This is a genomic window from Sphingomonas sp. Y38-1Y (genome assembly GCF_032391395.1).
GTDB lineage: Bacteria > Pseudomonadota > Alphaproteobacteria > Sphingomonadales > Sphingomonadaceae > Sphingomonas.
Genome location: NZ_CP135916.1, coordinates 571,586 through 629,256 on the forward strand (window position 1 = coordinate 571,586; position 57,671 = coordinate 629,256).

Genomic DNA, 57,671 nt, shown 5'->3' on the forward strand with positions numbered 1-57,671 from the left:
GCGTCGGCGCGGCGTCGGTGCGGGCGAAGGCGATGACGAGCGTCGTCGCGATGAGCAGGCCCATGACGATCATCGCGCCCAGCGTGCCGAGCGGTACGACCATGCCGATCGCCAGGGCGACCGCGATGATGAGCCCGTCGGCCAGCGCGATCGCGCCGACGCGGCGGACGATCGATCCCTCGCGGCGCCGGACGGCGCGGCGCGACAGGCTCGACCGGCGCTCGCGCGCGCGTTCGAGCGCCTCGTTCGCGCGCGCGATCTGGGCGTCGACCTCGCTCACAGCGCCTCCAGCTTGAACGGCTGGCCGCCGCTGCCGCCGGCATTCTGCGCCGCGCCCTCGGCCCGGGCGATATAGCCCTTCGACTTCTCGACCTCGTTGCCGAGCGTCGTCACAGTCGTCTTCATGCTGTCGAGCGCCTTCAACTTGAAGCTGTCGATCGCGTCCATCGTGTCATAGATGTTCTGGAACGCGCGCTGCAGCGTCTCCAGCGGGATCGTCGACGACGCCGATTGCTCGTGGATGCGCGCGGTCTGCGACTTGAGGAGGTTGCCGGTCGAGTCGATCAGGCCCGCCGTCGTGGTGTTGAGCGCGGTGATCTGTTCGAGCACCAGCTTCTGGTTGGTCAGCGCTTGGGCGACCGTCACCGCGGTGCGCAGTGCCGAGACGGTGGTGGTCGACGCGCGGTCGACGCCCTTCACCAGCTCGACATTGTTCTTCTTGACCAGGTCGAGCGCCAGATAGCCCTGCACCGTCACCGCCATCTGCGTCAGCAGGTCCTGCGTGCGCTGACGGGTGTAGAAGAGCGCGGTCTCGCGGATCGCCTTGGCCTTGGCGGGGTCGGTGTGGTCGAGCTCGTTGGCCTTGTCCTCCAGCCGCGCGTCCATCGCCTTGGACAGGTGGATCATCTGCTCCAGCCGGCCCATCGCGGCCCACAGGTTCGCGCGCTCGGTATCGATCGCGGCATTGTCCATCAAGAGCTCGTCCTTGCCCGAGGCAAGGCGCTTGAGGATCGCGGCGATGTGGCTCTGCGCCGACTGATAGCCGTCGAAATAGTCGCGCATCTTGTCGCCGAACGGCAGGATGCCGAACAGCTTCTTCTTGGTGAACAGGTCGCCCTTCTTGCCGGGATCAAGATCCTCGACCGTGCGGCGCAGCGCCAGCAGGTCGGCGCCGACCCCGCTTTCCTGGTCCATCGCGCGGACCGGGCGGTCGAGGAACCGGTTCGACTGGCCCGCCGCCTCGCGGATCTCCTTGTTGCCCATCGCGCTGATCGCATCGACGCGCTTGCCGAATTCGGGCGAGTTGACGTCCTGCGCGACGAGATCGTCGATGAACGCCTCGACGCGTTGCTCCAGCTCGGACTTCTTGGTCTCGTCGACGGGGACGAGGCCGGCGGCCTGCGCGGGGGCGACGGCGGGCACCGGGTCGGGCGGCGTCAGCGTCAGCGCGGGGGCAGTCGTCGTCTCGGTCGCGGTCGCCATTCGGTCCTCCTGGGTGCCGTGCCGAAGGATGGCGGCGAACGGCAGCGGCTTCAACTGTATTAGATAATCAATACACCGCGTCGCGCAAGCTTGGCGGCGGCAGCGCCAGCGCTTAGCAAGTCGGACGAGTCGGAGGAACGCCCATGTCGATGCTTGCCGCGCTGATGCTGATCCAGGCCGCCTGTCCCGCGGCGGCGGAGCCGGTGCCGCCGGCGCTGGCGGGCTGGACCGCCGGTAGCCCGGTGTCCGCCGCCGCCGACGCGGGGACCGCGCCGGCCGCACCGATCGGCAAGCCGGTCGAGGTGGCGCTGCACCCCGCCGCGCACCTCAAGCTGCGCGCCCCGCCCGCGCGAGCCGCCGCGGCGGACAGCCATGGCGGCATCGTCGCGATCGACGTCGCCAGGGCGGGCCGGTACCGCGTGGTGCTGTCGAACGCGTCGTGGATCGAGCTCGTGTCGAACGACCGCGCGGTGGCTTCGACCGGGCACGGGCATGGCCCGCGCTGTTCGGGCATGCGCAAGATCGTTGACTTCGACCTGCCGGCGGGGCGCCACCTGATCCAATTGTCGGGCAGCGGCGATGCGACGATACGGCTGATGGTCGTACCCGGCGCCTGACGCCATTGCGGGCCGCGCCCCGTCCGCCCAAATAGCGCGCCAATGACCGTCGTCGCCGCCAATCTCTATCGCGCAGGCCAGCGCGTCGGCCCCGTGTCGATCGACGCCATGCCCGAATGTCACGGCGACGACGAGTTCGTCTGGATCGGCCTCTACGAGCCCGACGAGTCCGAGCTTCGCGCGATCGCCGAGCGCTACGGCCTCCACCCGCTCGCGGTCGAGGATGCGGTCAACGCCAAGCAGCTGCCCAAGCTCGACATCTATGGCGATCAGCTGTTCGTCGTCGCGCGGACCGCGCATCTGGACGGCGACCATATCCGCTATGGCGAGACCGCGATCTTCGTCGGCAAGCACCACATCGTCACCGTCCGCCACGGGTCGGCGCGCGCGCACAATGCCTTGCGGGCCGAGCTGGAGGCGTCGCCGGCGCTGCTGGCGCGCGGCACGGACTATGTGCTCCACGCGATCCTCGACTTCGTCGTCGACGGGTACCAACCGATCATCGACCAGATCGAGGAATGCGTGCTCGAGATCGAGCAGTCGACGCTCGACAGCTTCCTCAGCCGCGAGCAGATCGCGCGGCTGTTCACCTTTCGCCGCCAGTTGATCCGGTTCCAGCGCGTGGCGATCACGATGGGCGAGCTGGTGGGCAAGCTCGTCAATCTCGACATTCCCTGCATCGACCGCGACATCCGACCGTACTTCAAGGACGTGCTCGACCACCTTCGCCGCACCGAATCGACGACGGGGACGCTGCGAGAGGTGCTGGGCCAGGTGTTCGAGGTGTCGAACCTGCTCGAACAGCAACGGCAGGGCGCGATCACGCGCCAGCTTGCCGCCTGGGCTGCGATCCTGGCGGTGCCGACGGCGATCGCCGGCATCTATGGCATGAACTTCGAATATATGCCCGAGCTCAAGGTGCCCGGCGCCTATTTCATCGTGCTGGGCGTGATCGCGACGCTGTGCGGCATCCTCTATGCGCGGTTCCGGGCGCTCAAATGGCTGTGAACGAGGTGATCGCACGGATTGCGCGCGGGGTGCAGGACGTCGCCGCTGCCGATTGGGATGCGTGTGCGGGGAGCGACAACCCGTTTCTCAGCCACGCGTTCCTGTCGGTGCTGGAGCGGTCGGGGTCGGTCGGCGGGCGCACGGGCTGGACGCCGCTGCCGATCATCGTCGACGATGCCGACGGCCACCCCGCGGCGATCGCGCCTGCCTACGCCAAGACGCACAGTCAGGGCGAATATGTGTTCGACCATGGCTGGGCCGACGCGTGGGAGCGGGCGGGCGGCAATTATTATCCCAAGCTCCAGGTCGCGGTGCCCTTCACCCCCGTTCCCGGCCCCCGGCTGCTGTTGCGCGAGGGCGCGGAACCCGCGCCGCTGATCGCCGCGATCGAGGCGGTGGTGGACCAGAACGGCCTGTCGTCGGCGCACGCGACCTTCGTCGATCCCGAGCAGCTGCCCGCGTTCGAGGCGGCGGGATGGCTGATCCGCGAGGGCGTCCAGTTTCACTGGGCCAATCGCGACTATGGGAGCTTCGACGACTTTCTCGCCGACCTCGCCAGCCGCAAGCGCAAGAACCTGCGCAAGGAGCGCGCCGCCGCGACCGAGGGGCTGACGATCCGCCACCTGACCGGGCCCGAGCTGACCGAGGCGCATTGGGATGCGTTCTGGACCTTCTACCAGGACACGGGCAGCCGCAAATGGGGCCGGCCCTATCTCACCCGCGCCTTCTTCTCGATGCTGGGCGAGGCGATGGCGGACAGGGTGCTGCTGATCCTCGCCGAGCGGGACGACGGGGTGCCGATCGCGGGGGCGCTCAACCTGATCGGCGGGGACGCGCTCTATGGCCGCTATTGGGGATGCAGCGAGGACGTGCCCTTCCTCCATTTCGAGCTTTGCTATTATCAGGCGATCGACGCGGCGATCGCGCGCGGGCTGGCGCGTGTCGAGGCGGGGGCGCAGGGCGAGCACAAGCTGGCTCGCGGCTATTCACCCGTCGCGACCTGGTCGGCGCACTATATCCCCGATCCCTCGTTCCGGCGCGCGGTCGCCGACTTCGTCACGCGGGAACGTGCCGCGGTCGAGCATGAGGCCGAATATCTAGGCGAGCTGACGCCGTTCAGGAAGCCCGGTTGAGGGCGTTGATCGCCTCCATCCGCGTCCGCATCTCGCGGCCATAGGGGCCCAAATCCTGCATCATCAGCCGCGGCGCGCGCTGGGCGTCGTCGACACGGAACAGCGCGCTCGACCCGTTTCGCCAGATCGGGATCAGCCCCGCCTCCAGCCGTTTGTCATAGGCGGGCGGCTGGACGATCCAGACATAGTCGTAGACGTCGCGCGGGAAGCGGACGAGGCTGACCGCGATCGGTCGCCACCATTCGCGCGCGCACTTCACGTCGGTGACGATCTGCGACGGATCGTGGTTGAACCCGCGCGCGCCTTTCATCCGGACGGTCAGGAGCTGCGCGCCCGCCATCGACCATTGGTCGTTGGCATAGGCAAGTTTGCGCTCCAGCGCGATGCCCGGAAGATGCTCCAGCCGCGACATCGTCCATTCGTGGCGGCACGTCTCACCGATGAAGGTGATGAGCTTGGCCCCCTGCGGCAGCTTGTCGAGCGCGGCGAGCTCGCGGTCATAGGCCTTGTCGTAGAGCCAGAAGCTGTAGGTGGTCGCCGCGATCCGCACGCCGAAGAAGGTGAGGCCCGCTGCCGCCATCAGCGCGGCATGGCGCATCGCGATGCCGGGCTTGGGCCGGAGCGCGAGCAGCGCGACGCCGAGCGCGAACGGCGCGAGCCGCATGTCGGCATAGGCCGAGCCGAAGACGATGCGCGGCAACAGGATATAGACCGCCACCAGGAACAGGGCTGAGATGCTGAGGTGGCGCGAATATTGGATGTTGGGATCGCGCAGCCCCTTGAGCAGCACGAGGAACAACGTGGCGAGCGTCGCCATGTCGAACAATTCCCAGCGGTCGCGAAAGATCATCGTGACCCACTGCATCTTCGCGCGCCAGTTGAACCAGTCGCCGGTCTGGCCGCCGACATGCCCGCCCGATCGCCAGGCGAGCATCAGCACCGCCGGCGGGAACAGCGACAGGCAGTGGATGCCCGCCCAGAACGGCGCCTGCCACTTGTCGCGAAGGGCCGGGTGGCGGTCCCACTGGCGGATCAGCTCGCCCGCGAACGCCAGCACGCCGAGCAGCCCCCAGCCATAGGTATGGACGATCCACAGGACCAGGCCGATCGGCACGAAGAGGATCGCGCGCAGCTTCAGCCGCCCCTGGCGCGCCAGTCGGAGCCAGAACGCAAAGGCGTTGAGCGCGAGCGCCATCGACAGCGCGAAATTGACGAAGCCGAAATGGAAGGGGAAGCTGTAGACGATCGGCAGCGCGAACAGCGCGGTTGCCGGGATGCGCCCATGCACTTCCCGCGCGATCCAGAGGAGGCCGGTCGCGGTCAGCACCGGCGTCGCCATGACGATCAGCTTGACCGCGGGCTCCAGCCCGATCAGCGGCTCCAGCGGGATGATGAGCAGGTCGATGCCCAGATTGCCGATCAGCTGCCAGTCGAAATTGTACCAGTCGGCGAGCCACGGCACCTGGCCATGCGACAGCTGCACGCGATAGCGGCCCATGTGACCGGGCAGATCGACGAGCGGCGGAATGTCGGGCCAGATCAGCGGGATCGCTGCGACGAACGCCATCGCCAGGACGAACGCCCGCGTCTGCCACCACCGAAGCGGCTCGTGCCCCAACCCCTGCATCGCGCGTCTTTAGCGGGTGGGGGCGGGCGCCGACAAGCGGGTCGCGCCGCGCCCTGCCGCAATGCGGTAAAGCGTTGAAGGACCGGCCGTCGCCTCCTCGATCACGTCGGGCGCCAGCAATGGTCGCGGCGCGAAGTCGATCGTCCAGACGTGGGTAAAGGTGCCGCGATCGGCATCGCGCACCGCCGCGGCGAAGTCGGTCGGCGCATATTCGCACGCCTTTGGATAGACGAGCTGCGACGGATCGCGGTCATAGGGGGCGGCCGCCGGGTGCCGGTGCGACAGGAGTTGCTGGCCGGAAATCGTCCATTGGCCATTGTCGAAGATGTCGCGTCGTACCTCGGCGATGCCCGCCATGTGACCCAGCCGCTCCGATCGCCAGGCGGAGGCGCACGCCTCGTTCACCAGCACCAGCACCGATGCGCCGCGCGGGATCGCGGGCACGATTGCAAGGGCCGCCTGCTGCCGCTCCGCATAGCCGAGGAAGCTGACGGTCGTGGCGGCGGTGCGGACGAGGAGAAAGGCGAGTGCGGCAAGCGCGACGCGGCCCGCGAGCCGCGCGTCGGCGATGCGGACCGCGATCAGCGCGACGGCGAGCGCGGGCGCGAGCATCCGCATGTCGACATAGGCGCCGCCGAGCGCGAGCCGCGGCAGCAGGACGAACGCGGCGACCAGAACCGCGGCAACGGCGCCGAGCACGCGGTCGAAGGCGAAGGCGCGGTGACGGATCGCGGTCCAGACCAAACCGACGATCAGGATCGCGCTGGCCACGTCGAACCCCTTCCAGCGATCGCGCAGCAGGCCGGCGATCCACACCGCCTTGGCACGAAAGTCCCAGGCGAGCGGCTGCGCCTCGCCCTGAGGTGCGGCGAGCATCACCAGGATCGGCAGCGCCAGCGGGGCGCACGACAGCGCGGCACGGATCGTCGCCCGCGCCCAGGGCTCGCCGCGCTCACGCCGGAGCGCGAGGTCGCCGGCAAAGGCGCCGAGCCCGAACAGGCCCCAGCCGAAGCTGTGCGCGACCCACAGCGCGCAGGCGGCGGGCGTCAGCAGCGCCAGCCGCAGCCCCGATCGCGGTGCCAGCGCGATCCAGCCCGCCAGTACCCAGAGCGCGAGCGCCGCCGCCAGCGCGAAGTTGACGAAGCCGAGTTGGAACGCCTGTCCATAAGCGAGCGTCGCCGCCACCGCGGCGAGCGGCGGCACGCGCAGCCCGCGCACCCGCGCCAGCGCGATCAGGCCGCCGACGAACAGCCCGGGAATCGTCAGCACCACCCACTTGGCCGCCGCCTCCGCGCCGATCCAGCGGGCCAGCCAGATCGCGGGCAGGTCGACGCCGAGATTGCCGACCAGCGCCCATTCGTAGCGCCAATGCGCCTGGAGCGCGGGCGACTGCGCGAGCGTGGCGGCGATGTGATAGCGACCGATATGCGCGGGCAGGTCGTTGAGCGGCGGGATCGCCGGCCACAGCAGCGGCAGCACGGCACAGGCGATCAGAAGTGTCGCGATCGCCGGCCGCTCGAACCAGACGCGGCTCATCGAACGCGCCAGACATTCGGCACCCCTGCGGGCGCAAGCCAGGCGGGCGAGCGGCCGCTCGCCAGTGCGGCGCCGAGACCGCGGTCGACGCGCATCGTCGCGAGGGCGGCGGGGCAGGCGACGATATAGTCCGCTCGTACCGACCGGGCGATCGCCCGCGCCTGCCCGGGTGGCGCGGCGAACAGGCGGTACGCGGCGAGATTGCCGGCGGTGTTGCGATGATAGGGCGCGGCGATCGCATGGTGCGGCGTCGCGGCGATCAGCCAGGGCCCGAGGTCGACCGGTCCGAGCACGCGGCCGGGCGGCAGAGCGCGCATGGCGCGCGCCTGTGCCGCATCGTCGCACGCCGGGCCAATGACGGGCGGGTCGGCGATCGGCAGCGCGCCGGCGGCAAGCGGCCAGACCAGTCCGGCACCGACGATCCAGACCGGCAGCGCTGCGAGCGGCGAGGCGGCCCGCGCCCTGGCCAGCGCGAGCGCGACCAGCGGCGGTGCAAGCGCGGCGGCAGCATAGGCGCCGCGCAGTTGCAGGAACGCGGTGGCGACACCGGCGCCGACGAGCGCCGCGAGCGTCCAAGCGCGTGGGTCTCGTGCGGCGAAGGCGGCGGCGAGCAGGCCCGCCACGCCGGCACCGGCATAGCCGATCGCCCAGCGCGGATCGGCGGCGAGCAGCGGCTGCGCCTCACCGACTTGCGCCAGCCACAGTCGCGACAAGGTCGAGTCGACCGCGCCATACGGTGACAGGCAAGCGGGCGAGACGAGCGCGACGCCGATCGCGCAGGCCAGACCTGCGGCGATGGCCGCGAGCAGCCGGCCTCTTGGTTCAGTGACGGCGCTGCCGATCGCGCCGAGCGCCAGCAGGGTCAGTGCACCCAGGCTCGCCGCCCGCCAGCTCGCCCGCGCGAACCCGTCGCACGGCGCGCTCGCCCAGTCGCCGGGCGCGAGCAGCGCGCCGAACGCCGCGAGCGCGAGCAGCATCGCCGCGCCCAAGCCGGCGATCCGCGCATCCTCGCCGCGGATCCAGCCGATCACCGCCGCCGCGCAGCCGATTGCGAGCACGGGCACCGTCTCCATGCCGATCGCCACCGACAGCGCCGCTGCGATCCCCGCAACGATGCCGCCAGCCATCGGGCGTCGTCCGATCAAACCCAGCGCAAACGCTGCGAGCAGCACCATCTGCAATCCGTGATGGTCGATCCGCCCCGGCGCGAACAAGGTCGTCGCGGGATAGGCGAGCGCTGCCAATACTGCGGCATCAACCGGGCCGGCACCGACCGCCCGCGCGATCCGCGCGGACAGGAACAGGAACGCCGCGAACAGCAACGCCGGCCAGAGGACGAGCATCACCGGCGCTCCGAGCGTGGCGGAAAGCGCCGCAGGCCCCAGATCGGCGAGCCGCGACCAGTGCATTGAAAGGCCGTCGATGCCGAAGCGGTGCTGCGCGAGGTCGCCGAACGGCTGTCCGGCGAGCCAGTCACGCACCTGCTGCAATCGCGCCGCATCGTCGCCGTCGGGCAGCACCCCCATCGCCAGCGCGGCGCGGCGGACCCACCACCAGCCAAGCGTCATCACCCCCGCGAGCGCACCCGCCAGAGCCAGGTCGCGCGCAAGGGGCGAGGGCCGGACCATAACCGCCGGGGTAGGCGGGCGTGGTTAATATGGCGTTAGAGGCAGTACCCTGGCCAAGGCCGAGGTCTGGTTGGGAAGGCTAGGGTGACGAGCGCTGCGGGCCGCCACGATGGTCCCCCACCTGGACCCCGGCCTTCGCCGGGGAACAAGGAAGGGACAGCCGAACTCTTTCAATCCCTCCTCCGCCCCTATAGCCTCACCCGATGCTCCTTCCCCTCCTCCTCGCCCAGGTCGCGGCGGTGCCGCCTGCCGAACCCGTCGCCGGGGCGCGCGTCGTGGTGGAGGGCGGGCGCACCGTCGCCGCGCAGTCCGCCGGCCTCGCCGATCCCGCGGCCGGGCGGCGGGCGAGCGTCGACGATCCCGTCCGCGTGGCGTCGATCTCGAAGCTGGTCGTCGCGATCGGGGTGATGCGGCTGGTCGAGGCGGGCAAGCTCGACCTCGACGCCGATGTCTCGACCCTGCTCGGCTGGCGGCTCAGGCATCCGCGCTTTGCCGACGTGCCGATCACGCTCCGGCTGCTGCTGTCGCATCAGGCGGGGCTTGCCGACGGGATCGACTATGTGCTGCCGCTCGATGCCGAGCTGCGCACCGCGCTCGCCGATCCGAAGGCGTGGGGCGGTGAGGCGCCCGGACGCCACTTCCGCTACGCCAATATCGGCTCGCCCGTGGTCGCCGCGGTGATGGAGCGCGCGACCGGCGAGCGGTTCGACCGGCTGATGGACCGGTTGGTGCTGCGCCCGCTGGGAATCGCCGGCTGCTTCCAGTGGGATGCCTGCGATACCGCGACGGCGGCCCGCGCGGTGGTGCTGGTCGAGCCCGACGGTACCCCGATCCGCGACGACAATCGCGGGGCCAAGCCGTTCTGTGCGGTGACGCCCGCCCGCGATGGCAGCTGCAATCTCGGCAGCTGGGTGGCGGGCCGCAACGGTGCGATCTTCTCGCCGCAAGGGGGCCTGCGCATCTCGGCGGCGGGGCTGGCCAGGATCGGGCGGCTGCTGGGCGGCGGCGGCGAGGTCGATGGGGTGCGGTTGCTCACCCCCGCCTCGGTCAAGGCGATGACGACGCCGCAATGGATCTTCGACGGCAGCAATGGCGAGACCGAGAACGGGCTCCATTGCCGCTACGGCCTGGGCGTCATGCTCACCGCCACGCCGCGGGCGGGGTGCCGCGACGATCCGTTCGGCGACGGCATCCAGCGCATCGGCCATGCGGGCGAGGCCTATCGCCTCCGCTCCGGCCTGTGGGTTGAGCCGAACGCGCGCGTCGTCGCCTATTGGGCGACTGGCATCGCGGGCGATGCGCCGAAGGGCGAATCCGCCTTCACCGCGATCGAGGAGCGCCTTGCCCGTGGCCGCTGAGCCGATCCCCGGCCCGTACCTGCTGTACCTGGGGCACGCGACCGACTTTCTCGGCATCAAGACGTCGCGCGGGCTCGCCGTCTTCGCGCCCGAGCGGTGCGTGGGCGAATGGCGGCACGACGATTGCCCGCTGACGACCGGGCTCGAGCGGCTGACGATCGAGGAAGCCGTCGCGCGCGGCGCGCGGACGCTCGTGCTCGGCATCGCCAATCCGGGCGGGCGGATGGATGCGGCGATCGTCGCCGATACGGTGGCGGCGGCGCGCGCGGGGCTCAACGTCGCGGCGGGGCTGCACCAGCGGCTGCGCGACCAGCCTGAGTTGGACGAGGCCGCGCGGGCGGCGGGTGTCCGCTTGTTCGACGTCCGGGACGCGCCCGCCGACCTCGATGTCGGCACCGGCTTGAAGCGCGCCGGGCGGCGGCTGCTGACCGTCGGAACGGACTGTTCGTCGGGCAAGATGGTGTCGACGCTGATCCTGGCGCGGGCGATGGCAGCGCGGGGCCATGCGGCCGAGTTCCGCGCGACCGGCCAGACCGGCATCCTGATCGCGGGCGGGGGGATCGCGGTCGATGCTGTCGTGGCCGATTTCATCTCGGGCGCGGTCGAGCGGCTGAGCCCGGCGCGCGGCGATGGCGGCTGGGACCTGATCGAGGGGCAGGGATCGCTGTTCCACCCGAGCTTTGCCGGGGTGTCGATGGGGCTGATCCACGGCGCGCAGCCCGATGCGCTGGTGCTGTGCCACGAGGTCGGGCGGACGCATTTGCGCGGGTTGCCGCACATGCCCGTTCCCGATCTTGCCGAGTGCCTTGCCGCCAACCTGGCCGCGGCGCGGCTGACCGCGCCCGACGTGCGCGCGGTCGGCGTGTGCCTCAACACCGCGTCGCTGGACGAGCCGGCGGCGCGGGCGGCGTGTCACGCGGCGGCGTCGCTGCTGGGCGTACCCGCCACCGACCCGATGCGCTTCGGCGCGGTGCCGATCGTCGAGGAGATCGAGCGCTGCTTCGCCGACTGACCGCCACGGCCGAGGCGTTCCCGCTCCGCGCGCCGTTCCGCATCGCGCGCGGGGTCAAGACGGTGGCCGAGGTCGTCACCGTCCGTATCGTCGAGGGGGAGGCGACTGGGTGGGGTGAGGGCGTCCCCTATACTCGCTATGGCGAGAGCGTCGCCGGCGCGCTCGCCGCGATCGAGGACGCGAGGGCGGCGGTCGAAGCGGGGGCGGGGCGCGCGGACCTGCTGGCGCTGATGCCGGCGGGCGCCGCGCGCAACGCGGTGGATGCGGCGCTCTGGGATCTCGACGTCAGGCTCGGGCGAGCGTCGCTGCCGCCGCCGCAGCCGATCGAGACCGCGGTGACGATCGGCATCGACACGGCCGAGGCGATGCACCGCGCGGCACTGGCGTTGAGCGCGGCGCCGCTGGTCAAGGTCAAGCTCGACGCGGACCGCGTCGTCGATCGGATCGCCGCCGTGCGGTCGGCGCTGCCCGACGCGCGGCTGATCGTCGATCCGAACGAAAGCTGGACCGTCGACCTGCTCCGCACGGTGATGCCCGCGTTGGTCGAGCGCCGTGTCGACCTGCTCGAACAACCGCTGCCGGCTGATGATGACGAGGGGCTGGCCGCATTTTCGAGCGCGATCGCGATCGCCGCGGACGAGGCGGTGCACGGGATCGCCGACCTCATCCGTCTTCGCGGGCGGTACAGCCATGTCAACATCAAGCTCGACAAGGCGGGCGGGCTGACCGCGGCGCTGGCACTGGCCGATGCGGCGGAGAGTGCCGGATTCGGGCTGATGCTGGGGTGCATGGTGGCGAGCTCGCTCGGCATCGCGCCGGCGCTGCGGCTCGCCCCGCGCGCGGCGTTCGTCGACCTGGACGGGCCGTGGTGGCTGGCAGAGGATCGCCCCGGCGGCGTGCGGATCGAAGCGGGGCGGCTCGATCCGCCCGAACCGGGTTTCTGGGCGTGAGGGCGGCGATCCTCGCAGGCCTGGCGCTGCTGGGCGCGGCGCCGGTGCCCGCCGACCTCCTGATCCGCGGCGGCACGGTGGTGGCGGGCGAGGGCGCGTCCTTCACCGGCGACGTCGCGGTGCGCGGCGACCGCATCGTCGCGGTCGGGCGGAAGCTGAGCCTGAGCGCGGCGCGGGTGGTGGAGGCGCGCGGCCTGATCGTCGCACCGGGCTTCATCGACCCGCATGCCCATGTCGAGGCCGAGCTGCTCGGCGAGGATGCGCGCGCGCGGCTGGTGGGCAAGTTCCTGATGCAGGGCGTGACCACCGCCTTCATCGGCAATGACGGCGGCGGCGCGCTGGACAGCGGCGCGGTGCTGGCAAGTGCAAAGGCGCGGCCGGTCGGGATCAACTATGCGACCTATGTCGGGTTCGGTTCGGTCCGCCGGGCGGTGCTGGGCGAGGCCGACCGCGCACGGACCGCCACCGAGCGCGCGCGGATGCAGGCGCTGGTGACGCGGGCGATGTGCGGCGGCGCCCTGGGCCTGTCGAGCGGGCTGTTCTATGCCCCGCAGAGCTTCGCCAGAACCGACGAGGTCGCCGACGTCGCGCGGGCCGCGGGCAAGCTGGGCGGCTTCTACGACACCCACCTGCGCGACGAATCAAGCTACACGATCGGGCTGGAGGCGGCGGTCGCAGAGGCGCTGGCGATCGGCCGGCGTGCGGGCGCGCCGGTACATATCGCCCACATCAAGGCGCTGGGCGCGGATGTCGAGGGGCACGCCCCGCGCGTCATTGCCGCGATCGAGGCGGCACGGGCGGCGGGGCAGCGCGTCACCGCCGACCAATATCCGTGGGATGCGTCGGGCACCTCGCTCGTCGCCGCGCTGGTGCCGGGCTGGGTTCAGGCGGGCGGGCGCGGGGCGATGCTGGCGCAACTCGACCAGCCAAGGGCGCGATCGGAGATGGCCGAGAATCTCCGTCGCCGCGGCGGACCGGCGAAGCTGCTGCTGACCGGCGGACCCGCTCCCTATCGCGGGCGCACGCTCGCGGACATCGCCGGCGCGCGCGATCCGGTGGCGGCCGCGATCGAGGTGATCCGCGTCGAGGATCCGCCGGTCGCCAGCTTCAACCAGTCCGAGCGCGATATCGAGGCGTTCATGCGCCGCCCCTGGGTGATGACGGGCAGCGACGCCTCGACCGGGCATCCGCGCGCCTATGGCAGCTTCGCGCGCAAATACGCCGTCTATGTGAGGGCGCGGCGCGTGCTCGACCCCGCCGCCTTTGTGGCGCGCAGTTCGACGCTGGCCGCCGACACGTTCGGGCTCAAGGATCGCGGCCGCATCGCGCCCGGTGCCTTTGCCGATCTCGTGCTGTTCGACCCCGCCCGCTACGCCGCCCGCGCGACCTATCAGCGGCCGACCGAGCCGGCGGCGGGCGTGGCGATGGTGCTCGTCAACGGACGCGTCGCGGTCGAGGGCGGGCGGTTGACGGGCGTCGCGGCGGGGCGCGCATTACCGCGGACCCCGCCGGCGGGCGCGTGTCCGCGATGATCCGCCGCTGGCTGGCGATCCCCCTGTGGCTGCGCGTACTCGGCGGGCTGGCGCTCGGCGTCGCGCTTGGGCTCGTCTGGCCCGCCGCGGCGCCCGTTGTAGCGATCGTGGGCGAGCTGTTCGTGCGCGCGATCCGGATGCTGGTCGCGCCGATCGTGCTCGTCACCATCGCCGCGGGCATCGCGGGGATGGGCGATGCGCGGCGGCTTGGGCCGCTAGGGTTGCGCACGCTTGCGCTGTTCGGGGCGACGACCATGGCAGCGGTGGCGATCGGCATGGCGGTGGCGGCGATCGTCCAGCCGGGCGCGGGTACTGCGCTGGGCAGCGGCACCGCGCTCGGCACGCCGCGCAGCCTGTACGACACCATCGTCGGTATCATTCCCGCCAATCTGGTCGAGGCGTTGGTCAAGGGCGACATGCTCGCGCTCATCTTCGCCGCGATCCTGATCGGCGCGGGGACGCTGCTGGCGGGCGAAGCGGGACGCCCGTTCGCGCGCGGGCTCCAGTCGATGTCGGCGGTGCTGCTCGCGATGGTGCGGCTGGTGATGGAGGCGACGCCGTTCGGCGTGTTCGCGCTGATCGCGGGCGCCGTGGCGTCGAGCGGCGCGGCGATCTTCGAGCGGGTCGGCTGGCTGGCGTTGTGCGTCGTCATCGGCTCGGCGGCACAGATGGCGCTGGTCCACGCGCCGTTGCTGGCACTCGCCGCGCGTCGATCGCCGCTCGTTTTCTGGCGCGACAGTGTCGAGGCGCTGGCGATCGCCTTCTCCACCGCGTCGAGCTCGGCAGTGCTGCCGGTGGTGATGCGCTTGGCCGAGACGCGCCACGGCCTCGCCCCCGCCACCGCGCAGACCGTGCTGCCGGTCGGCGCGGCGATCGGCAAGGACGGGACGGCGATGTATGTCGGGTTGCTGAGCGTCTTCGCCCTGCAGGCGCTGGGCCATCCGATCGGCGCGGTCGAGGCGCTGGTGATCTGGCTGACCGCGGTGCTCGCGGCCTTCGGGACCGCGCCGGTCCCCTCCGCCTCGCTGTTCATGCTCGCCGCGGTGCTGGCGGCGGTGGGCGTGGGCGCGGCGGAGACGGCGCTGATCGTCGGGCTGGTCCTCCCCTTCGACCGGCTGCTCGATATGACGCGGACGGTGCCGAGCGCATCGGCGAACCTGACCGTCGCCGCCTGCGTCGACCGGTGGGAGCGCGCATGAGGGTGCTGACGCTGCTGCTGGCGCTCGCCGCCTGCGCGCCGGTCGCGCGGCCCGGGCCCGCGCCGCCGCCGCTCGCGGACCGCGTGCGGACGATCCTGACGCAGCCCGGGACGCGCTGGGGGCTGCTCGTCGTCGATGAGGGCGGGCGGGAGATCGTGGCGATCGACCCGGACGCGCGTTTCGTCCCCGCCTCGAACAGCAAGCTGCCCGCGGTGCTCTCGGCGATGACGTCGGGCGAGCCCGCGCAAGGGACGGCGGTCGCGATCGAGGGCGAGGACGTCGTGCTGATCGGCGCAGGCGACCCGTGGTTGTCGAGCGCCGACGATTGCGCGCGCGACTGCCTGGCGACCCTCGCCGACGCGGTGGCGGCGCGGACGAAGCGGGTGCGCGACGTGATCGGCGACGACCGGCGCTGGCCCGACGAGCGCTGGGGGCAGGGGTGGAGCTGGAACAACCTGGCGACGCGGTCGGGCACCGCGATCTCGGCGCTCAGCCTCGACGAGAATGTCACGACGCTGACCGTGCGTCCGGGCGCGGAGCCGAGCGTCGAGGCGAGCGGCGGCTGGTACACGGTCGAGGCAAGGGTGACGACCGGCACGACGACTGCCCTGTCGGTCGATCGACTGCCCGGCGAGCGGCGGCTGGTGGTGCGCGGGACGATCGCGGGAACGGCGGCGGTGACGCTCGTCCAATCGATCGACGATCCGGCGCTCTATGCCGCACATCGCCTCGCCGGGATGCTGCGCGCTAGGGGCGTGGTGGTGGGAGGCACTCGGGTGCGCCATCGCGTCGCCGCCGAACCGGTGGCGGTGGAGGCGCCGGTGCTCGCCCGACTGACGCCGCCCGGCGATGACGAGAGCTATGCGCGCACGCTGAAGGCAAGCCAGAACCTGTTCGCCGAGCTGCTGCTTCGCCGCGCGGGCGACGGCAGCGGCGCGGGCGGGCTGGCGCGCTACGAGGGGCTGTTCGGCGCGGCGGGCGCGGCGCGGACGGGCTGGGACTTCGCCGACGGGTCGGGCATGTCCAACTACAACCGGTTGAGCCCGCGCGCGTCGGTGGCGCTGCTGCGCTGGGCGGCGGGGCAGCCGTTCGCGGCGCGGTTCCGCAGCGCACTGGCGGTGGGCGGCGTCGACGGCACGCTGGCACAGCGGTTTCGCGGCACGCCGCTCGAGGGGCGGCTCTGGGCCAAGACGGGGTCACTGAGCGGCGCGTCGGCGCTGTCGGGCTATCTCACCGCGGCGAGCGGGCGGACGCTGACCTTTGCCGTGTTCGCCAACGACATGCCGTCGGGCGCCGGATCACCGACCGCAGCGATGGACGCCGCGCTGCTCGCGATCGCGGCGGCGAACTAGGCTCCGCTCTACCCCACCCAGTCACCTCCCCGGCGGAGGCCGGTCCAGTTGGGAAGGCGGATGTTACGGCGCGGAGCGAGCATCTCGAACGTGCCCCAACTGGGCCCCGGCCTTCGCCGGGGAGGTGCTCGGGGGCGGAGGTGCAGCCCTAACCCGTTCGTCCTGAGTTTGTCGAAGGACGTGTTCCGCGCACGTGCTGCGACAGGCCTGTCCTGAGCGGGTCGAAGGGCTCAGCACGAACGGTGGAGAGAGAAGGTTGCTACCCCGCCCGCGCCGCCGCGATCGCGGCCTTCATCGCGTCGAGCGTGACCGCCCCCGACAGCACGCGATCGCCCACCACCCAGCTCGGCGTGCCGGTCATGCCGAGCTGACCTGCGGTCTGGAGGTTGCGGGAGATTTCCTGCTCGGCCGCGGGCGTGCGCACGAACGCGCTGCCACGCGCGCGATCGACGCCGGCGCGCGCGATCGCCGCGTCGATCGCCGGCTGGCTGAGCTGGCCCGCGGCATAGAGCGTGTCGTGATAGGGCTTGAACTTGCCCTGCTCGGCGGCGGCGAGGCTCCATTCGGCGGCGACGCGGCTTTCGGCGCTCAGCACCGGCAGCTCGCGGAACACGACGCGGATCCGCGGATCGCTGGCGACCAGCTGGTCGAGCATCGGCAGCGACTGCCGGCAATAGCCGCAGGCATAGTCCATATAGGCGACGACGGTGACGTCGGGGTTCGCCGACCCTTTCCACGCGTCGCCGAACGGCGTGACGATGCCGGCGCGGTTGGCGGCGACGGTCTTGCCCGTCTCACGGTCGCGCAGCGCCTGCATCGCTTCCGGGATCATCTCCGGCCGTTCGAGGATCGCGGCGCGTACCGCGTCGGCGCTGACGCCGGAGGCGGAACCGGCGGGTCGCACGAGCGCATAGATCGCCGCGCCGGCAAAGGCCGCGAGCACGAAGGCGAGCGCGAAAACGACCGGCCGGCCAAGCATCTTCCCGATCATCGCCTGCGCCTGTTCTTCTTGTCTTCCTGCACCGCCACCTCGGCGGTCATCTGGATATCCTGCGCGCGGATATAATCGGGGGTCCCCTGCGGCAAGCCGGCCATTGCCGCGCGCGCCGAATAGAGTGCGCGGGCATTGTCGCCGGTCAGGCTCGCCTGCTCGGCCGCCGCGAGCGCGGTGCGCGGCCCGTCGCCCTTGCGCTCGTAGACGGTGCCGAGCTGGTACCAGGCGAACGGGTTCTGGTCGTCGCGCGCCACCGCCTGGCGCAGCACCTTTTCCGCCTCGGGCAGGTTGATCGGGTCCTCGGTCGCGATCAGCGCGTGGCCGAAGGTGGTGGCGATCAGCGGCTGGAAGTTTGTCGACGCGGTCGCCTGGCGCAGCGGCATCAGCGCCTGCACCGGCTTGCCCGATTCGAGCAGGATCTGCCCTTCGAGCTCGAGGAAATAGGGATCGTTCGGCGCCGCCTTGACCAGCGCCTCCGCCTCCGCCGCCGCCTGATCGGGAAAACCGCCCTTGTGATAGGCATAGGCGCGGGCATAGCGCGCCGGCACGCTGGTGTCGGTCTCCGGATATTTGCGCAGCGTGTCCCGCGATTCACCGACATAGCCGCGAAGTTTGGCCTGCACGCGCTTGAACCGGTCGTCCCATCCCGCCGGAGTCGGGGTGCGCCAGCCGGGCGCGCCGGTCAGGTCGGCGGTCAAATTGGCGATGCGCTGGCCCGACAGCGGGTGGGTGCGGTTGTACGGATTGTCCTGCGGGATCGCGAGGCGGAATTCCTGGTTCTGGAGCTTCTTGAAGAACTCCAGCATCCCCTTGCCGCTGATCTTGGCGGTGTTGAGATAGCGGACGCCCGCCGCATCGGCCGAGCTTTCCTGATTGCGCGAAAAGGCCAGGAAGCTGCCGACCGCCGCCTGCTGCCCCGCCGCCAGGATACCCGCCCCCGCCTCGCCCGCGCCCGCCGCCATCGCGGCGATGCCGAGCACCAGGCTGAGGATCGAGATGCCGGTCGCCTGTTTCATCATCTGGCCCGACAGCGGCGCGTGGCCGCCGGTCACGTGGCCCAGTTCGTGCGCAATGACGCCCTGGACCTCGTTGATGTTGTCGGCGGCGTCCAGCAGGCCCGAATGGATATAGACCGCCTGTCCGCCCGCGACGAAGGCGTTGATCGACGGATCGTTGATGAGGACGATGCGGACGTTGCGCGGGGACAGCCCCGCCGCCTCGATGATCGGGCGGGAGGCGTCGTTGAGCAGCGCCTCCGTCTCCGCATCGCGCAGGATCGACTGCGCGCGCGCGGGCTGGACGGCGACCAGCAACAGGAGCGCGAACAAGGCATACAAGCGCTTCATGGGGCGGGGTATCGGCGGATTCGCCGCGAGGCGCAACTGGCGGCCTCGGTTCCTGGCAGGCGAGGGGCTTGGTGGCTCTCCCTCGTCATCCCGGCCTTGAGCCGGGATCCCGCTTCTTCTCGGCGGTGGAAGGCAGCGGGACCCCGGCTCAAGGCCGGGATGACGGGTCCTTCGTAGCGGTATGTATGCCCCAAGCATCACCCCGGACTTGTTCCGGGGTCCACCGTTGTGCCCGACAAGCCGCAGCTGAGTACGCGGTTCGGTGGACCCCGGAACAAGTCCGGGGTGGCGAAAGAAGAACGGTGGTTGCGCCAGCTAACCCTTAACCACGTCGCAACGCCTGCGCCGCTACCACCGCCCCGATGCGCTCGCGCCCACCCACCTTCGCGATCGGCTGAGCGCCGGCCGATGCGCGACCTGTTCTTCGTCGGCTTTCTCGGCGCGCTCCTGCTGCTCGGGCTGCGGCGGCCGTTCCTGCTCGTGCTCGGCTATGTCTATATCGACCTCGTCTCGCCGCAGCGGCTGTCCTATTATCTCCTCTCCAGCATCCCGATCTCGCTGGTGTTCTTCGCCGCCGCGTTCCTCGGCTGGTTTGCCGCCGACGCAAAGGACGGGTCGCGGTTCAGCGTGCGACAGGGGCTGATGCTCGCGCTCCTGCTATGGGCGGGCGCCACGCTCAGCGCGTCCGACTTCCCGATCGAGGCGGCACAGAAATGGGACTGGGTGTGGAAGACGCTCGTCTTCGCGATCTTCCTGCCCTTCACGCTGCGCACGCGGCTGCGCATGGAGGCGCTGGTCGTCTTCATGACGCTGTCGGCCGGGTGGATCATCATCACCGGCGGGCTCAAGACCGCGCTGTCGGGCGGCGGATACGGCACGCTCAGCCTGGGCGTCGACAACAATGCCGGCCTCTATGAGGGGTCGACGATCGCCACCGTCGCAATCGCGATGATCCCGCTCATCCTGTGGGCGGTGAAGCACCAGACGATCTTCGAGCAGAAGGGGCTGGTGAAGGCGTTCGGCTATGCCCTCATCTTCGCGTGCATGCTGATCCCGGTGGGGACGGAGGCGCGCACGGGCCTCATCTGCCTGGCCGTTCTCATCCTCCTCAGCCTCCGCGATACCAAGCGGCGCTTCACCTATATCGCGCTGATCGCCGCCGCCGGGCTGGTCGCGATCCCGTTCCTGCCCAAGAGCTTCACCCAGCGGATGGACACGATCCAGGGCTATCAGGGCGACCAGTCCGCCTCGACCCGGTTGATGGTGTGGAAGTGGACCTGGGATTTCGTCCGCGAGCATCCGACGGGCGGCGGGTTCGCCGCCTATCAGCAGAACGAGTTTACCGTGACCACGGTCGAGGTCGCGCCCGACGGCACCGTCCGGTCGGCGCGCGTGGTCGACAAGGGACGCGCCTGGCATTCGAGCTATTTCGAGCTTCTGGGCGAACTGGGCTTTCCCGGCTTCATCCTGTGGGCGCTGCTCAACGTCGCGGGCCTGATCCGCATGGAGATGCTGCGCCACCGCTTTGCGCGTGCGGGGCCGGAGGATCGCTGGATCCGCGACCTGGCCGCCGGGCTTCAGGTCGCGCACGTCATCTATCTGGTGGGATCGCTGTTCCTGGCGCTCGCCTTCCAGTCGTTCTTCTACATGTGGTTCGGGTTGCAGATCGCGCTCGACACCTATGCACGAAGCCGGCTGGCGGCGGACAAGCCGGCCGGGTTCCTTCGTCCGCGCAAGCCGGCGATTGACCCCAGCCCGGCGGGTTGATACCGCCGCACCCGATTGCGGGTATAGCACAATGGTAGTGCAGCAGCCTTCCAAGCTGAATACGCGGGTTCGATTCCCGCTACCCGCTCCATCCCTTCCGCTTGCACGCCGCGCCGCCCGCGCCTAGACCCCTCGCGATCCCCGGGGGAGCGCTCATGCGCGCTTGAGAGGGGGGCAGCAGCCCCCGACCCGCTGAACCTGATCCGGCTGACACCGGCGTAGGGAGGGAGCGGCCCCCGCCCCAGAGGTCCGTTTCCTCCGCATGGAGTGGAACTGACATGGCTGATATACCCGCGCGTACCGAGCTCAAGGTCACCACCGGCCCCATCCGCGGCAGCCGCAAGGTGCATGTCGGCCCGCTGAAGGTCGCGATGCGCGCGATCGACCTGGAGCCCTCCTCCGGCGAGCCGCCGCTCAACGTCTATGACACGAGCGGGCCGTACAGCGACCCGAATGCCCGCATCGACATCATGGCGGGCCTGGCCGAGCTTCGCCGTGACTGGATCCGGAACCGCGGCGATGTCGAGGAAGTCGAGCAGCGCGAGGTTCGGCCCGAGGACAATGGCCAGCTCGGCCCCGACCGGTCGGGCGGGGTGCAGCCCTTTCCCAATGTCCGCCGCCGCGTGCTGCGGGCGAAGGCGGGCGCGAACGTCAGCCAGATGCACTATGCTCGCCGCGGCATCGTCACGCCCGAAATGGAGTATGTCGCGACCCGCGAGAATCTCGGCCGCGAGATGCTCAAGGAATACGTCCGCGACGGCGAGAGCTTCGGCGCGGCGATCCCCGACTATGTGACGCCCGAGTTCGTCCGCGACGAGGTCGCGCGGGGCCGCGCGATCATCCCCAACAACGTCAATCACCCCGAATCCGAGCCGATGGCGATCGGCCGCAACTTCCTGGTCAAGATCAACGCCAATATCGGCAACTCCGCCGTCGCCTCCAACGTGGCGCAGGAAGTCGACAAGCTCGTCTGGGCGATCCGCTGGGGTGCGGACACGGTGATGGACCTCTCGACGGGCCGCAACATCCACGACACGCGCGAGTGGATCCTGCGCAACAGCCCCGTGCCGATCGGCACCGTCCCCATCTATCAGGCGCTCGAAAAGGTCGGCGGCATCGCCGAGGAGCTGACTTGGGAGATCTTTCGCGACACGCTGATCGAACAGGCCGAGCAGGGGGTGGATTACTTCACCATCCATGCCGGCGTCCGGCTCCCCTATATCCCGATGACCGCCAAGCGCGTCACCGGCATCGTCAGCCGCGGCGGGTCGATCATGGCGAAATGGTGCCTGGCGCACCACAAGGAGAGCTTCCTCTACGAGCGCTTCGACGAGATCACCGAGATCATGAAGGCGTACGACATCGCCTATTCGCTCGGCGACGGCCTTCGCCCCGGCAGCATCGCCGATGCCAATGACGAGGCGCAGTTCAGCGAGCTTTATACGCTGGGCGAACTCACCAAGCGCGCCTGGGCACAGGACGTGCAGGTGATGATCGAGGGCCCCGGCCACGTGCCGATGCACAAGATCAAGGCGAACATGGACAAGCAGCTGGAAGCGTGCGGCGAGGCGCCCTTCTACACGCTCGGGCCGCTCACCACCGATATCGCACCGGGTTACGACCATATCACCAGCGGCATCGGCGCGGCGATGATCGGTTGGTATGGCACGGCGATGCTCTGCTACGTCACGCCCAAGGAGCATCTCGGCCTGCCCGACCGCGACGACGTCAAGGTCGGCGTGGTCACCTACAAGCTCGCCGCCCACGCCGCCGACCTTGCCAAGGGCCACCCGGCCGCCAAGCTGCGCGACGACGCGCTGTCACGCGCCCGCTTCGAGTTCCGCTGGCGCGACCAGTTCAACCTGTCTTTGGACCCGGAGACGGCCGAGCAATATCACGACCAGACGCTGCCGGCGGAGGGCGCCAAGACCGCGCACTTCTGTTCGATGTGCGGACCGAAATTCTGCTCGATGAAGATCACGCAGGAGGTGAGGGACTTCGCCGCGAAGCAGAATGCGGGAGTGGAGACGTTTGTCGCCGCCGAGGAGGCCGAGGCCGGGATGCGGGGGATGAGTGAGCGGTTCCGCGAGGAGGGTGGTAATTTGTATCGCGCAACCACTATTGAAGCGGAATAGCGAGCACTGCCATTGTTGACCAGACCAACGCGATGAGAGCGGTCAGGCTTAGAGCAATGACGAAGGTCAGGCCAATCAGCATCGTATGCGAGTAATGCGCAGTTACGAGCGAGCCTGCGCCTGCGTAGAGCGTAAGTACTAGCAGCCGCCAAAGGTTTGAGCGCATTATTTCGATAAGCTGTATGAAACCGTTTGACCTTCGCAAAATCTCAAGCCGGCGATGCTGAGTGTGTGAGATGAGGAATGTATTTGCCGCAAGGACAAACCCTAGCAGGGAGCTACTTGAGGCTGAAACAGTCAAGGTGAAACTGGACGTTCCGGCTCCGGGCCACTGAAAAATGCCCAGCGACGGTAATGGCTGGATATATACTGCTGAGGCACATATTAGCCCTATTGCGTAATCAAACGGCAGTCTGAAACGAAAATATAGCCTCATGACCAATCAGCCGTGGTCGCAGCGATTTTTAGCTTTTCCAAATTCTGCCTGTATGCTCGCTCAATCACGCGATAAGCATCGTCAGAATTCACGCTTCTTGATCGCTCTGTGGCTCTGGTGAAAACCTCGCCAGAAACTAGCTTATTTTCAAGTATATCTACGAAGCGGCGCAAGCTGGAGCCATTAGCGTAGCCGCTCACATTTAGATTATTGAATCTTTCCCGTTCATGTGGCCGACTTTTTACAATCTCCGCCAACCTCCGAGCTGCATTACGAAGCTTAGAAGAATTGCCTTCGGCAGTGAGCTTTAGCGCTACTCGCTTAGTTGCGCCGAGGGCCTCAGCGGCCTTGACAGCGGTATAAAAACTTTCGTCAGCCTCTCGCGCGAGTTCAGCCGCATCGGGCGGCAGATCTATTTCTAGGAACCTTACGGATTCTAGCTTGCTTACGACCTCAACTATATCTCGCTCCATTAAGCTCAAGAACTTCGGTGGATTGTTCAGCCTCCCCTTCTCAAAGAAATATGGTTCTAGCTGCCATAATTTAGGACCCTCATGGTTCCACTCTGCTGCGACGAATCCATCATCGAAAATCATGACATGCGATATGTCGATCAGACCTTCGTTTTCCCGAAGCTCTAAAGTTTTAAGGCTGCCTTCGTGCTCGATCTGAGGCAGCGCGTCGCGTCGTGTTTTTCCGAATCGAAGCTTCAGAGGATACGTGACACTATCTGGAAAAGCGCAAAGACGTGTTCTGGAAAGGAGATCAAGCCTATATCGCCCCTCATCATCAAAAGGCAGTTCTTGAATTCTTAAAAGTGCACCCGGTATGCTCTCTTTGACCTGCGAGAAGTGTTCGACTTTGAAGAAGTAGACCTTCCGAGAAATCGTACTTTCATCGGCCGCCATATGCACTCCTCAAAAGGCGAATGGCAGCAGCGTAACAATTCAAGTGAACACGTCAAGAACAAGCAGGTCGAAGCCCTCTTAATACAGCCGCTTACCCGATTGATTCAGCACGTTGCCTGGCGAACGAGGTGCTACCTGAAGAGCCTCGCTCAATAACGGGCAATCAAACAACCAATCCCACCATCACCCCAACCAGCACCAGCATCGACGGATAGAACGTCACCGCGAACCCCAGCGCGCGTTGCTCGGCGCCTCTCGCATAACCCGTCCAGAACAGCACGCGGCCGGCGGTGAACAGGCCGGTCATTGCGGCGAGGACGGGGACGGCGCGGTCGCTAAGCAGGGTGAGGGCGGTGCCGGCGAGGGCGGCGATCAGCGCCTGTTCGGCGGTGTTGATGAGGATCGCGCGCGCCTGGGCGGTCGCCGGGCTCTCCGTGCCCACGCGCGCGGCGTCGAAGTCGGTGGCGGAGCCGAAGCGGAGCGTCGCCACGCGCCCGACCGCGACGCCGGTGCAAAGGCCCAGCACCGCGAGCAACGTCGCCAGCGCCGACAGCCGGCTCTCCAGCGGCGCGGGGCTCGCCAGCCACCACGAAGCGCCGAGCACGACCGTGCTGAGGATCAGCGCCGCGCCGATGCCGCGCGCCACGCCGCGCTGGCGCTCGCGCGGCGGCGGGGTCATGCGAGGTTGCCCGCGAGCAGCTTGGGCAGGTCGCCGCTCTCGCCGCGCGCCTCGGCCATGAAGCGCGCCTTCAAGGGGGCGATCGCGTCGACGGCGCTGATGCCGAAGCGGCGGACCGCGGACGCCGCCTTGCCCGGCACGCCGAACAGCCGGGTCAGCGTGTCGGTCGCGCCGGCCACCATCAGCGTGTCGAGCCCGCGCCACCGCTCGTACCGCTTGAGCAGCTCGGCATCGCCGGGGTCGAGGCCCAGGCGCTTGCCCTCGACCAGCACCTGGACCAGCGCGGCGACGTCGCGAAAGCCGAGATTGAGGCCCTGGCCCGCGATCGGGTGGATGCCGTGGCCCGCATCGCCGACCAGCACCAGCCGCTCGGCGGTGAGGCGGGCGGCGTGGTGGAAGCCGAGCGGATAGCTCGACCGCGGGCTGACCGGGCCGAGCGCGCCCAGGAAGCCGCCCATCCTTTTCTCCGCCTCCGCCAGCCAGGCGCGGTCGGAAAGCTTGAGCATGCCCGGCGCGTCCCTGGCATCGACCGTCCAGACCAGCGCCGATCGGTGCCCACCCTCGTCGTCCTTCAAGGGCAGGATCGCGAACGGGCCGGCGGGATAGAAGATCTCGTACGCGCAGCTGCCGTGCGGCCGCTCGTGGTGGAAGGTCGCGATCATCGCGACATGGTCGTACTGCCAGCGCGCGACGTTGATCCCCGCCGCCTCGCGCGTCGGCGAGCGGCGGCCCTCTGCGGCGACGAGCAGGCGGGCGGTGACGACGGCGCCGTCGTCCAGCGTCGCGGTGACGCCGGCGGCGGTGCGATCGACCGCGACCGCGCGGCGCTGCATGCGCAGGTCGACCTGGCGCGCCTCGGTCGCAGCGGCGTGGAGCGCGCGGCGAAGCTCCTTGTTCTCGTACATCGTGCCGAGCGCGCCGTCCGCTTCCTCGGGCACGAAGTCGAGCTTGCCGGGGGCGAGCCCGTCGGACACGCGGATCGAACGGATCGGATTGCCGAGCCCCGCCAGCCGCTCGCCCACGCCGATCGCGTCGAGCATCCGGTGGCTCGCACTCGCCACCGCAGAGGCGCGGCCGTCATGCCCGGGGGCGAGGATGGCTTGCGGGTCGGCGGGATCGACCACCACGCTGGTCAGCCCGTGCGCGCCGAGCGCGGTGGCGAGCGTCGTGCCGACAAGGCCGGCGCCGAGGATGAGCACATCGGTCATGGCCACTGATCTAGGGCGCGGGGCGGCGCTTGGCCACTGGGCTTTGGGGTGGGAGAGCCACAACAGTCACCCCGGACTTGTTCCGGGGTCCACCGTCGTTCGTGCCGAGCGGCCGCTGGGTACGCGGCTCGGTGGACCCCGGAACAAGTCCGAGGTAACGAAGAAGTATGAGTGCGGCCCACCGCACTTCCCCCACCGCCACCTTGACGCCAAACCCGCATCGGGCGATCATTCGCCTTCCGTTCCAGGGCATTCGGGGGAAAGTTCGTCATGGCCAGCCGTGCGCAGGCCCAGCATCGCTTGTGGCGCGATACCGTGCGCGAGGGCGCGCGGCGGTCGAGCGCGTTGCTCGGCGCGGCGGCGCTGTTCCTCGGCGTCGCGCTCTTGACGCTGGCGATGGCGAGCTATCACCCGAGCGATCCGGGCTTCAACACCGCCGCGGGCGGCCCGGCGGAGAACTGGCTGGGCTTCCCCGGCGCCTATGCCGCCGACGCGCTGTACACCTTGTTCGGAATGCCGGCGTTCCTCCTGATGCCGCTCGGCCTCGTCTTCGGGACGCGGCTGTGGCGCGATCGCCCGGTCGGCGCGTGGAAGGCGATGCTGCGCGGGGTGCTGATCGGCACCGTGCTGATGGGCACCGCGCTGGCGTTCCTTGCCGGCGGGTCGGTGCTGGCGTTGCCGGCGGGCTATGGCGGCATCTTCGGCCTTGCCATCGCCGCGGCGGTGCGCGCGGGCGCGGCGATGATCGGCAACCCGGTGGCGGAGCTGTGGGCGATGCGCGGCGCCGGAGCGCTCGCCGGGATCGCCGGCGTGATCCTGTGGGCGCGCGGCATGACGATCGCACTCCCGCGCCCGACGCTCGCGCTGCCGCGCCGCGCCCCGCGCGATGCGGAGGATGACGACGCGCCCTTCGACGTCGACGACGACGTGATCGAGGCGGCGCCCGTTGCCGAGCCGCGGATGCCCGCGCCGCCGCGCAAGCCCGTCGCTCCCGATCCGCGCCCCGCGCCCGAGATCGCGGAGCGTGCGCCCTCGGTCGCGCCCGCCGCCGCCAAGCCGCAGCACGCGCTTGACCTGCGCGACAATTACCGGCTGCCGCCCGCCGACCTGCTCCAGCCGGCGCCGGCCGGGGCCAAGAACACCGTCGACAAGGGTGCGCTGGAGCGCAATGCGCGGCTGCTCGAGACGGTGCTCGACGACTTCAACGTCCGCGGGTCGATCGTCGGCGTCCGGCCCGGCCCCGTCGTGACGATGTACGAGCTGGAGCCGGCGAGCGGCATCAAGGCGAGCCGCGTCATCCAGCTCGCCGACGACATCGCCCGCAACATGAGCGCGGTGTCCGCGCGCGTCGCGACCATTCCCGGCCGCACCGTGATCGGCATCGAGCTGCCCAACGCGCGGCGCGAGACGGTCAACCTGCGCGAGCTGATCGGCAGTCAGGGCTTCGCCGATCAGGCGGCGCAGCTGCCGATCGTGCTGGGCAAGAACATCTCCGGCGACCCCGTGATCGCCGACCTGGCGCCGATGCCGCACCTGCTCGTCGCCGGCACTACCGGGTCGGGCAAGTCGGTCGGCCTCAACTGCATGATCCTGTCGCTGCTCTATCGGCTGACGCCCGACCAGTGCCGGATGATCATGATCGATCCCAAGATGCTGGAACTCAGCATGTACAAGGGGATCCCGCACCTCCTCGCCGACGTCGTCACCGACCCGCCCAAGGCGGTGCGCGCATTGAAATGGGCGGTCGAGCAGATGGAGGACCGCTATCGCATGATGGCGAGCGTCAACGTTCGCTCATTGGGCTCCTTCAACGAAAAGGTGCGCGCGGCCAAGGCCAAGGGCCAGAAGCTCGGCCGCAAGGTTCAGGTCGGATACGACGACAACGGCCGCCCGATCCATGAGGAGGAGACGCTCGACCTCGCGCCGCTGCCGCAGATCGTCATCATCGTCGACGAGCTTGCCGACCTGATGATGACCGCCGGCAAGGAGGTCGAGTTCCTGATCCAGCGCCTCGCGCAAAAGGCGCGCGCGGCGGGCATCCACCTCATCATGGCGACGCAGCGCCCGTCGGTCGACGTCATCACCGGCGTCATCAAGGCGAACCTGCCGACGCGCATCAGCTTTCACGTCACGTCCAAGATCGATTCGCGCACCATCCTGGGCGAACAGGGCGCCGAGCAGCTGCTGGGCCGCGGCGACATGCTCTACATGCCCGGCGGCAAGGCGCTGGCGCGCGTCCACGGACCCTTCGTCAGCGACGAGGAAGTGCAGGCGATCGCCGACTTCTGGCGCGAACAGGGCGAGCCCGATTACATCGACGCGGTCGTCAACGAGCCCGAAGGCGATGGCGGCTTCAGCCTGGAGGGCGCGCCGACCGGCGGCGACAGCCCCGAGGAACAGATGTACCGCAACGCGACCGCACTGGTGGCACAGAGCCAGAAGGCCTCGACCTCCTGGCTCCAGCGCCAGCTTCGCGTCGGCTACAATTCCGCCGCCCGGCTGATCGAGCGAATGGAAAAGGACGGCCTCGTCTCCAAGCCCGACCATGTCGGCCGGCGAGAGGTGCTGATGGACGACGAGGGGCGGCCGCTGAACTGACCACCGCTAGTCTGAACGCCCGATTCACGCCCGCTTCATCGCGGAACCTCTAGCGCGCTCGCATGTCTAGGACTGCCATGATCCGTTACGCCCCCGTTGCGGCGCTCGTCGCCGTTGCCGCCGCCGTCCCCGCCGCGCAGGCGCAGCAGGCCGACCTCGCCGCGGTGCAGGCGCATCTGCGCGCCGTCGACAGCATGACCGCGGCGTTCGTGCAGACCGACCGCGCGGACAAGGTGCTGACCGGCACGCTGACGCTGAAGAAGCCGGGCAAGATCCGCTTCCAGTACGAGAAAGGCGTGCCGATCCTGCTGGTCGGCGACGGAAAGGCGATCTGGTTCCTCGATTACTCGGTCGGGCAGCGGTCGCGCTGGCCGATCGGCGACTCGCCGCTCGGCGTGCTGATCGATCCCAGCCGCGACATCTCGAAATTCGCCAAGGTGGTGCCGAGCAGCAGCCCCAACATCCTGAGCGTCGAGGCCTATGACGCCAAGCGTCCCGAATATGGCCGCATCACGCTGATCTTCGAGCGGCAGGCGTCGGCACCGGGCGGGCTGATGCTCCAGGGATGGGTCGCCCTCGATTCGCAGAAAAACCGGACCACCGTCCGGCTCTCCAACCAACGGTTCAACGTGCCGGTTTCCGACAGCACGTTCCGTTTCAACGACCCGCGGAGGGGTACGCGTCGGAACTGACGGTTCGTTCATCCACGCGCAAGGTAGGCGCCGCTAGAACGGCCCTTGCGGAGATGGGGCGCTTCCGGGATTTTCCCCCTGTTGCCCGGGCTTCACGCCCCTTCCTCCAGCCTGCGTGACTGAACGCCAGGTCGGCCCCCGTTCCATGCCCCCGGAGCGGGGGCCTTTCCGTGTCTGGGCCACCGGTGTTTCGGTCCTCGCCCTTCGGCCATGCTGGATCAAACCCCGACGGCTCGCTACATCGCGCGGCGCATGATCGACACGCTCAAGATCGCCTCCTGGAACATCAACTCGGTGCGCTTCCGGATGGGCATCGTCGAACAGTTCCTGACAGAGACCGCGCCCGATATCCTGTGCCTTCAGGAAACCAAGGTGATCGACGGCGACTTCCCGCACGCGCCGCTGCACGCGCTCGGGTACGAGCACATCGTCATCCATGGCCAGCGGATGCATCACGGCGTCGCGATCCTGTCCAAGGTGCCGCTGGTCGAGGACGACCGCCTCGACTGGCAGGCGAATGGCGAGGCACGGCACGTCGGCGTCCGGCTGCCGAACGGCCTGAGGCTCGAGAATGTCTATGTCCCCGCGGGCGGCGACGTGCCCGACCGGACGATCAATCCGAAGTTCGGCCAGAAGCTCGATTTCGTCGAGCGGATGACCCGCTGGTCGGAGGGGCTGTCGGGCATCCCGACGCTGGTGGTCGGCGACTTCAACATCGCCCCGCTCGAATGCGATGTCTGGAGCCACAAGCAGTTGCTCGACGTCGTCAGCCACACGCCGATCGAGGTGGAGGCGCTGGGGCGGCTTCAGGCCGCGAACGACTGGGTCGATCTCGGCCGTCGCTTCATCCCGCCGCCGCAGCCGCTGTTCACCTGGTGGAGCTATCGCGCCAAGGATTGGGCCGCCTCGAACCGCGGACGCCGGCTCGACCATATGTGGGCGAGCGCCGACGTCGCGGCGACGGCGGTGCGGCATCAGGTGTATGAGAGCTGCCGCGGCTGGCTGAAGCCCAGCGACCATGTGCCGCTGATGACCGAGTTCGCGCTTTGAGCCCCAAAGCAGACTGGGCGCGCGACGCAGCACGCGCGATCGACGCGCTCCGCCGCGGCTGGCCGATCGCGATCGCAGGCGCGGACGGCGCGATCGAGGTGCTGGCGATCGAGACCGCCGATGCCAATCGCCTGGCCGACTTCGATGCCCAGTCGAGTGCCGACGTGCTGCTTTCGGCGGGCCGAGCGGCGACGCTCAAGCTCGCCAACCAGGCGGACGCCGCGGTGCCCGACGCGCCGGTTCGCGTCCTCCGCGCGCCGTGGCTCGACTTCGCCGCGGCGACCGCGCTCGCCGATCCGCAGTTCGACCTTGCCGCGCCCTTGAAGGGACCGTTTCGCGCTGCGCCGCTCGACCATGCCGACGCGGCGGCAGCGGCGCTGCGACTGGCGCGGATCGCCGGCATCCTGCCCGCCTTCTTCATGCGCGAGGGTACGGAGGAAGACGCGCTGCCGATCGCCGCGATCGACGCGCACGAGGATGCCGACCGCCTGGCGATCGCCGCCCGCGCGCGCCTTCCGGTCGCCGCCGCCGAAGATGCCGAGATCGTCGCCTTCCGCACGCCGGAGGCGGCGGGCGAGCATGTCGCGCTGCTGATCGGCCAGCCCAGCGGGCAGCCGCCGCTTGTTCGACTCCACAGCGAGTGCCTGACCGGCGACGCGCTCGGCAGCCTCAAATGCGATTGCGGACCGCAGCTCGACGCGGCGCTGGCGGCGATGCGTGCCGATGGCTGGGGCATCCTCCTCTATCTGAGGCAAGAGGGGCGCGGGATCGGGCTGGTCAACAAGCTGCGTGCCTATGCGCTTCAGGACCAGGGGTTTGATACCGTCGACGCCAACACGCGGCTGGGCTTCGCCATCGATGCGCGCGATTTCGGCGTGGCGGCGCAGATGCTCAAGCTGCTCGGCCAGCACCGCATCCGGCTGCTCACCAACAACCCCGGCAAGGTCCAGGCGCTGGAGGCGGCAGGGGTGACGGTCGCCGAGCGCGTGCCGCATGCACTGCCGCCCAATCCGCACAACGAACGCTATCTCGCGACCAAGCGCGACCGGACGGGGCACCAGCTCTAGGCGGCTTGCGCGTTTCGCCCCGCCGCCGCATCGTCCGCGCATCGAGCAACCGGGGGGTGCGCCAGATGATCCGACTTTGCCTTGCCGCCGCGATCGCGCTGACGGCGCCGGCCGCCGCGCAGCAGCAGCAGACGCGCACGCTTGGCGGCGCCGCGTCGCCGGCGGCGTCGGTGGACGACCTCGCCTGGCTGGCGGGAAGCTGGACGGGGACGGGCATGGGCGCTGAGGTGACCGAGACCTATTCGGCGCCGCTCGGCGGGCGGATCACCGGCCATTTCGCGATGGCCGACGGCCAGGGCGGCGTCGCGTTCACCGAGATCGTCGACTATGTGCCGATCGGCCGCTCGATCGGTTATCGCGTGCGCCACTTCAATCCCGATATGAGCGGCTGGGAGGACAAGACCGGCAAGCCGGTGATCTTCCCGCTGGTCGCGGTCGAGAAGGACCGATGGTTCTTCGACGGCATGACGATCGAGCGGACCGGCGCCGACGCGCTCACGATGTGGGTGCGGATGGAAGAGGGTGGCCGGGTCAGCGAGGTGCCGTTCCGGTTGACGCGCGCGGGGCGCTAGGCGCCCGCCGCCATCCGCGCCTCGATCCGCAGCAACGCGTCGCGCATTTCGGTCAGCAGCGCCGCTTGCGCATCCACCGGCCGCGGCGTCGCATCCGGCAAGGCAAGCGCGTCGCGCTGTTCGAGGATGCGGTCGCGGACGGCGCGCGCGTTGACGAGGCCGATCAGGTCGGCGTCGGACTTGCCCGTGCTCGACTGCGTCTGGCCCGCGGTCTCGATGCGCAGCTGGAGAATGCCGAAGGCCGAGAGCAGCGGTCCTTCGCGGATCGAGATGTCCTGGATCTTGTCGATCGGGATCGTCATCTCTCGCCGGAACAGCACGCCGCGGCCGATCACCACTGTCCGCTCGGTCAGGTCGCAGCGCAGCGCCGCGAAATAGCGGCGGATGTAGAGCGGTCCGAGCACCAGCCAGAACGGCAGGAGCGGAATGCCGACGACCGTCGCCGCCATCGTCGCGCCCACATAAGCGAGCATGTAGATGCGCAGCTTCGGGCTGAACTCACCCTTCAGCAGGATCGTCGGTGCTTGGCGTGTCGCGTCCATCCTTCCCCCTTTTCACCAAGGGGTTAGCACAGCGTGATCGGACTTACAGCCCGACCAGTCGCGCCACCTCGCCGAAGTCGGCGGCGATGTCTTGGACGCCGATCGCCTTCAGCACGCGCGCATGGTCGGGCGGGCAGTGCGTGCCCGCGCACAGGCCGATGACATGCGCGCCGGAGGCGACAGCGCCGGTCGCGCCGACGGGCGAATCCTCCAGGATCACGCAATCGGCGACGGCGACGCCGATCGCGGCGGCGGCGTGGAGATAGAGGTCGGGGGCAGGCTTGCCGCGGGTGACATGCTCCTTGCCCGAATAGACATGCTCGCCGAACGCATCCTCCAGCCCCAGATGGCGCAGGTGCGTGCGGATCCAGTGCGTCGTGCTCGACGAGGCGATCGCGCGTGGGAATTCGGCGGGCAGCGAGCGGACGAAGGCGACGGCACCCGCGACCTCGCCCACGCCCTCGGCCAGCACGCGCTGGTTCTCGACATCGCGCTCCGCAAAGAAGTCCTCGGGCAGAGCGGTGCCGATCCGCCCTTCGATCGCGTCGATGAAGGCGCGCCCCGACAGGCCCATATAATGCTGCATCGCCTCGGCCGGCGTGTGCGCATGGCCGATGCGGGTCAGGTATTCGGCAAGGTGCCGGTTGCCCGCATATTCGCTTTCGACGAGCACGCCGTCGAAGTCGAAGATGATCCCGGCGAACTTCATGCGCGGTCTCCGAACAGCGCGGTGCCGACGCGGACGTGCGTGGCGCCGAGCGTCACTGCGGTGGGATAGTCGCCCGACATGCCCATGCTGAGTTCGGCCAGCCCGGCGTCGCGCGCCAGCTTGGCGAGCAGCGCGAAATAAGGCGCGGGTTCGAGATCGGCGGGCGGCACCGCCATCAACCCGGCGATGGGGAGGCCCGCGGTGCGTGTCTCGGCGAGCAGCGCCGGCAGGTCCGCCACCGCGCAGCCGCCCTTCTGCGCCTCGTCACCGATATTGACCTGGACGAAGCAGGCGGGGCGACGATCGGCCTTGTCCATCGCCTTGGCGAGCGCGTGGACCAGGCTGGCGCGATCGACCGAATGGATCGCATCGAACAGCGCGACCGCCGCCTCGGCCTTGTTCGACTGGAGCTGGCCGACGAGGTGGAGGACGATGCCCGGCGTTTCCGCGCGCAGCGCCGGCCATTTGCCCTCCGCCTCCTGCACGCGGTTCTCGCCGAAATGGCGGTGGCCGGCGGCGATCAGCGGGCGGATCGCATCGGCGTCGTGCATCTTGGAGACCGCGATCAGCGTCACGTCCTCGGGCTTGCGGCCCGCGATCGTGGCGGCGCGAGCGATTTCCTGGCTGACGGTGTGGAGGCGGGCGGCGGCATCGTCGTTCGTCATCGCGCGCGCTATAGGGACGCCGATGCCGCGCCGCCACCCTTCGACGCTCCCCCGCCTGTGGCTGATGACCGACGAGCGGCTGGGCGAACGGCTGTGGCCGGCGCTGGCGGCTTTGCCGCGGGGAAGCGGCGTCGTGTTCCGCGACTATGCGACGCCGCCCACCGAGCGGCGCGCGCGGTTCGCGCGGGTGCTGGCGACGGCGCGGCGACGACGGCTGGTGCTGGTGCGGGCGGGCGACACGCCGATGCGTGGCGAGATGGGCGTGCATAACGCGCGTGGGCGGGGGCTGCGGACCGCATCGGCGCACGACCGCGCGGAGATCGTCGCGGCGCGGCGAGGAGGCGCGGACCTCGTGTTCGTGTCGCCGGTGTTCCCCACTCGCTCGCATCCGGGCGCGAGGACGCTCGGGCCGGTGCGGCTGGGATCGATGATGAGGGGGGCGGGGATGCCGGTGGTGGCGCTTGGCGGCATGACGGCCGCGCGGATGCGGCGGCTTGGCGGGCTAAGCCTGCACGGCTGGGCCGCGATCGACGGGCTGGATAGCGAGTCGCGGCCATGATCCTCGCCTCCGCGCTCGATGCGGTCGGCGGCACGCCGATGATCGCGCTCGACCGCATCCACCGCGGGCCCGGCCGGCTGCTCGCCAAGGCCGAGTTCATGCAGCCCGGCGGCAGCGTCAAGGATCGCGCCGCGCGCGCGATCATCGTCGCGGCGCGCGTCGACGGCCGGCTGCGCGAGGGCATGACCGTGGTCGAGATGACGAGCGGCAACATGGGCGCGGGCCTCGCCGTCGCCTGTGCGACGCTCGGCCATCCGCTGGTCGTCATGATGTCGGCGGGGAACAGTCCCGCGCGCGCCCGGATGCTGGAGGGGCTCGGCGCCGAGGTGCACCTGATCGAGCAGGTCGATGGCCAGCCGGGGCAGGTGACGGGCGCAGACGTCGCCGCCGCGGAAGCCGCTGCGCGCGACTATGCCGCTCGACGCGGGGCCTTCTATGTCGACCAGTTCCACGCACCCGAGGGGCTGGCGGTCCACGAACGCGAGACCGGGCAGGAGATCCTCCGTCAGGTGGGCGGCCGTGTCGACGCCTGGGTCGCGGCGGTGGGGTCGGGCTGCACCTTCATGGGCGTCGCCCGCGCGCTCAAGGCCGCCAGCGCCGCCACGATCTGTGCCGCGGTCGAGCCCGCAGGTTGCCGCCCGCTTGCCGGTGAGCCGGTGACCAAGCCCCGGCACCTGATCCAGGGCACCGGCTACGGCTCCGCGCCGCCGCATTGGGATCCGCGGCTGATGGACCTGAGCCTGGCGGTCGAGGACGAGGCGGTCGAGTCGATGCGCCGTCGCCTCGCGCGCGAGGAAGGGCTGTATGTCGGCTATTCGGCGGCAGCGAACGTCTGCGGCGCGCTGGCGCTGCTCGGGTCCGGCCGATTGGCGGGCGAACCGACGGTCGTGACGGTGCTGTGCGATACCGGGCTCAAATACTGAGCCGGTCCGGCGTCCTTAGAACCGGAACGCCGTCCCCACATAGACCGCCTGGCTGTCGCGGCGGGTGTCGGTGAGCTGCGGCAGGCGCATCCGCTCTTCGTCGGCGCGATAGCGGACGCCCGCGGTCACATCGAGATTGCGGGTGAGCGAGTAGGAGGTGCCGAGATCGACCGAATAGCTCGGCGCTTCGGCGACCATCCGCGGCTCGGTGCCGGTCGGCTTGTCGGCGCGCGCCTGCACGCGGCCGCTCAGGCGCTTGCCGGTATAGCTGACGCCCAGGTCCATCGCCTCGCGGCTGCCGGGCAGCGCGCCCAGGTCGACGCGCGAGACGTCGCCGGACACGGCAAAGCGCTTCCAGCCGACCGACATGCCCAGATTGTACGCGATCGGCTGCATGCTGGCGGCGGCGACGGTCGGGATCGAAACGGTGGCGGTCCGCAGCGGCTCGCCGCCGCGCGACGTGCGTGCGCGCACCGCGACGGTCACGTCCTGGCGCTTGCTCTGCTGCTCGGACGGGGTGAAGCGGAAGCCCGACGCCGACAGGCCCGCACGCGACATCGCGGCAGCGAGGCGGGGGTCGGCGGAAGCGGGGGTGAAGGATCCGATGCCCGACCGGCCACTGGTCGCGGGCGCGATGCGGCGCGCGAAGCGCACTTCGTCGGGTCGTGAGGCACCGGCGGCGGGGACGAGCGCGAACACGGTGGTGGCCAGCACCCCCGCACTCAACCCGACCATGGCCGTTCGCAAGCCCACACCGAATCCCCTCTTTATCGTCCCTGCGCCTACCATGCTTAAGCCCGGACGTTCCACTCCCCGCGCGGATTTACCCGGAGTGTTGCATCCGGCCCACAGATTGCGCCGCCCGCGCGCTGCTTGCGGCGCGCCCGCGAGCCCCTATAGAGATGCCGCTTCGTAATTTTCGCTTGTTCGAGGACTCCGCCGATGTCGCGCCGCCTGGCTCTTGCCCTTCCGCTCGTGTTCGCGCTCGCCGCTTGCGGGGGCAAGGGCGACCGCCCGCGCGACCTGGCCGCCAGCCAGATCACGACGATCGGCGTCAACAGCTATCTGTGGCGCGCCAGCCTGGAGACGCTGAGCTTCATGCCGCTGCTCCAGACCGACTCGAACGGCGGGGTCATCGTCACCGACTGGTACGTGAACCCCAACACGCCCGGCGAGCGGATGAAGGTGACGGTCACGATCCTCGACCAGGACCTGCGCGCCGATGCGCTGCGCGTCGCGGCGCTGCGTGAGGTGAACACCAACGGCCAGTGGGTCGCCGCGCCGGTTCAGGCCGCGACGGTCCAGAAGCTCGAGGACATCATCCTGACCCGCGCCCGCGACATGCGCCGCGGCGCGGTCGTCGGCTGAAGATAATGCTTTGATGGCTTGCGGCGCCGGCCCGCTCCCCCACCCCGCCTCCCAGACATGATGCCGACGGGAGGCGGGGTGGGGGAGCGGGCCGGCGCCGCGACCTCAACGGAGTTGAGAAAATGACCACGCGTTTCAACGCGTTGAAGGCCGATGCCCACTGGCAGGCCGTGTGGGACGAGCGCGCGACGTTCGCCGCGCAGGACGATTCGCCCAAGCCGAAGAGCTATGTGCTGGAAATGTTCCCCTATCCGTCGGGGAAGATCCACATGGGCCATGTGCGGAACTACACGATGGGCGACGTGCTCGCGCGGTTCCGGCGGATGCGCGGGTTCGAGGTGCTGCACCCGATGGGCTGGGACGCGTTCGGCATGCCCGCCGAGAATGCGGCGATGGAGCGCAAGGTCCATCCCGGCGCCTGGACGTACGACAACATCGCCGCGATGAAGGGCCAGCTCAAGCGGCTGGGCTTCGCGCTCGACTGGACGCGCGAGTTCGCGACCTGTGACCCCACCTATTACGGTCACGAGCAGGCGCTGTTCCTCGACCTCCTCGCCGCCGGCCTCGTCTATCGCCGCGAATCGGCGGTGAACTGGGATCCGGTCGACATGACCGTGCTCGCCAACGAGCAGGTGATCGACGGCCGTGGCTGGCGGTCGGGCGCGCTGGTCGAGAAGCGCAAGCTCAACCAGTGGTTCCTCAAGATCACGCAGTTCGCCGACGAGCTGCTGGAGGGTCTCGGCACCCTGGAGCATTGGCCCGACAAGGTGCGGCTGATGCAGGAGAACTGGATCGGCAAGTCGGTCGGTCTCCAGTTCCGGTTCCAGCCGACCCCGCCGTTCGATACCGAGATCGAGGTCTATTCCACCCGCCCCGACACGATCTTCGGCGCCAGCTTCGTCGCGGTCGCCGCCGACCATCCGGTCGCGCAGGCGCGCGCGGCGGACGATCCTGACGCAGCCGCGTTTATCGAGAAGTGCAAGCAGGGCGGGACCACCGCCGCCGAGCTGGAGACTGCCGAGAAACTGGGCTTCGATACCGGCTGGACCGTCGCACACCCGTTCGACGCGGGCCGCACGCTCCCCGTCTACATCGCCAATTTCGTGCTGATGGATTACGGCACCGGCGCCGTCATGGGCGTGCCGGCGCACGACCAGCGCGACCTCGACTTCGCGCGCAAATACGGCCTCCCCGTGCCGCGCGTCGTCGGCGAGGGCGACAAGACCGACGCGGTGTTCGAGGGTGACGAGGCCTATACCGGCCCCGGCGCGCTGGTGAACTCGGGCTTCCTCGACGGCATGGACGTCGAAGCGGCCAAGGCCGCGGTGATTGCGCGCGCCGAGGGCGAGGGCTGGGGTCGGGGCACCACCGTCTGGCGGCTGCGCGACTGGGGCGTCAGCCGCCAGCGCTATTGGGGCACGCCGATCCCGATCATCCATTGCGAAGCCTGCGGCGCCGTCCCCGTGCCGCGCGACCAGTTGCCGGTGAAGCTGCCCGAGGACGTGTCGTTCGACGTGCCGGGCAACCCGCTCGACCGCCACCCCACCTGGCGCCATGTCGACTGCCCGTCGTGCGGCGCCCCCGCGCGGCGCGAGACCGACACGCTCGACACCTTCGTCGATTCGAGCTGGTACTTCATCCGCTTCGCCAGCCAGCCCGGCGACAAGCCCTTCGACCGCGCGGTCGCCGAGCAGTGGCTGCCCGTCCAGCAATATATCGGCGGGGTCGAGCATGCGATCCTCCACCTGCTCTACGCCCGCTTCTGGACCCGTGCGCTTGCCCATGTCGGCATGATCGACGTGAAGGAGCCGTTCGCCGGCCTGTTCACGCAGGGCATGGTGACGCACGAGACGTACAAGGCATCGGACGGCCGCTGGCTCTCCCCAGAGGAGGTGCAGGGCGGTGTCGAGATCGCGACCGGCGAGGCGATCAGCCTTGGCCGGGTCGAGAAGATGTCGAAATCGAAGAAGAACACCGTCGATCCCGGCCCGATCGTCGACCAGTACGGCGCCGACGCCGTCCGCTGGTTCATGCTGTCCGACAGCCCGCCCGAGCGCGACCTGCAATGGTCGGAGGCGGGGATCGAGGGCGCGTGGCGCTTCGTCCAGCGCCTGTGGCGGCTGTTCACCGCCGACGCCGTGGGTGAGGGCGAGGACGTCGCGCTCCGGCGGAAGCTCCACAAGACGATCGCCGGCGTCGCCGAGGATGTCGAGGCGCTCGCCTTCAACAAGTCGGTGGCCAAGCTCTACGAACTGGTCGGCGCGATCGAGAAGGCGTCGCCGTCGGCCGACCGCACTGCCGCGATCCGCGCGCTTGCCCGCATCGTCGCGCCGATGTGCCCGCACGTCGCCGAAGAGGCGTGGGCCGGCTGGGGCGAATCGGGGCTGATCGCCGACGCGCCCTGGCCCGAGGTCGATCCGGCGATGCTGGTCGAGGACGAAGTGACGATCGCGGTCCAGGTCAACGGCAAGCTTCGCGACACGCTGACCATGCCAAAGGGGGCGGCGCGCGAGGTCGTGGAGGCCGCGGCGCTTGCATCCGAGAACGTCGTGCGCATTCTGGACGGCAAGGCTCCCAGGAAGGTGATCGTCGTGCCCGACCGACTCGTGAACCTCGTCGCGTGATCCGCGCCGCCGCCCTGCTCGCGATCGCTGCCGCCGCGCTTGGTGGATGCGGGATGCGTCCGCTCTATGGCGGCGGGCCGCAGGGGTCGGTGCGCCAGACGCTGACCGCAGTCGAAGTCGCGCCGATCGCCGGGCAGAATGGCTGGCTGGTCACCAATGCGCTCCGCGACCGGCTGGCGGGCGCCGACGGCTCGGCGAGCCCGCGCTATCGGCTTCAGGTGACGCTCGATGACGAGATCATCGGGCTGGGCGTGCGCCGCAACGACACGATCACGCGTGAGCGGCGGACGCTGCGCGCGCGCTATCAGCTCGTCGATCTCGCCAATGGCGGCGTCGTCGTCGACGCGACCGCGGGATCGGACGCGGGCATCGACGTCGTCAGCAGCGAATATGCGACGATCGCCGCCGAACAGTCCGCGCTGGAGCGGCTGTCGGGGATCGTCGCCGATCGCATCGTCGCGCGGATCGCGCTCTACGCGCAGCGCGTCCGGGACGACCAGTGAACCTCAAGCCCGCGCAGATGCGCGCGCGGCTGGAGAAACCCGACGAGGCGACGCGGCTCTACCTGATCCACGGTCCCGACGAATCGGGCGCCGCCGACCTTGCCGCGCTGCTCCACAAGTCGCTGGGGCAGGCGGCGGAGCGCGTCGACCTGGACGGCGCGGCGCTCAAGTCCAATCCGGGGCGGCTGGCGGACGAGGCGGCGTCGATGTCGCTGTTCGGCGACCGCCGCTTCATCCGCGTGACCGGCATGGGCGAGGAGAGCCTGGAGGCGGTGAGCCTGCTGCTCGCCGCGCCGCGCGCGGGCAATCCGGTGGTCGCCATCGCCCCGTCGCTCCGCAAGACCGGCAAGATCGTCAAACTGGTCGATGCCGCGGCCAACGCGGTCGGATGCGCGCTCTATGTGCCGGAGGGGGCGGATGCCGTTCGCCTGGCCTCGCAGATCGCGCGCGACCAGGGCGTGCGGCTGGGCGGCGGCTGTGCCGAGCGGCTGGTCGCGGCGACCGGCGGCGACCGCGCGGTGATGACGCGCGAGGTCGAGAAGCTCGCGCTCTATCTCGATGCCGCGCCCGAGCGACCTGCCGATTGCGGGCCGGAGGTGCTCGACGCGATCGGCGCGGTGCTCGACGAAAGCGCGATGGGCGCCGCGATCGAGGCAGTGGTGGGCGGCGATCCGGTGACCGCGGGCGCAGAGCTTGCCGCGATCGCCGACGACAATCTCGCCATCCCGACGCTGCGCCAGCTCGCCAAGCGGCTGATCGCGCTGGCCGACATGCGGCGAGAGGTCGAGGGCGGCGACAGCGCCGCGGTCGTGGTCAAGCGGCACCGCGTGTTCTGGAAGGAGGAAGCCGCGACGATCCGCGCGCTCAGCCGCTGGAACGCCGCGCAGCTCGCCCGCGCGGTCGAACGCGTCCGCACCGCCGAGCGCGCAATCACCGCCCCGGGCAACGCCGGCGCGATCCTGGCCGAGGTCGAGGGACTCGCGATCGCGCGCATGGGTCAGCGATTGGGGTAATCGTCATCCCGGACCTGATCCGGGATCCCGCTTCTTATTCTTCTGCACCTTAGAAAGCGGGACCCCGGATCAAGTCCGGGGTGACGGGTGTGTGTGAGGGTGCCCATGCCCCCACTCGTCACCCCGGACCCGTTCCGGGGTCCACCTCACCGCGCACTCAGCGGCCGCTTGGCTCGCGGCACGGTGGACCCCGGAACAGGTCCAGGGTGACGAAGAGAGTAGGGCGGCACACTTGCCGCACAGATCGTTTGCCTCGCATACGAATAATGCTATGCCTCGCATCATAACTTCGCATGGAGAGGCGAGCATGACGGCGCAGAATCTCGAACAGGTGCTTCAGGGCGCGGGCAATACGGTGGAGCTGCTGCGCAATTCGCAGCTCGGCGCCTATGTCTATCCGGTTGTGGCGCCCGAGTTCCACAACTGGCGTTCGGAGCAGTGGGCGTGGCAGCATTCGGCGGTGCTGTTCGACCAGTCGCACCACATGGTGAACCTGTACATCCGCGGCAACGACGCGCTGAAGCTGCTCTCCGACACGATGGTCAACAGCCCCAAGGGCTGGGCGCCGGGCAAGGCCAAGCAGTATGTGCCGACGACCCCCTATGGCCATGTCATCGGCGACGGCATCATCTTCTGGGAGGAGGAGCAGTCCTTCACCTATGTCGGCCGCGCGCCGGCGTCGAACTGGCTGCGCTATCATGCCGCGACCGGCGGCTATGACGTGGAAATCGAGCTCGACGACCGCTCGCCGATGCGGCCGATGGGCAAGCCGGTGTCGCGCAAGGAGTGGCGCTTCCAGATCCAGGGCCCGAACGCCTGGGCGGTGATCGAGAAGCTGCATGGCGGCCCGCTCGAGCAGCTCAAATTCTTCAACATGTCGACGATGAACATCGCCGGCCGCCACGTTCGCACGCTGCGCCACGGCATGTCGGGCGCGCCGGGTCTCGAAATCTGGGGCCCCTATGCCGAGCAGGAAGAGATCCGCGCCGCGATCCTGGAGGCGGGCAAGGAATTCGGCCTCGTCCCCTGCGGCAGCCGCGCCTATCCGTCGAACACGCTGGAGAGCGGCTGGATTCCCTCGCCGCTGCCCGCGATCTACACCGGCGAGAAGCTGAAGGCGTACCGCGAGTGGCTGGGCGCCGACAGCTATGAGGCGACGGGCTCGATCGGCGGCAGCTTCGTGTCCGACAATATCGAGGACTATTACCTCAACCCGTGGGAGCTGGGCTACGGGCCCTTCGTCAAGTTCGACCACGACTTCCACGGTCGCGAGGCGCTGGAGGCGCTCGATCGCAAGGCGCAGCGCAAGAAGGTGACGCTCGCCTGGCATCCGGAGGATATGGCCAAGATCATGGCGTCGCTGTTCGATCCGGACGGCGTCCAGTACAAGTTCTTCGACGTGCCGCTCGCCAACTATGCCTCGTCCAACTACGACCGCGTGACCGTGGATGGAAAGACCGTCGGCGTGTCGATGTTCACCGGCTACAGCTACAACGAGAAGCAGGCGCTGAGCCTCGCCACGATCGATCCGTCGATCGAGGTTGGCACCGAAGTCCGCGTCGTCTGGGGCGAGGAGAATGGCGGCACGCGCAAGACCACGGTCGAGCCGCACCAGCAGCTCGAAGTCCGCGCGATCGTCAGCCCGGTGCCCTATTCGCGCGTCGCGCGTGAGACCTATGCCGATGGCTGGCGCACGGCGGTGACGGCGTAACAACCTTCTTCGTCACCCCGGACCTGATCCGGGGTCCCGCTTCTTTCTCTTCGTAACGAGTATAAGCGGGACCCCGGCTCGGGGGCCGGTGACGATTATATCAAACGTCCTCGACCAGCCGCCGGTAAAGCTCCGGCCGCCGGTCGCGGAAGAAGCCCATCCCCGCGCGGTTCTTCCTGACGCGCGCCAGGTCCAGCGTCGCGGTCAGCACGCCCGTCTCCTCCGCACCGAACTCGGCCAGCATCTCGCCGAACTCGTCGCAGATGAAGCTGTGACCGTAGAAAAGCTGTCCGTGCTCGCTGCCGATCCGGTTGGAGGCGATGACGGGCACGACGTTCGACACCGCATGGCCCAGCATCGCGCGCCGCCACATCCGCCGCGTGTCGAGCGTCGGATCGTGCGGCTCGGCACCGATCGCGGTGGGATAGAAGAGGATCTCGGCGCCCATCAGCATCATCGCGCGCGCGGTTTCCGGATACCATTGGTCCCAGCAGATGCCGACGCCCAGCTTCGCGCCCGGGCCGCCCCAGACCTTGAACCCGGTATTGCCGGGGCGGAAATAGAATTTCTCCTCATAGCCCGGCCCGTCGGGAATGTGGCTCTTGCGATAGACGCCCTCGATCCGCCCGCCGGGCGCGATCATCGCCAGCGAGTTATAGTGATGCGGCCCGTCCGCCTCGAAGAAGCTGGTCGGGATATGGATGTCGAGCTCGTCGGCCAGCCGCTGCATCGCCAGCACCGCGGGATGCTCGTCGACCGGGCGCGCGGTCGCGAACCATTCCTCTTCCTCGGTGCGGCAAAAATATTCGCCCTCGAACAGTTCGGGCGGCAGCACGACCTGCGCGCCGCGGCCCTTGGCCTCGCGCACCAGCTCGCTAACCGCGGCGATGTTGGCGTCCAGGTCGCGCGTGAAGGCGAGCTGCATCGCCGCGACGGTGATTTCTGTCATGCGAACCTCGGGGTCATGCGAACCTCGGCAATTGCTGGCTGATGCAGTGGAAGCTGCCGCCGCCGGTCAGGATGTGGTCGGCGCGAAGCCCCACCGCGCGGCGGCCGGGGAACAGCGTGCCGATCGCCTCGACCGCGCGCGCGTCGTTGGGCTGGCCATAGGTCGGCACCGCCACCACCGTGTTGCCGATATAAAAGTTCATGTAGCTCGCCGGCACGACCTCCTCGTCCACCAGCACGCGGCCGGGGGAGGGGAGGCGGACGACCTCGACCCCGAACGCCTCGGCACGGCGCGCGGCATCCTGATAGATCAGCCAGTTGGGGTCGTTCTCCTCCGGCTGCGGCACCGCGAGCCGGTTGGGGCCGACGAACCGCGCGAGATTGTCGACATGGCCGTCGGTATGGTCGTTGACCAGCCCGTCGCCCAGCCACAGCACGCGATCGAAGCCCAGGTCGCACAGCAGCCATTCCTCCGCCGTCCGCTGCGACAGGCCGGGATTGCGGTTGCGATTGAGCAGGCATTGCTCGGTCGTGACGACCAGGCCGGTGCCGTCGCCGTCGATCGACCCGCCCTCCAGCACCCAGTCGCACGGCTCGAAGGCGAGGCCGCGTCGCTCGGCAAGTCGGGCGCCGACATCCTCGTCGCCGGGAAAGTCGTACTTGCCGCCCCAGCCGTTGAAGCGGAACGCGCGCGCGCTGCCGTCACCGGTGACGATCGCGGCGGTGTCTCGCAGCCAGACGTCGCCGAACGCCTCGGTGACGATCTCGACACCCTTTTCGATGCCGGTGGCGGCGGCGCGAGCCGCCTCCGCATCGGCGCAGACGAGCAGCACCCGCTCGCCGCGGCCGCCATCGGCGAGGGCGTTGGCGAAGGCGAGCGTCTCTTTCCTCGCACCGGCAAGCGGCGGTCCCCAGATTTCCGGGTGGCTCGGGAAACCGATCAGGACGGCGTCATGATCGGCCCATTCGGGCGGCGGCGGCAGCGTCATGGCGCGCGATCTAGGACCGCGCGCCTTTACCCGCAACCGATCTCAGGCAGCGAACGCCGCTGCGGGCAGCTCGTAGAGCGCGGCGGCAGGCGCCATCGCCGACGCCTTGAGCCCCAAGGCCTCCGGCACGATCTGCTCGACATAGAAGCGGGCCGCCGCCCGCTTCTGCCCAAGGAATGCCGGGTCGCCCTCCGCCGTCGCGGCGATCCGCCCCTGCCGCTCCATCAGCCAGCCACAGGTCGCGACCGACAGCATGGTGAGGAAGGGATAGGACGCGGCGAGCCGGTCGTCGGCATCCGCGGTCATCAACCGCCGCCCGACCTCTTCGCACGCATCGATCAGCGACCTGAGGCCGGCATCCTCGGCCTCGCCGCGCATCGTCTCGAGATGGGCAAGGAAGACGCCGCCATTGTCCATGGCGAGCTTGCGCCCGACCAGGTCGGCCGCCTGGATGCCGTTCGTGCCCTCATAGATCGGGGTGATTCGCGAATCGCGGAAATGCTGCGCCGCGCCCGTCTCCTCGACATAGCCCATGCCGCCATGCACCTGGATGCCCAGGCTCGCGACCTCGACGCCCAAATCGGAGCCATGCGCCTTTGCGAGCGGAGTGAGGAGGTCGAGCCGCTTCTTCGCCTCGCCCTCGCCCAGTGCCAGTCGGTCGCTGATCCCCGCGGCATAATAGACGAGCGCGCGCGCCGCTTGCGTCTGTGCCTTCATTCGAAGGAGCATGCGGCGGACATCGGGATGCTCGATGATCGCGACGCCGGTGCCGGCGCGCGCGCCCTGCATCCGGTCGAGCGCATAGGCGACCGCGCGCTGCGTCGCGCGCTCGGCGACCTGGATGCCCTGCAGGCCGACATTGAGGCGCGCGTTGTTCATCATCGTGAACATCGCCGCGATCCCGCCGCCCTCGGCCCCGATCAGCTCGCCGATGCAGTCGCCATGGTCGCCGAAGGACAGGACGCAGGTGGGCGAGGCGTGGAGGCCCATCTTGTGCTCGATCGACACGACGCGGATGTCGTTGAAGTCGCCCGGCTTGCCCGCTTCATCCAGCCGGTACTTGGGGACGAGGAACAGGCTCAGCCCGCGCGTGCCCGCCGGCGCATCGGGCGTGCGCGCGAGGACGAGGTGGACGATCTGGTCGGCCATGTCGTGGTCGCCATAGCTGATGAAGATCTTGGTCCCCGACAGCGACCAGCTGCCGTCGCCGCGCGGCTCGGCGCGGGTGCGAAGCGCGCCCACGTCGCTGCCCGCCTGCGGCTCGGTCAGGTTCATCGTCGCCGGCCACTCACCGGTCGCCAGGTGCGGCAGGTATGCCGCCTGCTGCTCGGCGCTGCCATGGTGCATCAGCGCCTCGATCGCGCCGCCGTTGAGCGTGGGGCAAAGGCCCAGACCCATATTGGCAGTGCCCAACGTCTCCAGCACCGCGCTCGCCAGCGCGAACGGCATGCCCATCCCGCCATAGTCGGTGGGCGAGCCGATCGTCCCCCAGCCGCCGTCGACATAGCCCTGATACGCGGCGCGGAACCCGTCCGGCATCACCACGCCCTGCTCGGTCCATCGCGCGCCCACCGTGTCGCCGACGCGGTCGAGCGGCGCCCATTCGCCCACGGCGAACTGGCCCGCGCCCTCCAGCACCGCCTCGATCGTGTCGGGCGTCGCCTCGGCAAAGCGGTCGCTGGTGGCGAGATCGTCGATGCCGGCGACATGGGTGAGCACGAAGCGCTGCTCGGCAATGGCGGGGGTGAAGCTCATCAGTCCTCTCTTGTCGTGATTTTGCGCGCGATATAGCGGCTTTCCGATGCCCTCGCCAAACCCGACCGGCGCGACGCGCACGTTACGCTACGGCGAGCCCGGCGCGATCGAGGCGGCGGCGCGCGTCATCGCCGAGGGTGGCTGCGTCGCGGTGCCGACCGAGACGGTCTATGGCCTCGCCGCCGACGCGACCGATTCGCGCGCGGTCGCCGGCATCTATGCCGCAAAGGGACGGCCGAGCTTCAATCCGCTGATCGTCCACGTGCCCGACCTAGACGCGGCGCGGCGGGTGGCGGTGTTCGATCAGGCTGCGCTGGCGCTGGCGGCGCGCTGGTGGCCGGGGCCGCTGACACTCGTGCTGCCGCTGGCGCCGGACAGCCCGGTGGCGTCGCTGGCGACCGCGGGATTGGCGACGGTGGCGGTGCGGATGCCCGCGCATCCGGCGATGCAGGCGCTGCTGCGCGCCGCCGGGCGCCCGCTCGCCGCGCCGTCCGCCAATGCGAGCGGCGGGATCAGCCCGACCCGCGCCGAGCATGTCGCCGCGAGCCTCGGCGAGCGCATCCCGCTGATCCTGGATGCCGGGCCGACCCCCGCCGGACTCGAATCGACGATCGTCGATCCCGCGCGCGGGCTGGTGCTGCGCCCGGGCCCGATCGATCGCGCCGCGCTGGGTCTTGCCGCGGCGGCGGCGGGCGGGCCGATCGTCGCGCCGGGCCAGCTCACCAGCCATTATGCGCCGGCCAAGCCGATCCGGCTGGACGCGGCGGAGGCGCGGCCGGGCGAATGGCTGATCGGGTTCGGTCCGGTCGCGGGCGACGACACGCTGTCGGTGAGCGGCGACCTGACCGAGGCGGCGGCGCGATTGTTCGACGCGCTCCACCGCGCGGACGCGAGCGCGGCAAGCGCGATCGCGGTCGCACCGGTGCCCGGACACGGCCTGGGCGAGGCAATCAACGACCGACTTCGCCGCGCCGCGGCATGATGATCGCCACGCCTTTAAGGATGTAATTGTTGCAAGCGCCGCGATGAGGCGACAAGAACGAGCCGCGCGGATAGTCCGCGCGAGTCGAATGCGTCGTGTTTTCTTCGGGGGCGAAAGAAAGCGTGATCGAAAAACAAGGAGCGGGCCGTGTGCTGGTGGTCGAACATCAGCCGACACGGCGCGCCGAATATGTACTGGCACTGGTCGAGGGGGGGTATGCCGTTCGTGCGGTGACCGGACCGCAGGAATGCCGCATGACGATGTCGCGCGAGGCGGTCGACGTCGTGCTGCTCGATCTCGACCATCCCGCGCTCGGTGCGCGCGACCTGCCGCGGCAACTGGGCACGACGGGCCGGGCGGGCCTGATCGGCGTCGGCACCGCGACTCGGCCCGAGGAGCGGATCGCCGCGATCGAGGCGGGGTGCGACGACCTGGTCGCGCTTCCTGTCCATCCGGGCGAGCTGTGCGCACGGACCGGCGCGCTGCTTCGCCGCCGCACGCGGCCGCGCCGGTTCGACCTGGCGGGGCTGCTCCTCGACCTCGATGCGCGGACGCTGTCGCCGCCGGGCGGGCGACCGACACCGCTGACCCGCGGCGAGTTCACGCTGCTCGAACTGCTGACAGAGGCCGGCGGCGCGGTCGTCGGGCGCGAAACGCTGTGCGGCGCAATCGCGCGGCGCGGCGACGAGATCGATCCGCGCACCGCCGACGCGCTCGTCCGCCGCATCCGCCGCAAGCTCGAGCCGCTGGTCGAGGGGCCGGTGATCGCCACCGTCCAGGGTGCCGGCTATCGCCTTGCCGTGTCCGTTCGCGCACGCTGAGCATCGTCCATATCCTGTCCGTTGATCGCGCCCTCGGGCTTGCGTCATTGTAGAAGCATCGCGGGTGGGGACTGGCGATCGGATCGGCTGCCGGGGGGGAACCGGGGACCACGATCCATCGCGCCGGCGGGCAAGATAGAATCGGGTTGCGCTGGCTGAACATGGGCTCGACGCGGAGGCGTCGGCGTACCCTTTCGGCTGCGCAGCCGCGATCGACCTGGCCCGGACTCCTGCCCGCCTGACAGGGGGGCAAGCACCGTGGCGATCATCACGCTTTCGCAGGACGAGGATTTCACGCCGGTCATCGCCGGCGAGCATCTGATCTTTGGCACGCCGGACGGGCAGGAGACGATCCGCGTCTCGCTCGGGGCGGGGACGCGGATCGTCCTCGACGCGTCGTTCAACGCGGGCGGCGACCGCGTGGTCGTGAGCGGCGTCGGCGCGGGGCTGACGGTGCGCCGGTCGGGCAGCTCCGCCATCTTCGAGATGCCGAACGGTGGCATGCTGGTGGTGCCGATCGGCGAAGAGGCGACCACGATCGAGATCGCCGGCGTCGCCTATGCGCTCGAGATCGAGGACGGCGTGATCGTCTTCGGCGGGACGATGCTGGGCAACGACCCGCTTCCCGTCGGCTTTCCCAACGAAGCGCCGGTGATCGATGCCGCGCGCGCGGTCAGCCTGGTCGAGGGGGCGACCGCGGTCACCGCGAGCGGCGGCGCGGTCGATCCCGATCGCGATCCGATCACCTATGCGATCGCGGGCGGCGCCGATGCCGCGCGCTTCGTCATCGACGCGGCGACCGGCGCACTCGCCTTTGCCGCCGCGCCCGACCGCGAGACACCGGCCGACGCCAACCGCGACAACGTCTATGAAGTGGTCGTCCGCGCTAGCGACGGCCGGGCGAGCGCCGCCCAGACGGTCCGCGTGACCGTGACCGACGCCAACGACAACGCCCCCATCCTGACCGCGCCCGCCGCGGTGACGGTGGACGAGAATGGCCGCGCCGTCGCCTCTGTCGCTGCGAGCGATACGGATGGCGATGCGCTGCGCTTCTCGATCGCGGGCGGCGCCGATGCCGCGCGCTTCGTGATCGACGCGGCGACCGGTGCGCTTTCCTTCGTCGCGGCGCCCGATTTCGAGGCGCCGGGCGATGCCGACCGCAACAACGTCTATGACGTCGTCGTTGCGGCGAGCGACGGCCGCTTCACGACGACCCAGGCGATCGCGGTCACCGTGCGCAATGTCGACGATGTCGCGCCCGTCTTCACCTCGCCAAACCGCGCGACGGTTGCGGAGAACTCGGTGGCGCCGATCCTGACGGTGCGCGCGACCGACGCCGACAGTACGAGCGTCCGCTATGCGATTGCCGGCGGCGCCGATGCCGCGCGCTTCGTCATCGACGCGGCGACGGGCGTGCTCCGCTTCGTCCAGGCGGTCGATTTCGAACAGCCAGCCGACGTCGGCCGCGACAATGTCTATGAGGTGGTGGTCCGCGCGAGCGACGGGACCAACAATGCCGACCAGGCGATCCGCGTGTCGGTGACCGACGTCGACGAGACGGTAACCCCGCCGCCCCCCGCCGCCGCCACCCCCTCCTCCGCCGCCGAACAACGCTCCGGTCATCACCTCATCGGCGAGCGTCGCGGTCGACGAGAATGGCGTGGCGGTCCAGACCGTCACCGCGACCGATGCCGATGGCGACCGCCTGACCTATGCCATTGCCGGCGGCGAGGATTCGGCCCGGTTCACGATCGACGCCGCGACCGGCGCGCTGCGCTTCGTCGCCGCGCCTAATTTCGAGGCGCCGGGCGATGTCGGCGGCAACAACGTCTATCAGGTCACCGTCTCGGCAAGCGACGGCAAGCTGACGACCACCCAGGCGGTCAGCGTCACCGTGCGCGACGTCAACGACGTCGCCCCGACCTTCACCTCGCGGGCGAGCGCGTCGGTGGCCGAGAACCGGCTGGCGACCGGGCTGGTCGCCGCCGTCAGCGATCCCGACGGTGCCGCGCCCGTGTTCGCGATCGCGGGCGGCGCCGATGCCGCGCGCTTCACGATCGACGCGGCGACGGGCGCGCTGTCGTTCGTGGCGGCACCCGATTTCGAGGCACCGGGCGATGCCGATGGCAACAACGTCTATCAAGTGACGCTCTCCGCACGCGACGGCGTCAGCACGACGACCCAGGCGGTGACGATCACCGTCACCAACGTCAACGACGTCGCGCCGACCTTCACCTCCGCCGCCGCGATCTCCGTCGCGGAGAACCGCGTCGCGACCGGCCTGGTAGCGACCGTTACCGACCCCGATGGCGGAACGCCGCGCTTCTCGATCGCGGGCGGTGCCGATGCCGCGAAGTTCGCGATCGACGCCGCGACCGGCGCGCTTTCCTTCGTCGCCGCGCCAGATTTCGAGCGGCCGGGCGATGTCGGCGGCGACAACGTCTATGACGTGACGCTGGCGGCCAGCGATGGCGCCAACCGCACCGAACAGGCGGTCAGGGTCACCGTGACCGATGTGGTCGAGGCGCCGCCGAGCACGCTGAGCGCCGCGCTGTTCGCCGACACCGGCACCAGCGCGACCGACGGCCTGACCCGCGACGCGCGGATCAGCGGTGCGCTCAACCCCGCGGACGCCGCGTCGCTGCGCCTGTCGATCGACGGCGGCGCCGCGATCGACGTCAGCGCCGCGGTTGGTGCGGACGGCCGCTTCACCCTCGACCCCACGACGCTCGGCAGCTTCGCGCAAGGAAACCATACGCTGGTCCTGACCACGGGTGCGCAGCGGGCGCAGGTCGCCATGACCTATGACAATGTCGCGCCGACCGGCGGCAGCGTCGCGTTGGCGCGTTCCTCCGACAGCGGCACCGTCGGCGACGGCATCACCGCGCAGGCCAGCGTCACGCTGGTCGGCATCGACGTCGAAGCGGGCACGACCGCGAGCATCGGCGGCAAGGGCGCGACGCTCGTCAGCTCGTCGGGCAAGTTCGCGCTGGAGAATGTGCCGCTGTCGATCGGCGACAACCGCATCGACGTGACGCTGACCGACGCGGCGGGCAACGCCACCGTCGTCACGCTGGATGTCGAGCGGATCGCCGGGTCGGCGACCAGCGACCAGGTGCTATTCTGGAACAATGTCGCGCTGGAGGTGATCGCCGGCAGCGCGACGCCGCCCGCGATGGCGAGCCGCGCGCTCGCGATGCAGAGCGTCGCGGTCTATGACGCGATCAGCGCGATCGACGGCTCGATCCCGCTGTGGGTCAATCTGGATGCAGGCGCGGATGCCTCGATCGAGGCGGCGGTCGCCTACGCCAGCTACACGATGCTGCTGGCGATCTTCCCCGGTCGCAAGGACGTGCTCGACGCGCGGCTGGCGCAGGTCATGGACCAGCTCGGCACCGGCGAGGCGCTGGCCGAGGGGCGCGAGCTCGGCACCACGATGGCCGACATCGTCTATGCGCTGCGTGAAAGCGACGGCTATGACGCGTTCGTCACGCACGACAATGGCAGCGCGCCGGGCGAATGGGTGCGAACCGGGCCGATGTATGCGGAGCCCGAGCTGCCGCAATGGGCGACGCTCGACCCCTTCGTCATCGCCAGCCCCGATCAGTTTCGCGCCGGGCCGCCGCCCGCGCTGAATAGCGCCGAGTACGCCGCCGCCTATAACGAGCTGGTGGCGATCGGCGGCGTCGGATCGACGGTGCGCACCGCCGACCAGACCGCGGCCGCCGCCTTCTGGCGCGACGGCATCGGCACCGCGACGCCGCCCGGCCACTGGAACGACATTGCCGAGGTCGCCGCGCAGATGACGGGCGCGGGCATCGCCGCCAACGCGCGCATGTACGCGATGCTCAACCTGGCGCTCGCCGACGCCTCGATCGCGGCGTGGGACACCAAATATACCTACAGCTTCTGGCGGCCCGAAACGGCGATCCGCAACGGCGACAAGGACGGCAACGACCTGACCGCTGCCGATCCGAACTGGACGCCGCAGCAGCTGAGCCCCGCGCACCCCGATTATGTCTCCGGCCACTCGACCTATTCGGCGGCGGGTGCGGAGATCCTGACCTATCTGTTCGGCGAGGACTTCGCCTTCACCGTCGGCTCCCCCACGGTCGCGGGCGTGACGCGCAGCTTCGGCAGTTTCGACGCCGCCGCGGACGAGGCGGGGCGCAGCCGCATCTATGGCGGCATCCACTTCGAATTCTCGAACCAGGCGGGTCAGGAAATCGGCCGCGACGTGGGCGAGGCGGTGATCGAGGCGCTGTCGCGCACCGCGGACACCAGCGGGCCGCGCATCGCGGTGACGACGCCTGGCGGCAAGGCGGTCAAGGACGGATTCGACGTGTCGGGCTTCGTCATCGACAATCTGTCGGGCGTCGCCAGCCTGGAGGCGAGCGTCGACGGCGGCGCCTTCGGCCTCGTCCACTTCGACAATCTCGGGCGCTTCACGCTCGACGCCGATGCGCTGGGCGAGGGCGCGCACCGCATCGTGCTGCGCGCGAGCGACGCGGCGGGCAACAGGGGCAACGCGGTCAGCTACGACTACCTCGTCGATTCGGTCGCGCCGACGATCGACTTCACCGGCTTTGCCGATGGTGCGTCGATCGCGGCAGGCGCGCGGATCGCGGGGCTGGCGAACGGCACCGGCTCGGGGCTGACCGCGCTCAGCTATTCGGTGGATGGCGGCGCGGAGATCCCGGTCGGCTTCGGCAGCGACGGCGGCTTCTCGAGCGCGCTCGACATCGCCGCGCTGGCGGCGGGCGGGCACAAGGTGGTGGTGACCGCGCGCGACGCCGCGGGCAACAGCGCCAGCAAGACGATCGACTTCTCGATCGCCGCGCCCGCGCCGTTCACGGTCACGGCGATGACGCCGCGCGCCGGCAGCGGCGAAGTCGGCCTGACGCAGCGGCCGCAGGTCACCTTCTCCAAGGCGGTGGACGCATCGACGCTGACCGCCGACAGCTTCTACGCGACCGACGCCGCAGGCAACAGGCTGGCCGCCAGCATCGTCACCGCCGCGGACGGCAAGAGCGCGTACCTGTTCCTCGACAAGGCGATGCCGGGCGCGCAGCGCATCACCGTGCACCTGGACGGCGCCAGGGTGAAGGCGGCGGACGGCGCGATGCTCGACGGCGACGCCAACGGCAGCGCCGGCGGCGCCTATGCCGCGGGCTTCACGACGATCAGCGACGCGGTGGTGCCCGGCACCACCATCACTGGCTTCATCGTCGGCCCGGGCCGCGACCTGAAGCCGATGACCCCAGACGATTTCCGCGCCGGGCCGGACGGCGTGCCGCACACCGCCGACGACGTGTTCCTAGAGCGGCTGGCCGGCGTGAAGGTCTACATCCTCGGCCGCGAGAGCGAGGCGGTGCTGACCGCCGCCGATGGCAGCTTCACGCTGACCAACGTGCCCGCCGGCACGGTCAAGGTGGCGATCGACGGCCGTACCGCGACCAACGCGCCCGACGGCGTGTTCTTCCCCGAGATGGTCATGGACGTGAAGGTGCGCGCGGGCGTCGCCAACACGATGATGGGCACGATGGGCTCGACCGAGCTCCAGGCGGACAACCTGACCCGCGGCGAGGTCTATCTGCCGCGCATCAGCAAGGACGTGCTGGTCGAGATCAGCGATACGCAGACGACGACCGTGGTCGCCAAGGGCGACGATTATACCGGGCTGACCGCCGCCGAGCGCGATCGCCTGACGTTGGAGGTGAAGCCCGGATCGGTGCTGGGCGAGGATGGCCAGCCGGTCGACAATGCCCAGGTCGGCATCTCGACCGTCCCGCCCGAGCTCGTCCGCGACATGCTGCCCGACGGGCTCCTCCAGCACACGTTCGACATCACCATCCAGGCGCCGGGCGCCGCGGTCTTTTCCGAGCCGCTGACGATGGTGTTCCCCAACACCTTCAACGCAGCACCGGGCACCAAGCTCAACTTCCTGTCGTTCGACCACACCACCGGCCGGCTGGTGATCGAGGGGACCGCCACCGTCAGCGCCGACGGCCTCACCGTCGTCACCGATCCGGGCATGGGCATCACCAAGCCCGGCTGGCACGGCCTGACCCCGCCGGGATCGCCCACCGGGCTGCCCGACGATCCCGCGCCGCGCCGGCCCGAGCCGCCGAAGCCCGATCCCGACAATGATCCGCCAAAGCCCGAGTGCGAGGGCAACGGCATCGACGTCACAGAATTCCTAAACATCGCCAAGGAAGTCGCGTTCACGTTCAAGAACGTCCTTCAGGAGCTGGTGAAGTTCGGTGATCTTGCCAAGTGCATCACCGACATCGCCGACAAGGCCGCGAACCTGACGCAGACCAGCCTGTCGCTCGCCGGTTCGCTGTTCGAGAAGAGCCCGCAGGCGTGGACCGATGCGTTCATGGTTATCGACGCACTCAAGCAGGCGGTGAAGCTCGGCGTCGAAAAGGTGTTCAACGAGGCCAGCGAACAGAACATCAACAAGATCAAGGCGGCGGTCGAGGGCGGCATCGGTGCACTCAACGTCGCGGCCAAGACGCTCGAGGCGCTCAAGTCGACCAGCGACGATCCCGAATGCGCGACCCCGGGCATCGACAAGGCGCTGTACGCGATCAAGTCGACGCTGTTGCTGACGACCGAGATCAAGGGCTTCATCGCGCTGGCCGAAAACCTGCTGGCCGGCGGCAAGGTCGCGGCGGTCAAGGCGGCCTTCGAGGCGGCGTGCATCCTGATCGAGGAAGTGAAATACTTTATCGACACCAAGGACCTGTTCAAGTCGGTCTTCGGCCGCAGCGGCGATCTGGTCAGCGACGACGACGTGCTGGCGCTCGCGCGCCAGTTCGCCGCGGGCGACACCAGCGTCGGCGACCTGCTGAGTCCCGAGGATCTGGCCGAGCTCCAGTCGCTGCTCGCGCGCCTGAACGACGCCAATCCGCTGTTCGAGAAGGAGATGGTCCTCCCTGCCGGCTGGCCCGCCGACTTCGGCGTGGTGGACGAGGCGGTGGCCTGGGTCGACTATGGCCTGGCCGATGTCTCGCACGGCATCTCGACCTTCGTCGAGCTGCCCGGCGGCGCCTATTATGTGATCGAGGGCGGCGCCTCGCCGATCCGCGGCCAGCTGGGCGCCGACGGTTCGCTCGACGTGTTCCTGCCGGCCGAGACCGCGCTCACACTCAAGATCCTCGATCTGGCCAACGGCCTGATCGGCGAGGCGAGCTTCACCACCGGCCGATCGGGCGAGAACACCAGGATCCCGCTGCCGAACCTCTATGGCTACGACAAGCTGCCCGACAGCGACGGCGACGGGCTGGTCGACGAGGCCGAGGCGATCATCGGCACCTCCGCCACCAGTGCCGACACCGACGGCGACGGCCTGTCCGACCTGTTCGAGATACAGAACGACCTCAATCCCCTCGGCAACTTCCCGACCGCCCAAGGCGTCGTCGCCTCGCTCGACACTGGCGATGCGGCAGTGGTCGAGGTGGTGACGGTCGCGGGACTGGGCGCAAGCGCGTCGCGGCTGGCGTTCGTCCAGACCGGCGACGCGCTGTCGATCATCGACATCGCGGTGCCGCTGGCGCCCGTGCTGCTGGCGAAGCTGGCGACGGCGGGCAACGCCACCGACGTCGCGGTCGATGTTGCCGGCGGGATTGCCGCGGTTGCGACCGATGAGGGCGTGCTGATCGTCGATATCAGCGATTCCGCCGATCCGGCGATCCTTCGCACGCTGGACGCCGACGGGTTGCAGGTCGAGTTCGTCGACGGGCTACTCGCCGCCAGTGACGGCGCCCGGCTGATGCTGCTCGACCCGCTGACGGGCGAGCTGCTGGCCGAACGGGTCCAGTCGGCCGACGTGCGTGCGTTCGCGGTCGAGGGCGACCGGCTGTTCGTGCTCTCGGGCAACACGCTCACCGCCTTCACCGTCACCGGCGACGGCGCGCTGATCGCGCATGACAACATCGTCATCAACACCATCGCCACCAACGCGCAGCTGTTCGTCGGCAGCGGCACGCTCTACGTCCCGGCCTATAACGGCTTCAACGGCGGCTATTCGACGATCGACGTCCGCGATCTCGACGACCTCAAGCTGTCGAGCGGCGTCGACAATGCCGCGATCGGCGGCAGCGACATCGCGCTGAACGGATCGGGCCTTGGCGTCGCGGTGGGCGCGGTCGGCGGCGTCGGCAACACCAATGCGATCGACGTGGTCGATGTGAGCGACCCAGCCGTCACCGGCGATTTCGTCACGCGCTACACGCTCGGCGCCGCGCCGACCGCGGTCGCGATCGGCTCGGGCTTCGCCTTTGTCGGCGATGCGTCCGGCGGGTTCAGCGTCGTCAACTATTCGGGCTTCGATACCAGGGGCGCGGCGCCGACCGCGACACTGACGGTCGTTCCCGGCGATGTCGATCCGGCGACCCCCGGCCGCCAGTGGATCGAGGGCCGCGATATCGAGCTGTCGGCGAACCTCGCCGACGATGTCCAGGTCCGCCAGGTCGAGGTGCTGGTGAACGGCGTCGTCCAGTCGGTCGATGCGGGCTTCCCCTTCGACCTGGGCGTGCGGGTGCCGACGATCGCGGGCAATGGCGGGTCCGACACGCTGACCGTCCAGCTTCGCGTCACCGACATGGGCGGCAATATCGGCCTGTCCGAACTGGTGACGGTCGAGCTGATCCCGGACACGATCGCGCCCGCGCTGGTGCGCAGCAACCTGTCCGACGGGCAGGTGATCGGCCAATCCTTCCGAAGCTTCACCTTCCTGTTCGACGAGGCGCTGGATCCCGCATCGATCTCGATCGACAGCTTCCGCATCGTCCCCGACGACGGCGGAGCGGCAGTCGCGCCGATCGCGTTCCAGCTTCGCGACGGTAACCGCGCCGTCCGCGTCACCTTCGACACGATCGAGGCGGGTGATTATCGCCTGGACATCGCCGACGGCGCGTTCCGCGACCGTGCGGGCAACGCCGCCGCGCCCGACCTGGGCGAGCGGGACTTCACCGTCGCCAACTTCTCGATCCAGTGGGTCGGTGCCGCGACGGGCGGCCAGTGGAGCGATCCCGTCAACTGGAATCTCGGCCGTTTGCCCACGGCCGAGGACGATGTCGGCATCTCGCTGGCCGATGGCGGCAGCATCATCGTCGACGACAATGCCGTCGCAGCTTCCGTCACCTCGACCGCGACGCTTCAGATCCAGGGCGCGCTCGACGTCGTGCTGATGCGCGCCGACGTGATCGAACTGACCGGTACGCTGACCGTCGCCGACAGCCTGAACGTCGGCACGTTCGACATGAGCTATTACGGCCGCTTCAACGGTGCCGGCGACGTGACGATCCGCGAGGGCGGCACGATCGAATATGGCGAGCTGACCGGCACCGGTACGATCACCGTTGCCGAAGGCGCGGAGGTGCTGCTCGGTCGCGGCTGGAACCCGGACGAGCCCAACAACGCGAGCTATCTGTATCTGGCGCAGCCGCTCGCCGTCGAAGGTGAGCTGACGCTTGGCGGCGGCTACGTCTATTTCGGTCGCTACGACTATACCGGCTCGCCGCCCGTGCTGCTCCCCGGGGTCATCGCAGTGGCTGATGGCGGCGTGTTCCGGCTGGATGGGCCGCTATCCGATCTCTACAACTATAACGGCCTCAATGCCGGGCAGATCACCGTCGCGGACGGCGGGCGGTTCGAAAAGACCGGA

General features: G+C 69.5%; 43 protein-coding genes, 1 tRNA gene, 1 pseudogene and 1 riboswitch (2 of these 46 running past the window's edge). Of the genes and pseudogenes, 28 read left to right on the plus strand and 17 right to left on the minus strand.

Features of this window, described 5'->3' with window-relative positions; translation table 11 throughout:
* Positions 1 to 280, minus strand: partial view of a hypothetical protein gene (locus RS883_RS02585; protein ID WP_315762354.1) — the beginning only. It extends 425 nt beyond the left edge of the window; only the first 280 of its 705 coding nucleotides appear in the window; its start codon is at positions 278 to 280; the stop codon falls past the left edge of the window.
* Positions 277 to 1,482, minus strand: coding sequence for a toxic anion resistance protein (locus tag RS883_RS02590; RefSeq protein ID WP_315762356.1), 1,206 nt, complete (start codon positions 1,480 to 1,482; stop codon positions 277 to 279). The genes RS883_RS02585 and RS883_RS02590 overlap by 4 nt, the downstream gene beginning before the upstream one ends.
* A 143-nt stretch (positions 1,483 to 1,625) precedes the next feature.
* Between RS883_RS02590 and RS883_RS02595 the strand changes: the two genes are divergently transcribed.
* From RS883_RS02595 to RS883_RS02605, 3 genes are read left to right on the plus strand one after another with little or no spacing between them, the layout of a single operon-like run.
* On the plus strand, positions 1,626 to 2,099 hold the full coding sequence (locus tag RS883_RS02595; RefSeq protein ID WP_315762359.1) for a hypothetical protein: 474 nt from the start codon (positions 1,626 to 1,628) through the stop codon (positions 2,097 to 2,099).
* A gap of 42 nt (positions 2,100 to 2,141) precedes the next feature.
* Positions 2,142 to 3,107, plus strand: a complete 966-nt coding sequence (locus tag RS883_RS02600) for a magnesium and cobalt transport protein CorA (protein ID WP_315762361.1) — start codon at positions 2,142 to 2,144, stop codon at positions 3,105 to 3,107.
* Positions 3,098 to 4,240, plus strand: coding sequence for a GNAT family N-acetyltransferase (locus tag RS883_RS02605; RefSeq protein WP_315762363.1), 1,143 nt, complete (start codon positions 3,098 to 3,100; stop codon positions 4,238 to 4,240). Before RS883_RS02600 ends, RS883_RS02605 begins: the two co-directional genes overlap by 10 nt.
* Here the strand turns inward: RS883_RS02605 and RS883_RS02610 are convergent.
* The 3 genes from RS883_RS02610 to RS883_RS02620 are packed head-to-tail and all read right to left on the minus strand — an operon-like array spanning position 4,224 to position 9,031.
* Entirely contained in the window at positions 4,224 to 5,867 is a 1,644-nt protein-coding gene (locus RS883_RS02610; RefSeq protein ID WP_315762365.1) for a hypothetical protein, read from the minus strand. The genes RS883_RS02605 and RS883_RS02610 overlap by 17 nt on opposite strands.
* Positions 5,868 to 5,876: 9 nt before the next feature.
* The gene (locus RS883_RS02615; protein ID WP_315762367.1) at positions 5,877 to 7,403 is read right to left on the minus strand and encodes a hypothetical protein; all 1,527 of its coding nucleotides are present in this window, start codon (positions 7,401 to 7,403) and stop codon (positions 5,877 to 5,879) included.
* Positions 7,400 to 9,031, minus strand: a complete 1,632-nt coding sequence (locus tag RS883_RS02620) for a hypothetical protein (RefSeq protein WP_315762369.1) — start codon at positions 9,029 to 9,031, stop codon at positions 7,400 to 7,402. Before RS883_RS02620 ends, RS883_RS02615 begins: the two co-directional genes overlap by 4 nt.
* A 203-nt stretch (positions 9,032 to 9,234) precedes the next feature.
* On the opposite strand from RS883_RS02620, the gene RS883_RS02625 reads away from it, so the two are divergent.
* The 6 genes from RS883_RS02625 to dacB are packed head-to-tail and all read left to right on the plus strand — an operon-like array spanning position 9,235 to position 16,434.
* Complete coding sequence (locus RS883_RS02625) at positions 9,235 to 10,389, plus strand: serine hydrolase domain-containing protein (RefSeq protein ID WP_315762371.1); 1,155 nt, start codon at positions 9,235 to 9,237, stop codon at positions 10,387 to 10,389.
* Positions 10,379 to 11,401: an N-acetyltransferase DgcN gene (dgcN, locus tag RS883_RS02630; protein WP_315762372.1), complete on the plus strand. Its 1,023-nt coding sequence runs from the start codon at positions 10,379 to 10,381 to the stop codon at positions 11,399 to 11,401. The genes RS883_RS02625 and dgcN overlap by 11 nt, the downstream gene beginning before the upstream one ends.
* A complete protein-coding gene (locus RS883_RS02635) occupies positions 11,299 to 12,351 on the plus strand; it encodes a dipeptide epimerase (protein WP_315762374.1) in 1,053 nt (350 codons plus the stop codon). The genes dgcN and RS883_RS02635 overlap by 103 nt, the downstream gene beginning before the upstream one ends.
* The gene (locus tag RS883_RS02640; protein WP_315762376.1) at positions 12,348 to 13,883 is read left to right on the plus strand and encodes an N-acyl-D-amino-acid deacylase family protein; all 1,536 of its coding nucleotides are present in this window, start codon (positions 12,348 to 12,350) and stop codon (positions 13,881 to 13,883) included. The genes RS883_RS02635 and RS883_RS02640 overlap by 4 nt, the downstream gene beginning before the upstream one ends.
* Positions 13,880 to 15,082, plus strand: a complete 1,203-nt coding sequence (locus RS883_RS02645; protein WP_315764933.1) for a dicarboxylate/amino acid:cation symporter — start codon at positions 13,880 to 13,882, stop codon at positions 15,080 to 15,082. Before RS883_RS02640 ends, RS883_RS02645 begins: the two co-directional genes overlap by 4 nt.
* Entirely contained in the window at positions 15,079 to 16,434 is a 1,356-nt protein-coding gene (dacB, locus tag RS883_RS02650; protein WP_315762378.1) for a D-alanyl-D-alanine carboxypeptidase/D-alanyl-D-alanine endopeptidase, read from the plus strand. Before RS883_RS02645 ends, dacB begins: the two co-directional genes overlap by 4 nt.
* A gap of 259 nt (positions 16,435 to 16,693) precedes the next feature.
* Here the strand turns inward: dacB and RS883_RS02655 are convergent, their stop codons facing one another.
* Together RS883_RS02655 and RS883_RS02660 are read right to left on the minus strand one after the other, a co-directional pair.
* Positions 16,694 to 17,425, minus strand: a complete 732-nt coding sequence (locus RS883_RS02655) for a DsbA family protein (RefSeq protein WP_315762380.1) — start codon at positions 17,423 to 17,425, stop codon at positions 16,694 to 16,696.
* Entirely contained in the window at positions 17,422 to 18,774 is a 1,353-nt protein-coding gene (locus RS883_RS02660) for a M48 family metalloprotease (RefSeq protein ID WP_315762382.1), read from the minus strand. The genes RS883_RS02655 and RS883_RS02660 overlap by 4 nt, the downstream gene beginning before the upstream one ends.
* 408 nt (positions 18,775 to 19,182) lie before the next feature.
* Here RS883_RS02660 and RS883_RS02665 point away from each other — a divergent pair, with 408 nt between their 5' ends.
* The 3 genes from RS883_RS02665 (at position 19,183) to thiC (ending at position 22,676) form a co-directional block, all read left to right on the plus strand.
* The gene (locus RS883_RS02665; protein ID WP_315762384.1) at positions 19,183 to 20,541 is read left to right on the plus strand and encodes a putative O-glycosylation ligase, exosortase A system-associated; all 1,359 of its coding nucleotides are present in this window, start codon (positions 19,183 to 19,185) and stop codon (positions 20,539 to 20,541) included.
* Between the two features lie 17 nt (positions 20,542 to 20,558).
* A tRNA-Gly gene (locus RS883_RS02670) sits at positions 20,559 to 20,632 on the plus strand.
* Between the two features lie 47 nt (positions 20,633 to 20,679).
* A riboswitch (TPP riboswitch) is annotated at positions 20,680 to 20,770 on the plus strand.
* Positions 20,771 to 20,819: 49 nt separating this feature from the next.
* Entirely contained in the window at positions 20,820 to 22,676 is a 1,857-nt protein-coding gene (thiC, locus tag RS883_RS02675) for a phosphomethylpyrimidine synthase ThiC (protein ID WP_315762386.1), read from the plus strand.
* Between the two features lie 432 nt (positions 22,677 to 23,108).
* Here thiC and RS883_RS02680 read toward each other — a convergent pair whose 3' ends face one another.
* The 3 genes from RS883_RS02680 to RS883_RS02690 all read right to left on the minus strand — a co-directional run bounded on the left by RS883_RS02680 (position 23,109) and on the right by RS883_RS02690 (position 25,907).
* On the minus strand, positions 23,109 to 24,020 hold the full coding sequence (locus RS883_RS02680; protein WP_315762388.1) for a hypothetical protein: 912 nt from the start codon (positions 24,018 to 24,020) through the stop codon (positions 23,109 to 23,111).
* 163 nt (positions 24,021 to 24,183) lie between these two features.
* Positions 24,184 to 24,699, minus strand: coding sequence for an MAPEG family protein (locus RS883_RS02685; RefSeq protein WP_315762390.1), 516 nt, complete (start codon positions 24,697 to 24,699; stop codon positions 24,184 to 24,186).
* Positions 24,696 to 25,907 carry a UbiH/UbiF/VisC/COQ6 family ubiquinone biosynthesis hydroxylase gene (locus RS883_RS02690; protein ID WP_409977377.1) on the minus strand — a complete coding sequence of 404 codons (1,212 nt, stop codon included), beginning with the start codon at positions 25,905 to 25,907 and terminating at the stop codon, positions 24,696 to 24,698. Before RS883_RS02690 ends, RS883_RS02685 begins: the two co-directional genes overlap by 4 nt.
* Before the next feature lie 270 nt (positions 25,908 to 26,177).
* Between RS883_RS02690 and RS883_RS02695 the strand changes: the two genes are divergently transcribed.
* From RS883_RS02695 to RS883_RS02715, 5 genes are all read left to right on the plus strand, one after another.
* The gene (locus RS883_RS02695) at positions 26,178 to 28,505 is read left to right on the plus strand and encodes a DNA translocase FtsK (RefSeq protein ID WP_315762394.1); all 2,328 of its coding nucleotides are present in this window, start codon (positions 26,178 to 26,180) and stop codon (positions 28,503 to 28,505) included.
* Between the two features lie 77 nt (positions 28,506 to 28,582).
* Positions 28,583 to 29,197: an outer membrane lipoprotein carrier protein LolA gene (locus RS883_RS02700; RefSeq protein ID WP_315762396.1), complete on the plus strand. Its 615-nt coding sequence runs from the start codon at positions 28,583 to 28,585 to the stop codon at positions 29,195 to 29,197.
* Positions 29,198 to 29,449: 252 nt separating this feature from the next.
* A complete protein-coding gene (locus RS883_RS02705; protein WP_315764935.1) occupies positions 29,450 to 30,247 on the plus strand; it encodes an exodeoxyribonuclease III in 798 nt (265 codons plus the stop codon).
* Positions 30,244 to 31,314: a GTP cyclohydrolase II gene (gene ribA, locus RS883_RS02710; RefSeq protein WP_315762398.1), complete on the plus strand. Its 1,071-nt coding sequence runs from the start codon at positions 30,244 to 30,246 to the stop codon at positions 31,312 to 31,314. Before RS883_RS02705 ends, ribA begins: the two co-directional genes overlap by 4 nt.
* A gap of 65 nt (positions 31,315 to 31,379) precedes the next feature.
* Positions 31,380 to 31,886: a DUF6265 family protein gene (locus RS883_RS02715; protein ID WP_315762400.1), complete on the plus strand. Its 507-nt coding sequence runs from the start codon at positions 31,380 to 31,382 to the stop codon at positions 31,884 to 31,886.
* Here the strand turns inward: RS883_RS02715 and RS883_RS02720 are convergent.
* From RS883_RS02720 to RS883_RS02730, 3 genes are read right to left on the minus strand one after another with little or no spacing between them, the layout of a single operon-like run.
* Positions 31,883 to 32,428 carry a PH domain-containing protein gene (locus RS883_RS02720; RefSeq protein ID WP_315762402.1) on the minus strand — a complete coding sequence of 182 codons (546 nt, stop codon included), beginning with the start codon at positions 32,426 to 32,428 and terminating at the stop codon, positions 31,883 to 31,885. The genes RS883_RS02715 and RS883_RS02720 overlap by 4 nt on opposite strands.
* Before the next feature lie 43 nt (positions 32,429 to 32,471).
* Entirely contained in the window at positions 32,472 to 33,137 is a 666-nt protein-coding gene (locus RS883_RS02725; protein ID WP_315762404.1) for an HAD family phosphatase, read from the minus strand.
* Positions 33,134 to 33,802, minus strand: coding sequence for a YggS family pyridoxal phosphate-dependent enzyme (locus RS883_RS02730; protein ID WP_315762406.1), 669 nt, complete (start codon positions 33,800 to 33,802; stop codon positions 33,134 to 33,136). Before RS883_RS02730 ends, RS883_RS02725 begins: the two co-directional genes overlap by 4 nt.
* Before the next feature lie 22 nt (positions 33,803 to 33,824).
* On the opposite strand from RS883_RS02730, the gene RS883_RS02735 reads away from it, so the two are divergent.
* Together RS883_RS02735 and RS883_RS02740 are read left to right on the plus strand one after the other, a co-directional pair.
* Complete coding sequence (locus tag RS883_RS02735; RefSeq protein WP_315762408.1) at positions 33,825 to 34,361, plus strand: thiamine phosphate synthase; 537 nt, start codon at positions 33,825 to 33,827, stop codon at positions 34,359 to 34,361.
* A complete protein-coding gene (locus tag RS883_RS02740; protein ID WP_315762410.1) occupies positions 34,358 to 35,284 on the plus strand; it encodes a PLP-dependent cysteine synthase family protein in 927 nt (308 codons plus the stop codon). Before RS883_RS02735 ends, RS883_RS02740 begins: the two co-directional genes overlap by 4 nt.
* Positions 35,285 to 35,299: 15 nt before the next feature.
* Here the strand turns inward: RS883_RS02740 and RS883_RS02745 are convergent, their stop codons facing one another.
* Positions 35,300 to 36,019 carry a hypothetical protein gene (locus tag RS883_RS02745; protein ID WP_315762412.1) on the minus strand — a complete coding sequence of 240 codons (720 nt, stop codon included), beginning with the start codon at positions 36,017 to 36,019 and terminating at the stop codon, positions 35,300 to 35,302.
* 207 nt (positions 36,020 to 36,226) lie between these two features.
* Here RS883_RS02745 and RS883_RS02750 point away from each other — a divergent pair, with 207 nt between their 5' ends.
* The 5 genes from RS883_RS02750 to ligM all read left to right on the plus strand — a co-directional run bounded on the left by RS883_RS02750 (position 36,227) and on the right by ligM (position 42,503).
* The gene (locus RS883_RS02750; RefSeq protein WP_096342675.1) at positions 36,227 to 36,652 is read left to right on the plus strand and encodes a DUF3576 domain-containing protein; all 426 of its coding nucleotides are present in this window, start codon (positions 36,227 to 36,229) and stop codon (positions 36,650 to 36,652) included.
* 122 nt (positions 36,653 to 36,774) lie between these two features.
* On the plus strand, positions 36,775 to 39,276 hold the full coding sequence (gene leuS, locus RS883_RS02755; RefSeq protein ID WP_315762417.1) for a leucine--tRNA ligase: 2,502 nt from the start codon (positions 36,775 to 36,777) through the stop codon (positions 39,274 to 39,276).
* Complete coding sequence (gene lptE, locus RS883_RS02760) at positions 39,273 to 39,779, plus strand: LPS assembly lipoprotein LptE (protein WP_315762420.1); 507 nt, start codon at positions 39,273 to 39,275, stop codon at positions 39,777 to 39,779. The genes leuS and lptE overlap by 4 nt, the downstream gene beginning before the upstream one ends.
* Positions 39,776 to 40,792, plus strand: a complete 1,017-nt coding sequence (holA, locus tag RS883_RS02765; RefSeq protein ID WP_315762422.1) for a DNA polymerase III subunit delta — start codon at positions 39,776 to 39,778, stop codon at positions 40,790 to 40,792. Before lptE ends, holA begins: the two co-directional genes overlap by 4 nt.
* Positions 40,793 to 41,099: 307 nt before the next feature.
* A complete protein-coding gene (gene ligM / locus RS883_RS02770; RefSeq protein WP_315762424.1) occupies positions 41,100 to 42,503 on the plus strand; it encodes a vanillate/3-O-methylgallate O-demethylase in 1,404 nt (467 codons plus the stop codon).
* A gap of 100 nt (positions 42,504 to 42,603) precedes the next feature.
* Here the strand turns inward: ligM and aguB are convergent, their stop codons facing one another.
* The 3 genes from aguB to RS883_RS02785 are packed head-to-tail and all read right to left on the minus strand — an operon-like array spanning position 42,604 to position 46,195.
* Entirely contained in the window at positions 42,604 to 43,452 is an 849-nt protein-coding gene (aguB, locus tag RS883_RS02775; protein WP_315762426.1) for an N-carbamoylputrescine amidase, read from the minus strand.
* A 13-nt stretch (positions 43,453 to 43,465) separates the two neighbouring features.
* A complete protein-coding gene (locus RS883_RS02780) occupies positions 43,466 to 44,440 on the minus strand; it encodes an agmatine deiminase family protein (protein WP_315762428.1) in 975 nt (324 codons plus the stop codon).
* A gap of 42 nt (positions 44,441 to 44,482) precedes the next feature.
* On the minus strand, positions 44,483 to 46,195 hold the full coding sequence (locus RS883_RS02785) for an acyl-CoA dehydrogenase (RefSeq protein ID WP_315762430.1): 1,713 nt from the start codon (positions 46,193 to 46,195) through the stop codon (positions 44,483 to 44,485).
* 46 nt (positions 46,196 to 46,241) lie between these two features.
* Here RS883_RS02785 and RS883_RS02790 point away from each other — a divergent pair, with 46 nt between their 5' ends.
* The 4 genes and pseudogenes from RS883_RS02790 to RS883_RS02805 all read left to right on the plus strand — a co-directional run.
* On the plus strand, positions 46,242 to 47,177 hold the full coding sequence (locus RS883_RS02790) for an L-threonylcarbamoyladenylate synthase (RefSeq protein WP_315762432.1): 936 nt from the start codon (positions 46,242 to 46,244) through the stop codon (positions 47,175 to 47,177).
* Positions 47,178 to 47,326: 149 nt separating this feature from the next.
* Positions 47,327 to 47,998, plus strand: a complete 672-nt coding sequence (locus RS883_RS02795) for a response regulator transcription factor (RefSeq protein WP_315762434.1) — start codon at positions 47,327 to 47,329, stop codon at positions 47,996 to 47,998.
* A 603-nt stretch (positions 47,999 to 48,601) separates the two neighbouring features.
* Positions 48,602 to 49,480, plus strand: a pseudogene (locus tag RS883_RS02800) (cadherin domain-containing protein); the annotation flags it as partial.
* Between the two features lie 178 nt (positions 49,481 to 49,658).
* Positions 49,659 to 57,671 carry the 5' portion of an Ig-like domain-containing protein gene (locus tag RS883_RS02805; protein ID WP_315762435.1) on the plus strand. Its footprint extends 4,329 nt past the window's final position, so only the first 8,013 of its 12,342 coding nucleotides appear in the window; the start codon lies at positions 49,659 to 49,661; its stop codon lies beyond the right edge, outside the window.

Excerpts from the sequence above, each read along its gene's own strand:
- RS883_RS02590 (WP_315762356.1), bottom strand. The coding sequence starts at position 1,482 with ATGGCGACCGCGACCGAGACGACGACTGCCCCCGCGCTGACGCTGACG.
- RS883_RS02595 (WP_315762359.1), top strand. The coding sequence starts at position 1,626 with ATGTCGATGCTTGCCGCGCTGATGCTGATCCAGGCCGCCTGTCCCGCG.
- RS883_RS02600 (WP_315762361.1), top strand. The coding sequence starts at position 2,142 with ATGACCGTCGTCGCCGCCAATCTCTATCGCGCAGGCCAGCGCGTCGGC.
- RS883_RS02605 (WP_315762363.1), top strand. The coding sequence starts at position 3,098 with ATGGCTGTGAACGAGGTGATCGCACGGATTGCGCGCGGGGTGCAGGAC.
- RS883_RS02610 (WP_315762365.1), bottom strand. The coding sequence starts at position 5,867 with ATGCAGGGGTTGGGGCACGAGCCGCTTCGGTGGTGGCAGACGCGGGCG.
- RS883_RS02615 (WP_315762367.1), bottom strand. The coding sequence starts at position 7,403 with ATGAGCCGCGTCTGGTTCGAGCGGCCGGCGATCGCGACACTTCTGATC.
- RS883_RS02620 (WP_315762369.1), bottom strand. The coding sequence starts at position 9,031 with ATGGTCCGGCCCTCGCCCCTTGCGCGCGACCTGGCTCTGGCGGGTGCG.
- RS883_RS02625 (WP_315762371.1), top strand. The coding sequence starts at position 9,235 with ATGCTCCTTCCCCTCCTCCTCGCCCAGGTCGCGGCGGTGCCGCCTGCC.
- RS883_RS02645 (WP_315764933.1), top strand. The coding sequence starts at position 13,880 with ATGATCCGCCGCTGGCTGGCGATCCCCCTGTGGCTGCGCGTACTCGGC.
- dacB (WP_315762378.1), top strand. The coding sequence starts at position 15,079 with ATGAGGGTGCTGACGCTGCTGCTGGCGCTCGCCGCCTGCGCGCCGGTC.
- RS883_RS02655 (WP_315762380.1), bottom strand. The coding sequence starts at position 17,425 with ATGATCGGGAAGATGCTTGGCCGGCCGGTCGTTTTCGCGCTCGCCTTC.
- RS883_RS02660 (WP_315762382.1), bottom strand. The coding sequence starts at position 18,774 with ATGAAGCGCTTGTATGCCTTGTTCGCGCTCCTGTTGCTGGTCGCCGTC.
- RS883_RS02665 (WP_315762384.1), top strand. The coding sequence starts at position 19,183 with ATGCGCGACCTGTTCTTCGTCGGCTTTCTCGGCGCGCTCCTGCTGCTC.
- thiC (WP_315762386.1), top strand. The coding sequence starts at position 20,820 with ATGGCTGATATACCCGCGCGTACCGAGCTCAAGGTCACCACCGGCCCC.
- RS883_RS02680 (WP_315762388.1), bottom strand. The coding sequence starts at position 24,020 with ATGGCGGCCGATGAAAGTACGATTTCTCGGAAGGTCTACTTCTTCAAA.
- RS883_RS02685 (WP_315762390.1), bottom strand. The coding sequence starts at position 24,699 with ATGACCCCGCCGCCGCGCGAGCGCCAGCGCGGCGTGGCGCGCGGCATC.
- RS883_RS02690 (WP_409977377.1), bottom strand. The coding sequence starts at position 25,907 with ATGACCGATGTGCTCATCCTCGGCGCCGGCCTTGTCGGCACGACGCTC.
- RS883_RS02695 (WP_315762394.1), top strand. The coding sequence starts at position 26,178 with ATGGCCAGCCGTGCGCAGGCCCAGCATCGCTTGTGGCGCGATACCGTG.
- RS883_RS02700 (WP_315762396.1), top strand. The coding sequence starts at position 28,583 with ATGATCCGTTACGCCCCCGTTGCGGCGCTCGTCGCCGTTGCCGCCGCC.
- RS883_RS02705 (WP_315764935.1), top strand. The coding sequence starts at position 29,450 with ATGATCGACACGCTCAAGATCGCCTCCTGGAACATCAACTCGGTGCGC.
- RS883_RS02715 (WP_315762400.1), top strand. The coding sequence starts at position 31,380 with ATGATCCGACTTTGCCTTGCCGCCGCGATCGCGCTGACGGCGCCGGCC.
- RS883_RS02720 (WP_315762402.1), bottom strand. The coding sequence starts at position 32,428 with ATGGACGCGACACGCCAAGCACCGACGATCCTGCTGAAGGGTGAGTTC.
- RS883_RS02725 (WP_315762404.1), bottom strand. The coding sequence starts at position 33,137 with ATGAAGTTCGCCGGGATCATCTTCGACTTCGACGGCGTGCTCGTCGAA.
- RS883_RS02730 (WP_315762406.1), bottom strand. The coding sequence starts at position 33,802 with ATGACGAACGACGATGCCGCCGCCCGCCTCCACACCGTCAGCCAGGAA.
- RS883_RS02735 (WP_315762408.1), top strand. The coding sequence starts at position 33,825 with ATGCCGCGCCGCCACCCTTCGACGCTCCCCCGCCTGTGGCTGATGACC.
- RS883_RS02740 (WP_315762410.1), top strand. The coding sequence starts at position 34,358 with ATGATCCTCGCCTCCGCGCTCGATGCGGTCGGCGGCACGCCGATGATC.
- RS883_RS02745 (WP_315762412.1), bottom strand. The coding sequence starts at position 36,019 with ATGGTCGGGTTGAGTGCGGGGGTGCTGGCCACCACCGTGTTCGCGCTC.
- RS883_RS02750 (WP_096342675.1), top strand. The coding sequence starts at position 36,227 with ATGTCGCGCCGCCTGGCTCTTGCCCTTCCGCTCGTGTTCGCGCTCGCC.
- leuS (WP_315762417.1), top strand. The coding sequence starts at position 36,775 with ATGACCACGCGTTTCAACGCGTTGAAGGCCGATGCCCACTGGCAGGCC.
- ligM (WP_315762424.1), top strand. The coding sequence starts at position 41,100 with ATGACGGCGCAGAATCTCGAACAGGTGCTTCAGGGCGCGGGCAATACG.
- aguB (WP_315762426.1), bottom strand. The coding sequence starts at position 43,452 with ATGACAGAAATCACCGTCGCGGCGATGCAGCTCGCCTTCACGCGCGAC.
- RS883_RS02780 (WP_315762428.1), bottom strand. The coding sequence starts at position 44,440 with ATGACGCTGCCGCCGCCGCCCGAATGGGCCGATCATGACGCCGTCCTG.
- RS883_RS02785 (WP_315762430.1), bottom strand. The coding sequence starts at position 46,195 with ATGAGCTTCACCCCCGCCATTGCCGAGCAGCGCTTCGTGCTCACCCAT.
- RS883_RS02790 (WP_315762432.1), top strand. The coding sequence starts at position 46,242 with ATGCCCTCGCCAAACCCGACCGGCGCGACGCGCACGTTACGCTACGGC.